Genomic DNA, 57,671 nt, shown 5'->3' on the forward strand with positions numbered 1-57,671 from the left:
ACTTAGGAAATAGAAGGATCCATACTAATAAAACTCCGAGCCAAAAAACCGTACTCCAAAGTACCAGTTCATAGAAGCCACTTATCAATGTGAGCACCACCGATGCCGTTATCGGTATGACATATCGCATCAGGTATTGGTCTCGACGTGCCGCCGGAGAATGCTCAAAATGATAGTAGTTGAAGGCCAGAATATCGTCTTCAGTGTTTTCGCATTCTATTATCACCGGTCTACTCCATCATCGAGCGATCTTTGGTTGCACGTTTCGGCCATTGATTCGGCGCCTGTCTCCATCAAAGCTTTCTCCTTATCGTTTCAGCACACTCATTCGACTGTCAATTCTCGAAAAACTCGCGTTCGTTGTTACTGAGATCCACTTTGAAAAGGATGACGTGTTTGGCCAGGTATTCGTTCTGCAGATTGGAAACCGCTTCAGCATCGAGATCGAACGCACGGATATACACGTAGCGTGATCCCTCGGGAGCAGATTCATATGTGCTGACGATACTCGCCAATCTACCGCCCTGTTCTCTGATCGGATCGGTAACTTCTCTGATCGAACCAGGGGCATCCTTCAGCAAGAATCCGAACAGAACTCCTCTGTGACTCAGCCCGCTCAAGGAGATGAGTGCGGCAAAGAGATCGTCCTTGGTAATGATTCCTTTGATTTCGCCTTTCTCGTCGACTACCGGAGCCCCTGAAATATTGTTCTCAAGGAGAACTTCTGCTGTTTCTTCGATCGTCCGGTCCGTAGAAATCGTCAAGGCTGGTTTACTCATGATGGAGCCTACTGCCATCCGTGCGACGTGATACATAACATTCTGAAAATCCAGAAGGCATGCATCTGAAGGAGACGCGCGCTTGACATCACGATCTGTCACGATTCCGACGAGTTTTCCCTCCTCCATAACGGGGAGAATGCTGATATTATTCTCCATGAGCAGGTTTATTGCTTCTTGAAGGGGAGCGTGGGAATCAATGGTCACTACATCTTTATTCATCCAATTTTTGACTAGCATATGTTGTTTCCTCCGTATTTCGCCGGTCGCATGCATCCGGCGAATTCTGCATAAGCAGAAATCAATTTCCAGACCTGCTAAAAATAACAGAAGCTTCCGAAGAGTCCAATGCATTTTCCGTTATGGATCGATTCATTTTTTCTGGGTAAAGAACAGGTTTTCACCATGGAAATCAGGACAGAAGAACGAAGTGAGCCTCAACCATCGTCTTAGACGAGTGGATCGAGTTTTCCAGGGAGGATGAAATGCTGATTGTTGGTATTGAATTCGGCGAACGGGAGTTCATCATTGAACTTGATAACGGCCAAAAGATAGATGTTCCTCTTAGACTTTATCCTCGCTTGACTTATGCGAGCCCCGACGAATTGAGGAACTGTCGTTTTATAGGCGATGGGGAGGGCATCCATTGGGAAGATCTTGACGAAGATATTAGTATTGAGAACATTTTTTCCGGTGAAGGATCGCACGAAAGTAAGCACTCGCTCAGAAAATGGTTAAAAAGTAGGAATCAGTTGACTATGGGCGTGTAGCGTTTTGCGAATTCTGCGAACCGCACCGCGGTCTGTCGCCCCTGAGCGCAGACACGATCACATCACTTACCGATAAAATGGCCTGTCCCGCAATAACTCGATCTTCAGCGACATCCTTCCAAATGTTACTACGATTTTATCCACGTCCAAGCTTCTTCAAGGCTTTCAACAGGGAATGTTTTGATTTGAGCACGTACAAAGTACGATTTAAATTTCATCCACTGTTCAAGCCATTTTGGCCCTCCCACGGCTGCAACTTTATCGAAATCATTCTGGTGTTTCGTTCCGAATTTTGCATAATCCCAGAATCCACCGGATGTCCATCCGCCGAAATCTTTATCCATGAAAAACAAGAAGCGGGCAGAACCGTGGGTTTGAATAAGAGCTTCTAATTTGGGGATCAAAACGTTTTCGTAATCTTCCTCGGTAAGTTTATTTATCGCCCGAACAGCGAGAATATTTCCTTCACTTCTATCCAATATTTCTATCATTTATGACCTCGAGCATTTCTGCATTTAACAATTCAGAGTTATTCCCGTCTAACAAATATTTAGACTTACAAGTGCTGTGTTATGTTCCAAGGACTTCTTGGTTGCTTCTTTTCGCATGACACAATGCTCTTCTCCTCCTCTTCCGATAGCCTAAAGTTGATTTCAATGGCTTCATATGGCATCATCCGTTCTCACCTGGAAACGCATGAAAGGAATGAAAGTGACCGAATATAAAGATCCTAAGACGGAAGAAGGCGAAGTCGTAAAGGAAGAGACGACTCAGCAGGAGCAGGCCATTGAGGATGAGCCGATAAACGTAACATTCTTTGACCGGGTATTGGCGTTTCTCGCACTCGTTTATCCTTTTTCGCTCCTTATAGACCAGATGCAGAAACTTCTTCTCGACTGGGTCGGAACTACCGTCAACAATATGCTGGTTCTTGTCGGACTGATTGCTTTCTTGATCGTGGTAAACGAGGTTGCAAAGCTCCTGTACAAACTACGCCACCGCAATCAAACGTGATTCCGGAACCGGACCGTTGATCTTTTCAACCGCTGAACATTGCATCATGTACTTCCCTTGAATAACAGACTATGAGGTGTGTTATGGAGCACAGAATCAAGGTGGATGAAACTCACCTTATCCATGCTTCTCAGCTTGATGTGCCGCCCAGATTACTTCTCGGACCGGGACCCTCCAACGTGGATGCGCGAGTGCTTCAAGCTCTCGCAATGCCCGAAATAGGGCATCTCGATCCGAGATTCATCGAGCTTATGAATGAAATCCAGGAATTGCTTCGCTACGTATGGCAAACCGACAACACCATGACCATACCTATGAGTGGAACCGGCAGTGCAGCCATGGAGGCGACCCTTGCCAATTCCGTGGAACCCGGGGATATCGTTCTCGTGGGAGTAAACGGATACTTTGGCGAGCGGCTCTGTGATATGGCTTCCAGGTATGGTGCGGACGTGCGCCGGATCGAAAAAGCCTGGGGAGAGGTTTTCTCTCTGGAAGAAATAGCTGATGCGCTCAAGATGCATCGGCCTGCCATACTGGGACTCATCCACGGGGAAACCTCCACAGGTGCCATGCAGCCCATGGAAGGCATCGGTAAGCTCTGCAGAGAATTCAATGCATTGCTCCTCTTGGATACTGTCACCAGCCTTGGAGGTGCGCCTGTTTTCCTCGACCACTGGCATGTAGATCTGGCCTACAGCGGGTCCCAGAAATGTATTAGCTGTCCTCCCGGAATAGCGCCTTTCACCATGAGTAAACGAGCAGTCGAGAAACTGAAACGCCGCAAGACCAAGGTCGCAAGCTGGTACCTGGATGTGAACCTGGTTGCCAAATATTGGGGGAGTGAACGCACTTATCATCATACTGCTCCCATCAATATGAATTACGCTCTCCGGGAAGCATTGAGAATCATTGCCGAAGAAGGTCTCGAAGACCGCTGGGAACGTCACAGAGCAAATGCAGAACGCCTGTACGAAGGACTCCAGGAATTGGGCATCGAATGCCACGTAGCCAAAGAATACCGGCTGCCCAGCCTGACAACCGCACTCGTGCCCGATGGAATCGACAGCAAAGCTGTCAGCTCGTACTTGCTAAGAAAATTCAACATCGAAATAGCGGCCGGATTAGGTCAATTGGCCGGGAAGGTCTGGCGTATCGGGCTCATGGGATTCAACTCTCGAAGGGAGAACGTGAAGTTGCTTCTCTCAGCCTTGAGCGAAGCACTGGAAGCAGCAGGATGATATGTGTCTGTTCATAGAAGATGCTGACTTCTACATGCCACAGATAACAGTATGAGCGAACCGAGCCTACGATTCGTGAGTGATTCTCTTGGTGACCGTATTTCTTTCTGCAAGCACAATTGTGTAGCTCAGAAAACGACAAACCAGTTCAATAAAGTGATGAAAGTTCATAAACTATAAATGTGAGTCAAAGTGCATAAATAAGAGGTGAACTCAATGAAATTGCAGGTAGTGATACACGAAGCCGAGGAAGGGGGGTACTGGGCGGAAATCCCCGCGATTCCCGGATGTGCCACACAAGGAGAGACATTCGAGGAACTACTGAAGAATATCTATGAAGCCGTTGAAGGTTGTCTATCTGTGTCTGTCGAACAGCCCAAAGTTACAGACGGTGACCGAATCATGGAAATCGTTGTATGAAGTAGACTTTCCGACCTAACATCAATCGGATAATTAGCTCGATAGCATACTTTTCATAGCTTCCAGCGCTAGATAGTACGAATATTCTCCGAAACCGGCTATCTGCCCGGTACATACGCCTGCAAGAACCGATTCGTGTCTGAATTCTTCTCTTCTATGAATGTTGGACAAATGCACTTCTATCGCAGGCACTCCTGCTGCGGCAATGGCATCTCTCAGGGAAACGCTTGTATGAGTCAGGCCGCCGGGATTGATGATGATACCGTCCATCCATCCCATCTTCTCCTGAATAATGTCGATCAATGCGCCCTCATGGTTGGATTGAAAAGAATGGAGCTGAATATTTGCAGTCTGTGCTGCCTTGGCTAATTTTTCATCTATTTGCTTAAGGGTAGTAGTCCCGTATATGTCGGGTTCTCTCGTCCCGAGAAGATTAAGATTAGGACCGTTTATTACCAGTATCCTCATTGTTCGATTCACTTTCTACCTTGTTCGCTTTGCTTTTTGTGTTTGCCGCATTCTTTGTTACGCGTTTCGGCAACTCGTTCGATATCTTGTGCACGTGATCGCAAAGACGGTCAATGTACCGATCTATTGTTCGTCGTACGGCTTCGGGGTGTTCCGCATTTTCACGCAAGACTGATTCGAAGGCTCTAAGTCCTGTCAACAATGCGCACAACTGATTGCGCACAGAATGAACATCATAGTCGACGGAATCCGACTCATGGCCAATTTCAATCGTGTCGGCAGAGCTGCCTTTCTTCGTGCTCAAAGCGGCTCTCACGAGTTCCGATAGTGCCGGCGCTTCGTATGGTTTCAACAAAAATCCGAAGAGATCCGGCCTTAACTCCGGGGGAGGGGGGGCTCCGCTGATGAGTATGACCGGAGTACCCGGCGACTCTTCCATGATTTCATCCATCAGTTCAAGCCCGTTCCCGTCCGTCAGGTGAAGGTCTGAGATTACCGCGCGAAATTCGTGCCCCTTCATATGCTCTCGTGCGTCGTGATAACCTGCGGCAATTGTCACTGACAGCCCTTCGATGTCACGTTCGAGATTCCTCGCAGTGAAGTAGGCCAAGGTTGTATTGTCATCCACAATCAATACTCTGTCCATTTCACAAACCTGCACTTTATTGAACCGGTAATCAAGAGAAATGCTGTTGCTGTCGTATCCTTTCAGTTATTCGTGGGAAAAATCCCCCCTGCCCCCCTTTACTAAGGGGGGATTGCAGGTTGCTTCTTTACCCCCCTTTTATAAAGGGAGGTTGGGGGGATTTAGAGACTCGGGGGAACTGTGATTCCAGAAAAAGGTTTTCTTTACCCCGAGTAACTGAATGATTACTTGCTGTCCTCGTACACGCGTTTCAGCATTATTCATACCAATTCAGCATGTCCATTTATGCACATGAAAACAAGAGGATGCGGCTGACGCGGCGGGAAGTAGCGTTATGCGAAATCGGGCTTAAGTGTGGAAATCCCGCTTTCAGGAAATAAATTAGTAATTCTAAACATCTAAGAAAACACGTGATGCGTGAATTACACGCAATCCAGTCTCGAAAGAGTGCTAATCACCGGTCTTCGTCGAGACCGATCGCCTTCATCTGGTGTGCAAAAGCATGGCGAGAGAGCCCCAAGGATCTGGCTGCTTCCTGTTTGTTTCCCCTCGATCTCCGGAGCGCTTCAAGAATGAGAGCCCTCTTGAGATCGCGCGTAATGTCGTGAATGCTCTTGGTTTGGGGAAAATTCACCATGTACGTCCAATTCTCCTGGTCTCCTGCAGCGCCCAATGAAGACAGATTGATCTGACCGGAATCGGACAGCATGACACCGCGTTCCAGGGCATTCCTCAGTTCCCTGATGTTTCCCGGCCAATGATAACCGGAGAGCGTCCTAAGTGCTCGGTCGTCTGCTTCTATAGGCCTTTGCAGGCCCATTTCGTCGCTCAATTGACCGAGGATCTCCTGCACCAGAAGCGGCAGATCTTCCATCCTTCGCCGGAGTGGAGGAACCTTGATAGTGAGCACGTTCAGGCGATAATAGAGATCGCTCCGGAATCGACCTTGATCTACCTCTTTCTCCAACTCTTTATTCGTGGCGGCTATGAGCCTCGCGTTCACGGGAATTTGCGTCTCACCGCCTACTCTCGTGAAGGTACGGGTATCGAGAAACGTCAACAATTTTGCCTGCATGGGAGTGCTGAGTTCTCCGATCTCGTTAAGCAGCAGGGTACCGCCCTCGGCAAGCTCGAGTAATCCTCTCTTACGCCCACGCGCTCCGGTGAACGATCCCGGTTCGTGTCCGAACAGCTCTGATTCTGCCAGCTCGGGAGCCACTGCAGCGCAGTTTATGGCAAAGAAAGGGCCATTGGAGCGTTTCGATCTATTGTGAATGTGCCGTGCAATAAAGTCTTTACCGCTCCCGCTTTCACCGAGAAGGAGCACAATACTGTCAGTCTGAGCGGCATAGCGGGCTTGAACCATGACAGCCTGCATGGCTTCGGAGGGGTACTCCTCGATTGCAGCATCGGGCTTCTGGGGTCTCCGGGAAAGCACGGGCCCTGTCCTTCGGAGCAGCTTTATTTCCTCATCCCTGAGCCGATCGTGCATTGCATTTCGAACGGCGAGAAGGAGTTCATCCGGTTCAAAGGGTTTGGTCAGATATTCCCTGGCACCCCTCCTGGTTGCCTCAACTGCCGACTTTATGGACCCGAATGCGGTGATAATGATGTACCCGGCGGAAGGATGCTTTTCAGCGAGTTCCGTGAGGAGGCGCGTTCCATCTACATCGGGTAATTTGAGATCTATGAGAACCACGTCAGGAAAGTATGATGCGACAGCCTTTCGGGCAGATCTTCCGTCGTGGACACCGATAGGTTCGTAGCCTTCGGTTCGCAAGAGATGCTCCAGATGCCGTACAAGTTGAATTTCATCATCTACGATGAGCACCGTCCCCGCCATTTACCGTAACCTTTCTGAATCACTCTTTTGATCGAAGTACAGGCCGAGATTGTGAGACTTGAAATACTCGCATTCGAGACATTCAGGGCACCAGGATCCAGTCCTGGTCCGGTATTCCCGTCCTTTTATCGCCCAGCAAAATTGTGGATCTTCGCCGTACCGGACTTCACACGTATGACAGTCTCGCGCATGATGAGGGTTCGATATGTGTCTACAGTGCGGTCGGTCGGCAGTAGGAAGCAGGATCTCCAGCACAGTTGCGCCGGGAATCCATGAACTAAACGATATAACCCCGCCATGACACTCAACTATGTCCCGGGCGGCAGCCAACCCCAAACCCATGGCTTTCTTCTTCGTGGTGACGAAAGGTCTGAACACTGAGGTTACGGTGAGATCGGCTGACAAACCCGGACCCGTATCTTGTACGAAAATGCCTACAACGCTTCCGGAATAACCGGGCAAGACGGATGAAATCTTACTCCTGTCGATAGTTCGGTGCCCGATTGTGATGGTGTCCCCGGATTTGCATGCTTCCAGAGCATTCAGAACGATGTGAGACATGGCCCTGGTTATAGCCGCTTCATGGCCGAGGATCCATGTTTCCGGTCCTGCAACTCTGCGCAACTGTATCCCCTTGCTCGATGCGGACGCGTCAAAATGTCCGGCACACTCTGCGAGGAGCTTCGCCACGTTTATCCGGGAAGGAGCATCTTCTACAGGCATCAGCACTTCTGAAAACCTGTTCACAACAGCAACGACCGAACGAGCCGCCTCCAGTACGAATCGCAAGTTTTCCACATCTCCCCGATTCAGACTTGAGGAAGTCTCCAGCAATTGCAGTCCTGCAAAAATCACTGCGAGCGGATCTCGAATCTCGTGACTGAGCTTACGCGCCATCTTCTCCATTGTGGAAAGCTGCTGTAAATCCAATCGGCGTTTCTCCAGGTCTTCGGTTCGCGTCACGTCCCTCAGGAGGATGAAATAAGCATCGTCCTGAGGCAAAAATTCCAAGCTATACTCGATGATCCGCTCATGCGATCCCAAGGGGACAATGAAACGTCCTTCTCGTTCCCGGAGTGAAGGCGATACGGAGATCCCATTGTTCGTCACTTCGGATATGTTCAAGCCTTTTATCGCAAAGTCGCAATTCAATATCCTCTGAGCAGACGGGTTTGACAAAAGTATACGACCGCTCTTGTCGGTCACAATGAAACCCGAACCGGACTTGCGTACCGATCGACATAAAAGTTCGTTCTCAGAGGAGACTTCCCTGTTCATGGCAGATTTTCTCGTGTCGGCAGAGTCACCCGATCCGCGGCCAAGGTGTTTTGTCAATTTGTTGCGAGTTAATTCGTCGCCGCCGTCCGACGTCGCAGCTCACATTTTGCCGAAAACGCGCCTGCATTGTCGCGCAAGATTGGAGACCCAAAAATAAGAAACGAATTGCGGCACGCGCGCGAGAATGCCGATTCCAAGTGCGTTAAAGAGTATCGGTGACGGCGAGCTGAAGTCAAGTACATTGACCTGAAAAGTAAGTATTCCTCGAAAACAATCGATGAAAAGATGCCAAAGTATGGCATGGCGTGTTATGAGTGTATTTTTCCGCGCATAATGGACGGAAGCATCGGACGCGTTGCGTATAATACCATTTCGCAATTATGCATATGAGATGGCGAAGGCTGAGGTGTTCTGAGCGGAGTGATCAGACGGCTTTGCGTCGTCCGGAGCGAAGGATACCTCAGCGTCCCAGATTATGAAAAGAAAAGCCAATCCGTACATAGCGATTGCCAAGAATTCTGACGTTTATCCCATGCTCCAATACAAGATACTAGTGGGGACCGACGTCCCTGTCGGTCCATTGTATCGATATCATTGATCATATTGAAGATGTGCCGGCACGGAGGCACGGCACCCACCAATATTCCTGATTTTCAACCGGACACTAATTTTAGCGACTGCTATAAGTCACGCCACAAAAAAATGGCCCGGAAAACCGGGCCGAATAGGGTATGGTTTATTTCTCTGTTGGAAATCTTTGTCTCACAAAAAAGATTGGTTGTCAACAGTTTTGAGAATTTAATTTAAGAAATGCATATAATATGATGATTTCAAGCATCAATTTGTTTATTTCTATTGAAGAAGTGTCTGCTTCGGAAACGAACCGATCACTTTCACCAGCCTGTTCTCTTTCATGATTTCTGCAAGACATTCGCTTATTTGCGGGTCGTCCCTGTGCCCGTCCAGATCTACGAAAAAAGCATATCTCCAAGGCATACTGCCTTTTTCGGGGCGAGATTCTATACGGGACAGGTTGATACCGCGCCGCGAAAATTTTTCGAGAATTCTGAATAGAGCTCCCGGTTCGTTTTCGGTCCAAAAGACGATTGAAGTCCGATCTTTCCCGGTGGGGGGTGGTTTCAAGGTACCGAGAACAAGGAAGCGCGTAATGTTTTCCTGCCTATCCTGGATACCTTTTCTGATCACCTTGAGTCCCAGGTCCGTGCCAAGGGTTTCGCTCGCTATTGCCGCCACCCGGGAATCGGCTCTGGCCTTTTCGGCTGCCACAGCAGTACTGGATGTTTCCTGGAGGGGAATTCCGGGGAGCTTTCTGGCGAGCCACGATCTACACTGCGCAAGGGCCTGGGGATGTGACATGACGATTTTGACGTCTTCCATCTTTCCGGAAAGATTCATGAGCGTATGGCTGATGCGAATAGCAATCTCTCCGCATACGCCTACCGTGGATGTCATGAGCATGTCGTGCGTCTCACTGACGGATCCCTCGATGCTATTTTCTATGGGGACCACGCCGAACTGCGCTCTTGCCTGTGCCACTTCGTGGAACACTTCCGTGATGCTCTCGCACGCTGTGAAGGGCAGGGATCGTCCGAATCGTTCCCGGGCGGCTTCATGGGTATACGTTCCGGCAGGGCCGAAGAATGCTACGGTTATGGGTTCCTGAAGCAGTCGGGAACCTGAGAAGATTTCCCGGTATATGGCTCTTAGCGTTATTTCCGGAAGCGGACCGTCATTCAAGTCACGTAAACGCGCCAGGACGCGCTCCTCCCGGTCAGGATCGAAAACGCTCTGACCCAGGGAATTCTTTGACTGTCCAATTTGCCGGGAAAAGGACATTCTTTGGTTGAGAAGTCTCAGAATGGTGGCATCAAGTGCATCGATTTCCGCTCTCAGTTCGTCGATAGTGCTGGAAGTCATTGATCTCTCATTTCGGAGTACATTTGGTTTTCCAGGGTGTGGCACAGACCGAATTATTTACCGTGAACGGATGAAAAAGCAAGTTCCGTATAGTGAACGTCGCAACATCTCAGGACTATTTGGTTTTTTTAAAAAAACCTTGACAGCATCTCCCCGTTGTGTGAGAATCGTCTCCAAGAGGACTTGTTTAACCATGGATAGAACCTATCAGCTCAGCGCATTCGGCTTTTATTTTGGGTGGTATTATTTTCCCCCCTACGAGGTCGCGCGCTCCGGCTGAAGGTAATCCATAAAACCAATACCAAAAAAGATGCGGAGCAAATGCTCCGCATCTTTTTTTTTGAGGAGAAATCTTATGGTGGTCGTCATGAAAAAAGAAGCAAAGGAGAATCAGATAACCAAGGTACTCAATAAAATTGATTCCTTGGGTCTGAAGGCGCACCTGTCCAGAGGTAAAATCCGGACCATCGTCGGCGTCATGGGTGACAACAGCGCGGTGGACACTAATTGCTTTGAATCGCTTGATGGAGTCGAGCGTGTTGTCCCGCTTCTCGGGCCGTTCAAACTGGCTTCGAGGGATTTCAAGAAGGAGAATACGGTCTTCTCGATTGACGGTTCCCAAATTGGTGGAAACAAGATCATTATTATGGCCGGCCCGTGCGCTATTGAAAACAGGGAACAGATCGTAGAGACCGCTCTGGCAGTTAAGAAAGCCGGAGCGGTTGCACTTCGAGGAGGAGCTTTCAAACCGAGAACCTCTCCGTACAGCTTCCAGGGATTGGGAGAAGAAGGTCTGAAACTTATGGCCGAGGCGCGTGACATGGCCGGTATGGCAGCAGTTACGGAAGTGACCGCACCTGAGCAGGTGGCCCTGGTTGCGCAGTATGCAGACGTGCTTCAAATAGGTGCGAGGAACATGCAGAATTTCGCTCTCCTCAATGCAGTGGGTGAGTCTCATAAGCCGGTGCTCCTGAAGAGGGGCATGTCCAGCACCATCGAAGAATTCCTCAACGCGGCCGAATACATCCTGAGCCACAACAATCCTCGGGTGATCCTGTGCGAACGAGGCATACGTACCTTCGAGACATACACTCGCAACACTTTGGACATCAATGCCATTCCCGTGCTCAAGTCATTGACTCATCTTCCTGTTGTCGTAGACCCCAGCCACGGGACCGGAAAGCGCGAGTACGTTGCCGCTGTAAGTAAAGCCGCAATTGCAGCCGGTGCGGACGGTCTGATTATTGAAGTCCATCCCGATCCTGAAGTTGCTCTTTCCGATGGCGCTCAAAGCCTCAGGCCGCACGAATTTGAAGAGCTTATGAAGGAATTGAAGCCCATTGCCGAAGCGGTCGGCCGTACTCTTTAGGTCAATTGGTAGGAGAAGCCGTATTGAAACTGTCTGAGTGCACCGTAGCGATTATCGGAATGGGATTGATGGGTGGCAGCCTGGGAAGGGCGCTTGTATCGACCCGTGCGTGCAAGGAAGTGAGGGGATTTACGAGAAGCCCTGAAAACGGGGAATCTATAGTGTCTCTCCAAGCTGCCGATCGTGTATTCACAGACCTTCCCGATATTCTTGCAGGTGCTCGTTTGACGGTTTTGGCAACGCCGGTCCGTACCATAGAACAGCAAATTGCCACACTTTATCCATTTATGGATTCGGGCACTGTTCTGACGGACATGGGAAGTGTGAAACGAAACGTAGTCGAGGCTATGCGGAAGCTTCCCCCCGAGATCCAACCCATAGCCGGTCATCCCATGTGCGGGAAAGAGACTGCAGGCATCCAGGCCTCAGATCCTGAGCTTTTCCGTAACAAGAAATGGGTCGTTGTGCCGACTGAAGATACCGATCCGAGAGCGGTCCGTCTCCTTGAAGAATTGATCGAAACCGTGGGAGCCCGCGTTGTTGTCATGGATGCGGAAACGCACGATCTGGCAGCAGCTTGCGTCAGTCATCTGGCTTATGTGTTGGCAGCAAGCCTGGTGTCTTCTGCGGACCTGACGGCACGAACCGTTCCCCAGGTGTGGGAGCTGGCATCCAGCGGTTTTCGGGATACTTCCAGAGTTGCAGCCGGAAACATCGACATGGTCATGGATATTCTGTCAGCCAATAAAGACAATGTGTTAGCCATGATCGAGACTGCAACCGAACAGTTGGGCGACTTCGCTCGTTTACTGACGACCGGGGACGAAGCAGGATTGCGGGAAAAACTGACTCATATCCGCATGACGCGTAGATCGTGCGACACAAACAAACTTTTCTAAAGTGGATCTTCATGAAGAATGAATTACTGAAAATACACCCATCCGCATCATTGCGCGGTTCTGTTACTCTGCCCGGAGATAAATCGCTTTCACATCGCGCTCTGCTGCTGGCTGCTCTTGCTGATGGTACGTCTCACATTCGCAATTGCCTGAAAGCAGGAGTCACCGAGGCAATGATCGAATGCCTGCAATCCCTTGGGGTCGCCCTGGAGATCGAAAACGGTGCATTCACCGGGTCTGCGGATTTGACGATAACAGCGCAGGGCATGTCAGGACTCACCAGACCTGAGAAGCCGCTTTATTGCCGCGGATCTGCCACCACGCTGCGCTTGCTTGCCGGTGTGCTTGCCGCGCAACAGTTCGAGTCGACTCTGGATGGGAACGATCGGCTTCGTATGCGTCCCATGGATCGTATCGTCAAGCCTTTGCAACAAAAAGGTGCTGTCATACGAACCGCAAACGGCAATGCTCCCTTATTTTTTTCCCCCGGGAGGCTTAATCCTTCGGAGCACGTGTTATCCGTCGCGAGTGCGCAGGTGAAGTCTGCATTGCTGCTGTCGGGACTCTTTACGGAAGGGAAAACCCTTGTTTTCGAGCCACACAAGAGCAGGGATCACACGGAACGGATGCTCCGGATATTGGGAGTCCCAGTATCCGAATGGGAAGAGCCGAAAAAAGGATACGCTGCGGAAGTAACCGGACCGGTGGAGCGCATTCCTGCATTGGATCTAAAATTGCCTTCCGATCCTTCTTCTGCTGCTTTTCTCGTTGTTGCAGGACTCATTGTGCCTGATGCGGAATTACAGCTTCAGGACGTTTGCCTCAATCCGCACCGCACGGGGCTTCTTGATGTCCTGATTTCCATGGGAGCGAACATACGGATTGAACCTTCGCCTGATATCCATGGTGAGCCCACGGGAAATCTGTATGTAAAAAGCAGCACACTGGCTGCATCCGAAATACGCGGCGACACGGTTACCAGAATGATCGACGAATTTCCGATTTTCGCTGTCGCTGCTACACAGGCCACCGGAATTACCGTCATTTCCGATGCTCGCGAGCTTCGGCTCAAGGAGAGCGATCGAATTAGCGCAGTAGCAGAAGAATTGACAAAGATGGAGGCGAAAATTGATACCAAACCCGATGGCCTGATCATCCATGGTCCTGTTTCCCTGAAAGGAGCGGATGTGGATGCACGCGGAGACCACCGGCTCGCGATGAGTCTTGCCGTCGCGGGACTTACCGCTCAGGGTGAAACCACCATTCGCGGATGGCGCGTTCTTGAGGATTCCTTTCCTCACTTCCCGGAAATGCTCAGGAATCTGGGAGCTGACGTCCAGTGGTGAAAGGAACTACCAATCTGGTTGGAATCATCGGATTCCCGGTGTCTCACAGCCTGAGCCCTACCATGCACAATGCCGCATTTCGCGCTCTCAATATGGATTGGAAGTACGTACCTCTGTCCGTTCGGCCCCAGAATGTGCCTGATGCGCTGAAAGGGCTGATCGCACTTGGTTTTCGGGGAGCAAATGTTACAGTTCCTCACAAGGAAAAAGTCACTCCTTATCTCAACGACATATCGGCAGATGCGCAACAGATTGGCGCAGTAAACACGATTCTGGTACAAGAAGATACGTTGTCAGGTTTTAATACGGACTGGTCAGGCTTTTTGAATCATCTGACGGAAATCGGGTTCGATCCTTCGGGGGCAAAAGCCTTGATTTTGGGTTCGGGTGGATCGGCACGAGCGGTTTCGTACAGTCTTTGTCAACGCGGAGCCGATATTAGCATTCTGTCGAGAAACACCGGCACTGCTGGTCTTATCATTGATGAGCTGTCGAGCCAAAGCGCCCAAAATCGCATTGGGTCAATCTCAGCAGAGAGTCTTCGGGATTCCGCACGTGATTTCGATCTCGTAGTGAACACCACACCCCTGGGAATGACCCCACTCGAAGAGCTTTCACCATGGCCGCACGATATTGGTTTCCCACGACGCGCTCTCGCGTACGATCTTGTGTACAACCCTGCAAAAACCAGATTCCTGGAAATTGCCGAAGATAGCGGCGCACTCGCTGTGAACGGACTGGGAATGCTCGTGCACCAGGCCGCGGAGGCATTCAAGATTTGGACTGACCGAGAAGCGCCTGTTCACGTCATGAAAGAGGCAATTTTATCATGCTGAGGTTTATTACAGCCGGCGAATCTCACGGTCCCGAGCTGACTGTTATTCTGGAAGGAATGCCTGCCGGATTACCGCTGCAATCCGAGGATATCGGAACGGATCTCGCCCGGAGGCAAAAAAGTGCGGGTTCCGGTGCGCGCATGACCATAGAAAAAGATCGGGCGCGCATCACCGCAGGCGCTATGGGCGGTCTTACTACAGGAGCTCCTATTTGCTTGGTAATTGAAAATCGTGATTTTCAGTCGTGGAGGGAAAAGCAAATCCCCCCTATGACTGTGCCGAGACCCGGTCACGTGGATTTGAATGCAGCGATAAAATACGGGTACCCGGATCTGAGGATCGGCCTGGAACGCGCTTCTGCCCGGGAGACTGCTGCCCGGGTTGCTGCCGGAGCAGTGTGTAAGAAACTGCTTGAAGCATTTGATATTTTCGTGGGTTCGTACGTAATTTCCATAGGCAAGATCGTTCTGCAGGTTCAGAATTCCGAACACGAGCAGCTTTTCAGGTCTGCTGAATCGAATGTGGTGAGATGTCCCGATGCCGAAACTGCCGAGCTCATGATTCAGGAAATCGAAAAAGCAGCGTCGGAAGGGGATACTCTTGGGGGGATCTTCCAGTGTTTCGCACTACGCGTTCCACCCGGACTGGGAAGTCACGTGCACTGGGAACGAAGACTCTCCGCTCGTCTGCTCTTTGCTGTGGGGTCTGTTCCCGCCGTCAAGGGAGTTGAAATAGGCAACGCATTCGAGAATGCGGGATCGTTGGGCACAGATGTGCATGATGAAATCATTGTGGATTCTTCAGGCAAACAGCTTGCGCGAAAAACAAACCGCAGCGGCGGCATCGAAGGCGGAATTACCACCGGCGAACCCATTCTCGTCCGGGGAGCTATGAAGCCCATCAGCACAACTCTCAAAGGACTGAATTCCGTTGACCTGGCTTCCGGAAAACCGGCTCGAACCGTGTATGAACGAAGCGATGTATGCGCGGTTCCCCGGGCAGCAGTAGTCGGTGAAGCCATGATGGCATTTGTTCTCGCGGAGGCGCTGCTGGAAAAGCTCGGTGGTGACAGCATTGAGGAAATGAAACCCCGGTTCAAAGATTTACGATCCGGACAGTTGGATCGGCTCGTCATGAACAACACTCACTGGAACTTCGGATACGAGTAAATGCCATCTTCTATAACTTACCCCGGAAACATCATTCTCACAGGCTTCATGGGAACCGGAAAGAGTGTCGTCGGCAAGAGGCTTGCTGCGCTGCTGGGCCGGAACTTTTTGGATACCGATACGATTATTGAACAGGGATCGGGAAAGTCAGTAGCCGCCATTTTTTCCCAGGAGGGGGAACAGTGCTTTCGCGGGTATGAAAAGGAAGTCTGCCGGGAACTGTCCGAGACGAGAGGCTTTGTTATCGCCACGGGCGGCGGGATGCTGCTCGACCCCGAAAATCGCAAGTTACTGAGCCGAAATGGAATCATTATCAGATTGGACGCTTCTATCCCCACTATTCTGCATCGGACGCAACGCCATCAGCATAGACCTCTTCTGAACTGCGAAGACAGTGAGCAGAGAATCAAGAGCTTACTTGCAGGGCGATCTGCCGCGTACGCTTCCCTTCCGTTTCATGTCGATACGACCGGTATGGAACCGGACGAAACTGCCCATCGCGCCCTCAATATTGTTCGGGACGTTGATGGTTCCTCCCAGTTCATTCCGGTAAAGACCCATGACCGAGGGGGGTACACCATAGTGCTTGGACCGGAAATGTTGCGAACAGCCGGAACCATGCTCCGTGATCGGGGTATTTCGTCAAAATGCATGGTTGTTACCGACGATGTGGTTGCAGATAAATATTTGCAGATTCTGCTGGGGTCATTGAAAGCTTCCGGTTTCAACCCTGAGGCCTGCATCATCCGTTCCGGAGAACCGAGCAAGAACCTGAGCGAAGTTCAAAAACTGTACGAGGCGTTCCTCAAGTACGGTCTCGACCGCAGCGGAGCAGTTATTGCTCTGGGCGGCGGTGTGGTGGGAGATCTCGCGGGATTTGCTGCGGCAACGTACATGCGGGGTGTGCATCTTGTTCAGTGTCCTACCACGCTGTTGGCAATGGTCGATTCGAGTGTGGGAGGCAAAACCGGGGTGGATTTGCCCCAGGGGAAAAACCTCGTGGGAGCTTTCAAGCAGCCGCTCATTACCATTGCGGATACCGCTTGTCTGCAAACTCTGCCGCACAAGGAATTCCTCATGGGAATGGCTGAATCAATCAAGCACGCCGTAATCAGGGACCCGGAATTATTCGAGCATTTTGAAAAGGCTAATCCCAATGATTCAGGAGTCGAAAGCATCGCGCAATCGATCCGGGTGAAGGTCGATACCGTTGAACAGGACCCATTTGAATCGGGTTTGCGAGAAACATTAAATCTTGGGCATACGGTTGGGCATGCATTGGAAAAGTGCAGCAATTATTCGTTACTTCATGGCGAAGCAGTCTCAATAGGGCTTGTTGCAGCGGCTCGGCTATCGTCTGAGACAGGCCTGTGCGAACAGACAGTGTCGCAAAGAGTTGAAGCCCTGCTCGAGAGGGTGGGGCTTCCTGTTCGGCATACTATGGACCCTCAAGAGCTTGTTGTTGCTATGACTTCGGACAAGAAGACCAGAGACGGTCAGATCAGATTCGTCCTTATCCGCAGCATCGGGGAAGTTCAGTACGGCTGTTCGGTTGCCTCCGGTGTTCTCCTGCATGTTTTGTCGGAACTCCGAGTTTGACAAAAAAACCGCTCCGAAGGAGCGGGGTTCCTAATTCTCGCTATGCCATAACATTAATGATATCCCATTGCACAAAACGGACTTGCTATCATTGACTCCAAGTGGCAGAGAATCGACCGCCGCTTCGAATCGTGCAGCGCTATCCATGCCTGCCATTCATCGTACGGCCAGATCTCGACTCTTGGACGGGTCAGTTCCTCTTCCATTCTGATATCATTTGTTTCGGTGAGAAATTTCATCGCCTCGGACTGGGTGAAGCTCTCCTCGTAATCTTCGGTCATCTTTCGCCTCCTGCTGGTCTTCGGTTTACTTAATCACTGGGAAGAGGCGGTCAAGAGAAAAGACAAGGGGTCTTACGGACTTCAATTGGAAGAAGGCAGATGAAAGGAATTCACTTTTTTCCAAGAAATCCAGTTCGCCGGCACGGAGGCCGGCTGCTACCAGGGCAACAGTAGAGGACCGGTGTCTCTGCGGACCAATGTTGATGGAAACGTTACGAAACAGCATGGGGTGAACCATTCAGTACTGAACATGAATAGATGCCATTGCGAGGAGCGAAGCGACGTGGCAATCTCCTGATTGGGGCGCTCAATATGTCAGGATGATTTTCACTATGCTGACCATAACTGCGCCGGGTTTCTCTTCAACACCTATAATCTAAACGCTGCTTACAACTGCAGAACCACTAAACAGTCTCGGGCTGGCTGCTCCGTTTCCTGTCGGTCAAACGTTTCAGTAGAACATACAAAACCGGCGTGAAGAATATGCCGAGCGCGGTGACGCCGAGCATTCCACCGACCACTGCCGTCCCCAGAGCTTGTCGTCCGGCTGCTCCGGCTCCGGTTGCCAGAGCGAGGGGCAGCACACCGAAGATGAACGCGAGGGAAGTCATGAGAATCGGCCTAAGCCGAATCGTCGATCCTTCGACGGCTGCCTGTTCGGAACTCATGCCTCCGGCATAACGACGGCGGGCAAACTCCACGATGAGGATAGCATTCTTGGCTGCAAGTCCAACAAGAAGTACGAGCCCCACCTGCGTATACAAATTGTTGTCGAAGTTCCGTATGTACAATGCTGCGATCGCGCCAAGGATCCCAAGAGGAACCACCAGAATTACCGCAAGCGGATCGATCCAACTCTCGTACTGAGCGGCAAGAATCAACACCACGACCAGGATGGCGAGCGACAGAACAATGCCCATTTCTCCTGAAGTCTTCTTTTCCTGATACGCCATGCCGGTCCACTCGTATCCCATGCCTTTGGGTAATGTTGTCCCTGCAATTTTTTCAACAATATCAAGGGAAGTCCCGGAGCTTACGCCGGGAACGGATTCTCCGAACACCTTCGCTGATGGAAAGAGGTTGTAGCGCTCCACGCGCTGCGGTCCGAGAGTATCCTTTATCTGAACAATGGTCCCCAGGGGAACCATCTTGCCCTCACGATTTCTCACCTGGAGCTTGGCTATGTCTCTTCGTTTCATTCGAAAATCGGTGTCGGCCTGAACAAGAACTTGCCACGTACGCCCGAATTTATTGAAATCATTTACGTACGTAGAGCCCAGAGAACCTTGCATGGTATCGAATACATTCTGAAGGGGAACCTTGAGCTGCATGGTCTTGGTCCGATCCACTTCAGCGAACACCGTAGGCACTTCGGCCCTGAATGTCGCGTTTACGTTGCGGAGTTCAGGTCGTGCCCTGGCCGCGTCGGCTATTTCAGTGGCAGCTTTTTCCAGGGCCACCAATCCGAGACTTCCCTTGTCCTGAACCTGGAGTTCGAAACCGCTGCTCTGACCTGCTCCTCGGATGGGTGGAAGGGAAAAAGGAAAGACTATAGCTTCCTGCATACTGGAGAATTTCCCGAACAGTTCCCCCATAATGACATTCTTGGTCCTACCTCTCTTTAGCCTGTCACTCCAGTCGGTTAACTCTACGAACCCTCCGCCCTGGTTTGCTCCCACCGCGTCAATAATGGACCAACCGGTCAGAAGGTTAAAGTTCCGTACTCCGTCAGTATTCTTGAGAATCTCTGCAACGCTTTGCATGACATTCTTGGTACGGCCCAGCGAAGCTCCATCCGGTAATTGAGCGTTCACCAGAATAAGTCCGTCATCTTCAGAGGGCACAAATCCTGAGGGGGTTTTCATTAATCCGAAGAAAGTTACTGCAATGAAAATCCCAAACACTGCGGTACTGATAAACAACCGTCGCACACAGATGGTGACGAGAGACGAGTATTTGTCCGTAAACCACTGAAAACCGTCATTGAACCATCGAAAAAAGACATTCCGCTTCCCGTCGTGAGGTCGAAGAAACAGCGCGCATAAAGCCGGGCTGAGAGTCAGAGCATTTATCGCGCTGAACAGAGTCGTAAAGGCAATGGTGAGTGAAAATTGGCGATACAGTTGGCCGGTGATCCCGGTCAGGAATGCTGCAGGTGTGAACACGGCCATGAGAACCAGCGTTATTCCGATGACAGCACCGGTAATTTGACCCATTGCGCGAATAGTGGCATCTCGTGGAGATAAACCATGTTCACGCATATTTCGTTCCACGTTCTCGACGACGACAATGGAATCGTCGACAACAATGCCGATGGCCAACACCATCCCGAACAAGGTGATCATGTTGATCGAGTACCCCATGAGAGACATGACTCCAAATGTTCCCATGAGCGACACGGGGATGGTGATTGCCGGAATTAGAGTCGCACGCCAGTCCTGGAGAAATATGAAGACTACGAGAGAAACCAGGAAAAACGCTTCCAGCAGCGTCTTGATAACGGCATGAATTGAAGCTCGGACGAATTCCGAAGCATTGTACACAATCGTGTAATCGAGTCCTTCGGGAAAATCCTTCTTCAATTCTTCCATTGCCGACCGGACGCTGTCCGCGACTTCCAGAGCATTGGCGCCGGGTGATTGAAAAATGACGATGCTCGCGGAAGGAAGCCCTCTAAAGAAGGAAAGCGTGTCGTACGTTTTCCCTCCGAATTCCACTCGCGCCACGTCTTTGATGCGGGTAATACGGCCGGAATCGCCAGCCTTCACAATGATGTCTTCAAACTGCTCCGTTTCAGTCAACCGCCCGAGAGTCTGAACGGTAAGCTGAATGTCTTGTCCCTGACGAGCAGGCTGCTGGCCGATTTGCCCCGCGGCTACCTGCACGTTTTGCTGTTTGAGTGCATCCAGAACGTCAGCAACGGTGAGATTGTTGTATTGCAGCCGGTTCGGGTCCAGCCATATTCTCATGCCGTAATCTTTTGTAGGAAAGTATATTACATCTCCGACGCCCTTCACTCTGGCGAGTCGGTCTTTAATATTGATTGTTGCGTAATTGATTATATAGAGGTCGTCATATCGTTTATCCGGGGAATAGAGTGAAAAAACCGCGACAAAACTGGTGGAACGTTTGTTCGTTGTTACCCCTTGGCGTTGTACGGCTTCGGGAAGCTTGGGCATCACGCGGTTTACCCGGTTCTGGACCAGAATAGTGGCCGTATCGGGGTCAGTGCCCAGTTCAAAGGTGACTCTGAGTGTGTACGAGCCGTCAGTGGCACTGGTGCTGCTCATGTACAGCATGTTTTCCACCCCATTGACTTCCTGCTCAATGGGTGCGGCTACCGTATCGGCTACCACCTGGGGATTCGCTCCCGGATAGGACGCGGTCACCTGGATAACAGGAGGGGTTATGTCCGGATATTCGGAAACGGGAAGCCTGAAAATCGAAATGGCTCCCGCGAGTACGATGAGAATGGAAATAACCGAAGCAAATATGGGTCTATCAATAAAAAACCGGCTCAGCACAGGCGATACTCCATTAATTTCTCAGCAATTCCGGGTAAGCTGCAGCAGCATTCGAGATGTGAAGTTGCGACTGCGATCCTTTCACCATCGTACCTGGACGGGCCCGCTGCAGCCCATTTATAATCACCCGATCTTTTTGATTCAAACCTGACTCGATAACGCGAAATTCTTGCACCGATTCCGCAGTCCTGACCCTTCTCACTTCTACGGTGTCTTGATCGTTGCATACGAGTACATATTTTCCGGCCTGATCGGTAAACACCGCCATATCGGGAACAAGCAGAGCTTTCCTGGTCTGAGCCGGGATCCTCAAACGAGCGAACATTCCAGGAAATAGGATTCCGTCCTCATTGGGAAAAACTGCTCTCATCTGGATGGTCCCCGTGGAGGAATCCAGTCTCACATCCGTGTAATCCAGCTTTCCTCTGTGAGGATAGCCATTCTCGTCCGCGAGGCCCATAGTTACGGGAACTTCCTCCCTTGGAGCATGTGTAAGAACCACATTCGGATTGTCCCGCCTGAAGGTGCGAATGAGGCGGAGCAGGTCGGCCTCGCTCATGTTGAAATACACGTACACGAAGTGGTCGTTCACTATACTGGCCAGCAACGTGTTCTCGTTAGCTCCCACCAGATTTCCCACATCCAGCATGTTCCGGCTCACCCGCCCGGAAATGGGGCTGACCACACTCGTGTAATCCAGTTCCAATTTTGCCGCTTCCAGGTTTGCTTTGGCTCGTTCCAGTTCCGCCTTGGCCATATCGCGTGCGGCCTTTACATCGTCGATCTTGAGCTGAGCGACAACTTCCTTGGTTCCGAGATTACTATATTTCTCCAATTCGATTTCCCGGATGCGCAACGCTGCCTTCTGAGTATCCACCGCAGCCTGAGCTTGTTCTACCTTTGCTCTGTAGGGACGCGGATCGATGACAAAGAGAAGATCGCCGGAATTCACACGAGCACGAGGTTCAAAATGAATGCTGTTCAGATAGCCTGATACCCTGGCTCGCACGTCCACGGACTCAATGGCCGCGGTTGTACCGGTATATTCCATATACTGTGTTACATCGTCCCGCGCGGGATGGCTCCAGGTCACCTCAGGAAGAGGCGGGGGACCCTGAGTTTTGGGTTGTTGACCGCAGCCCGCGACCAGCACCAGTACTGCCATCACTAACAAGCTACTCCGGTACGCTGCATTCAAAAATCTCATCTGCCATTCCTCTGAGAAAAAAACGAGTTCTGAACTGAATAGGTCAGCTCAAGCTTTGGCCGATTCAATGAGAATCGGCTCGTGCACATACGGTAAACTGAACCCGCGTTCAAATGTCACCGTTCCTGTGCAGAACGGTTCTGACATGACCGAGAATGGTGTTGCGAATTGCATTCACTTCCTCTTCCCCGTAATGAGTCCAGTTTAGATTCCGACGGATCAATGCACGGGAAATGTGAAACGTGAGCAATTGCCCCATTAAAGCGAAGGTACGCACCTTAACTTCCGGATCGTTTTCGGAAGCTCCGGAAGCCGTACTGACAAGCCGAAAACAGCAGTCGAACATCGGACCGAGAAATCCATCGTACAATATATCGAAAGCTTCTGTCGGCTCCATCTGTTCGCGAATCACGATGCTTAGCCATTTCTGTGTCTGGGGCGATCCAAGGAATTGGCTGATCATGAAATCTATGAGATCGCAGAAAAGTTGGATTCCCTGCTCTCGAGAGGGATTTTCCCGCAATTGTATTTCGATCTCGTTAAGGCGCGGTTTCACGAGAGACCCTACCTCCACGGCAATTGAGCGAACAACTTGGCGATACAGGCCTTCTTTGCCACCGAAATAATACTGAATGGCCGATAGGTTTACTTGCGCCCGGTTCGTGAGCATCCGGGTGCTCGCACCGTCAAAACTGAATTTCCCGAAAAGATCCAGCCCTGCGTCCATGAGGCGCTGCTTGGCATCCGATGTATGTTTGTGGTTTCTGCGCATTGTTCAAATTCCCAGCAAGATCTAACAACATGATAGATGGTAATCCTCTGAGGGTATTAAGTCAATCGTTTGTTTTAAAATAGCTGGTTCGGGCGGGAGAATGGATGAATGCAAGCTATTGGGAGATCTCTCATGCACAGTGGAGTGAGGATGAGGATATGGTGAGTGATCGATCTCTGCCCCTGTTCCAGGATAGCTCCCTTAAAAGCATCGGAACGGTCCATTCAGCAATTGCATGAAATGTTGTCATTGCGAGGAGCATAGCGACGTGGCAATCTCCAGACTCAGGAGCCGCATTTCAGGCGATTGCTTCGCTTCGCTCGCAATGACAGGTGTTATAGGTCTCACTGCTCGAGAGGACCCGAAAGATTCTCGTTATTCACTATCCAGTCAGTCTGCCGTCCGTCTTCCTGCTTTTTACAGCCAATACATTTAATGACTTTTGACGCAGCCGCTAAATTGCCAGCCTATTTTCAGATGCTCGTCCGGAACAAACGATAAAAATAAGCAAAGTTAACGACTATCATTCCCCTCTCATCAAAATCGAGATGTTGATCGCTACCCCTGTTCGGGGATTGCTCCTGAACAGGGGATTCAAAGCGGAAAGGCGAATCATTCTTCATACATGGTGTTTACGATCTTTTGTACGTCGTCTATCAGGTTCTGTTGACTATGGTCCGGGACATTGATCCTGGTGACATCAGGTGTCTTTTGCTTGGAAACCATGTGAACGAGCATTAAATGTTTTTCTTTTGCAACCACAACGAATTTTGACCGACTACGATCCAACGTGCATACCCATTCTTCTCCTGAGACCCTGATGGACGGCTTGATTCCTTCTGCCTTCGCTGACTCGAATTCAGAGCGTATTCGGTCCAGAGCTTCGTTCAGAGTCATGGGCATCTCCTTTGTTGTCGGTTATGCCTTCATAGTAAAATTAATGCATTCTGCAACAACCGACATGAACGCCATGACAGCCAAAGGGCAATTCCGGATCAATTTAAGAACTCACAAACCCGCTCTCTCTATCATCATTGAAATCCTGCAATTTCCTCTATCGTCTCGACGTCACAACTATGTAAGTATTCTGAAAATTTTCTGTGTTCCATTTGTGACCGCTCTCTTACGGACTTACGATCAAGATAGGTCTCATTTGAGGCGACAGCACGGACCTGCAGGGCAGGTCCGTGGCACCCAAAACCGTCATCGAGCCCTGAGACCCAAGGGGTGCCACTGACCTGCGCAGTCAGGTCAGTGCATTAGCATCTTGAATGCAAAATCGTATCACGCATGATTCCTTCTACAAGGTAAACGCTTTCTAAGCCCCTATGACGGATTGACGCGATTCTTCATCTCCAACGGCTCTGTTCAAACGGATGTTTCCGGCATCTCCGTAGCCTTTGGAGAATGCATAGGAACTCACGGTCCTTCGCCTGGAGTATTCGTTTCTCAGATGAGAAAAGGTAGTTCTCATGTAATCGTGAATTATCTGTTCTTTGGCCAAAACTAATTCCTTGCACCCATTTCTCTCTGCCGCGCGAATTCCTGCAGTCTGCTTCTCGAATCTTTCGCCTATCCGTTTAACCGCTCCGTCCAGGTAGGCAAACCTCAGAGACGCTGCGCTCCAACCGCGACTGACTCGTTTGAGTTCCGGAAGCGCTCTTTCGACAAGTCTGTTGAGTTCTCGATAGAGAAAACGGAACGTGTACAATGCCACTTCAGTGTCGGTTCCAGTGCCGATGAAGGTCAGGACAGGAGCAGCACCTTGGCGGCGGCGAATCACATGTTCGCATTCAAATCCCTGGGATACGTGAATCAGAAGACCTTTCATCCAATTCCTGAGGACTTTTCCAACGGTGATCGACTGTTCCTTCACATTGAGATTGTTACTTATTTCTTCAGTCGACAAATCGGCCATGCCCAAATTGTACCTGGCGAGAAGTTCCCTTGCCTTTGCTGCGGCAAGAGCGGCCTCGTTCTCATTGGGCGAGTGGGACAGTTCGAACAGTTTTCGAACCTTTGAAAGTACCTCTTCTTTGGTCATACGTTCCTATAACCCTCTTTCACAGGATGCATTCAAGAACGAGGGAAGCTGTTACCGCGACAGGAAGAGGCGGTCAAGCTATTTTTCTCGGTGGCGGGTACGCATTCAAGTACGCGAACGTCACTCTGGGGGAGATTATGCCGATTCGCTTTTCTTTTCATAATTTGGGAGGCTGGAGGTATCCTTCGCTCCGAACGACGCAAAGGCGTCTAATCACTCCGCTCGGGACACCCCAGCTTCACCATGTCATGTGCATAATTGCGAATGGTATTAGACGTCATTTTATGAAGTATCCGGAAATTCTCCACTTTCCGTCTTTATCTTTCATGGGAGTTACCGTTTCGACCGCGGATTTCTTATTTTGGAAAGAAGTATTGAACTGAATTACGACGTACTCTCCATCCGGTGCTCCCGGAAGGGTTCGCGTGTACTTTGCCATGGCTTTTGTGCGGGAAAGCAATTTCCCTAAAGGTTTTCTCACCACATCCAGGGATTTGGTCCATTGATCTCGTGCTACGGCATTCTTGAAGAATGTAGCTGCTTCTGTCCAACTTCTTTCGTAATCTCCGGCATCGACCAGAGCCAACCAGGTTTCGGCTGCTTTAACGGCTTCAGTTTCCGAACTCGCATCTGCAGCCAAAAACTCCGGCACTCCCAGGAGAAAGAAAGCGCAGAGTATGAGCCATCGATAGCTGTGCCTTCTCATCACTCTCTCCACTCGAACTGAAATAGAATCCATATGCTTGAAGGGCATGCTATCAAAACGTATCCTCATTAGCACGCCTTTTCTGCATGTAGTAAAACAGTCGGCATCAGGTACGATAAAAGGGTTGTATTTCATGTGAGAAGATTCCAGCTCTCTACACTGTATGTTCAAGTATCTCCGGCACCTGCTTCAAGAAGTGGACTATAACACGTAACTAATGTAATTCTTGCGGCAAGCTCTTTCGCGGTCTATAGTGAAGAGCTATATTGAAGGAAACGTCAGGTCCCCTGAGTCAAACGGAGAATCGTCAATGGAAGCCCTGGGTCTATGTTTAGGAGCGTCTACCGTCAGTCTTGTCCATCTTCGGAAGGAAGCCGACGCGATCGAGATCATTGATCATAAGACCATTACGCATGAAGGAAATCCGCGAAAAGTACTCCTGGAAACTTTAGAAAATATGCAGTGCGCTAAAGAGGCAAGCATCGCCGTCACCGGAAGAAAATTTCGCAATTTTGTCGAACTCACCACCATTTCGGAACCGGAAGCTCTCGAAATGGCAGTATCGCACGTTATCGGAACAGACGGCCCTTATCGCGTGGTGATCAGCGCAGGTGGCGAAACATTTCTCGTGTACCATTTGGACGAGAGCGGAAGAATCCAGGGAATCCAGACCGGCAATAAATGCGCCTCAGGGACCGGAGAATTTTTTCTTCAACAAATAGGCAGGATGAATTTATCGCTGGATGATGTAGCGGGACTGGGAATTTCAGATCATCCGCACAAAGTCTCGGGCAGGTGTTCCGTTTTCTGCAAAAGTGACTGCACGCATGCATTGAATAAAGGTGTTCCAAAGAACCAGGTGGTGGCGGGTCTTGCCAAGATGATGGCAGGCAAGGTGGTGGAACTCCTCAAGAAGCTGCCCAAGAAACACGTGGTTCTCGTGGGCGGCTCCTCAAAGAACGAGACAATGATTCACTATCTCAGAAAGGAGGTAGAGGATCTCCATATTCCCGAGGAAGCGCCGTACTTCGAAGCTCTCGGAGCTGCACTGTGGGCTCTGAAAAACCCCACCAAAAGGTACACCGGTCCGGATGACGTTTTTCAGAAAAAAGGCTCAGCGTTCGGCTACCTGAAACCTCTTTCAGAATTCAAACATTTGGTCCATTTCAAAGACCGCCCGAGAGGAAAAGCCGAACCGGGCGATCGCACGATCATGGGATTGGACGTGGGTTCCACCACGACAAAAGGCGTGATCATGCGATGCAGCGATAAAGCTATTCTTGCGGCCGATTACCTGCGAACCGACGGCGATCCGGTTGGGGCTTCGAGAAAAGTGTACCGCAGTCTCGCAAACCAGATCGATGTGCCGCTGGAGATCGTCGGGCTCGGTGTGACCGGTTCCGGGAGACAGATAGCCGGGCTTCACGCGATGACGGACGGTGTAATCAACGAGATTATAGCCCACGCTGCTGCCGCGGTTCATTTCGATCCGGAAGTGGACACCATTTTCGAGATTGGCGGTCAAGACGCCAAGTATACGTATATCACCAACGGCGTGCCAAGCGATTACGCGATGAATGAGGCATGCAGCGCTGGAACAGGGTCTTTCCTCGAAGAATCCGCCAAAGAGAGCCTCGGTCTCAAGGTCACGGACATCGGCCCGGTTGCCTATTCAGGCATGAACCCGCCAAATTTCAACGATCAATGCGCTGCCTTCATCGGCTCGGATATCAAGAGCGCGGCTCAGGAAGGCATTCCTGTAAATGATATCGTCGCGGGGCTGGTTTACTCGATTTGCATGAACTATTCCAACAGAGTCAAAGGCAACCGCCCGGTCGGAAAAAAGGTCTTCATGCAGGGCGGTGTTTGCTACAACGAAGCTATTCCGGCTGCAATGGCCGCACTGACCGGAAAAGAAATCGTGGTTCCGCCCGAACCGGGTCTCATGGGAGCATTCGGAGTGGCACTTGAAGTGGAGCGCCGCATCGAAGTAGGGCTCATGGAAGCGAAGAGCTTCGATCTCGAGCGACTGGCACGACGTGAAGTGGTCCACAAGAAGTCCTTCGTGTGCGGCGGAGGGAAGGAGAAGTGCGACCGGCGGTGTGAAATTGCCCGTATCGAAATCGAGGAGAAGGTCTATCCTTTCGGCGGAGCGTGCAACCGTTACGTCAACTTGATTCGGCACGTGGAGTTCGATAAACGGTCTCTGGATATGGTGGATTTCCGTCAGAGGCTTGTATTCGAGAGTCTCTCCACAGAACAGGACAACCGCCCGACTGTTGGATTCAACCGATCCTTTCTCATGAACACCTATTTTCCTTTTTTCAATGCCTACTTCTCAGAACTGGGGTATCGGGTGGTGCTTCCGGATGAACCCGATCCCAAGGGAGTGGACCAGCAGAACGCTGCATTCTGCTATCCGGTGGAGATTGCCCACGGATTCATGTACAACTTGTTGAGCAAAAACCCTGACATTCTCTTTTTGCCGCACATCAGAGGGATTCCTACTGACGAGGAGAATAATAATACCTGTACGTGCGTTTTCGTCCAGGGCGAGGCCTTTTATCTCAAGAGCACGTTCGAAGGGACTCTTGCCCGGAAAGTGCTCACTCCTTACCTTGATCTGAGCGGCGGTTTCGATGCCGTATTCCAGGAATTCGTGAAACTTGCAGCAGAAGTTGGTGCTTCGCAAGCAACCGCGAAGAAAGCTTTTCAGGCTGGTGTAAAAGCCCAAACGGAATTCCGTGAAAGACTGCGGTCGAAGGGCACGGAAATCCTGAAGGAATTGGCTCAGAATCCCGATCAGATGGGAATAGTCCTGTTCGGAAGACCGTACAACACCTTTGCAGGGGAGGCAAACAAAGGAATACCCGGAAAATTTGCCTCACGCGGGTATAGGATTATTCCTTTTGATATGCTCCCGTACGAGGACCAGACTATTGACGATGAAGAGACCATGTACTGGTCCATGGGGCGTATGCTTCTCAAGGCAGCCCGATTCGTCAAGCATCATCCTCAGCTATTCGGAACGTTTATCAGCAACTTCTCGTGCGGGCCGGATTCTTTTGTTGTGGGGTATTTCCGGGAAGAAATGGGGAGAAAACCTTCTCTTACCCTGGAACTGGACAGCCATACAGCGGATGCAGGGCTGGAAACCCGCATAGAAGCTTTCCTTGATATTGTGCAGTACTACCGGGAACTGGAGAGCAAGAAGCAAATAGCTGCCTCATACAGAGAGTTTAGGGCGGCCGAGTGCACTGTCGTAAACGGCAAGCCTGTGATAGCAACCCCGGACGGTAAGCATTACCCGTTGAATCATCCGAATGTGCGCATAGTAATACCCGCAATGGGACGGTTTGCTCACGAAATCCTCGTAAATGCATTCCGTAGCGTAGGGATTACGGCACATGGATTACCTCCCGCGGATGAGGAAGTGTTGAAGATCGGGCGAGGGAATTCGACCTGTAAAGAGTGCCTGCCGCTCCAGACTACCGTAGGCTCCATGCTGAAGTACCTGTGGCACGACCGTCCCAAAGACGAGATTACCGCCTATTTCATGCCGGGCGCAGGAGGGCCGTGCAGGTTCGGCCAGTACAACGTGTTTTCGCGCCGTCTTATCGAACGTTATCAGATTCCCAATGCAGCGGTTCTCACGCTGAATGCTTCGAATGGATATATGGGACTCGGCGACAGATTCACCCTTCCTGCCTGGCGAGCCATAATTATCGGGGACACCATGTATGAGATCTGGTCCACGATTATGGCTGCCGCACAGGATCGCGAGTCCGCCCTGGAGATCTTTTACCGGGAATGGCGAGCAATCGTGAATGTAATCGATAAATCCTGGGGTAAGATCAAAAAGCAGATCAAATCGTCCGCTGCGGTTCTCAGTCGCATCCCCCTCAAAATGCCGTATGAAGAAATACCGAAAATATCGCTCATTGGTGAGATATACGTGCGAAACGATCCTATTTCGCTGCAAAATCTTGTGGAGAAGATGGCGGATCGCGGTTTTATCGTTCGCACATCTCAGACCAGCGAATGGATCAAATATGTTGACTGGCTGATCAAGAATAAGATTGAAGGGAAACCTGACATCCCGTTCTGGATCAGATACGTGGTAAAATCCTATTTCGATCGCAAAATCCGCGGGCTTCTGGCTCCTTCGGGACTTTTCTTCCATGAAGTGCTCGATGTGGAGGACCTCATCCGTGCGGGCGAGAAATTCGTTTCTCCCATGCTCACCGGTGAAGCTATCCTTACGGTTGGAGCGGCTTTGCATGAAATCCTGCATCCGTCTTGCGGCATTATCTCCATAGGTCCGTTTGGATGCATGCCCTCGCGAGTTGCGGAATCCATACTCAACGAAAAATTTACTACCGGCGAAAAGCGGGAACTCCTGCAAAAGACCAATGGGCATGGGCCAAGTCCCCTTGCAGTGCTGGAAAGAGATCAAAAATTGCCGTTTCTTGCAATCGAGACTGACGGCAATGCTTTTCCGCAGATCATAGAGGCTCGGCTCGAGGCCTTTTCGCTACAGGCAAGACGTCTGCACGAACGAATGCTTCGGGAGAAGCGAAACTGATACGGCTTCAAAGAGATCAGTCCGGGAAACCTTTCTACAAATGGATTATGCCTTTAGCTTAGGTCATGTGGTGGACTGATGAAGACAAACCGGTTGGTTGGCACAGATCAGAAAATCCGGATAGCGATCAAAGTCCCCCTTTTATAAAGGGGGATTTAGGGGGATTTTCAGTATGTTAGATCAAAATCCCCCCTGTCCCCCCTTTACAAAAGGGGGGGAAAAGATGTCCGGCATTGACTGCTTTGAAAGCGCAGCGGGTATGACAAAGATCCCGAAACAAGGCATCCTTGGAAAGCTCCTTTCGCGGGAGGACAAGGGATCTCCGACCCGCAGGAAAGGTACGAAAGCTGAAGTACTCGCTGCCAAACACTTACAGGACATCGGGTATCGGATTCTGGAAACGAATTTCGAATGCAGCCTTGGTGAAATCGATATCATAGCTCGTCAGGGAAGCGATCTTGTGTTCATCGAGGTCCGCTCCCGATCTTTAGCATCCAGCCTCAGCCCTGTCGTATCCATAAATCGCCGGAAACGAAACAAGGTTGTCCAGGTTGCTCAAGCGTACCTGGACAGGCGTTATCGTCAGCCACCACCCTGCAGGTTCGACGTTGTCCTGGTTACCGTAGGACCGCCCACCGAGATCGAAGTTATTCCGGACGCATTTGGGGCTCAATTTTTCTAAGGCATTAGCATAATGCACAGAATGATGGGGTGACCAACGGGAACGCATCATTCGAGGCCCTTACATGAACCCGATGCGGTTCGCTTTGCTCATCACATCCTGTATAGCAGTTGCCAGAATGAATGTCCGATTGAAGATTCAGAATCTTGGTGGGGAGCGGCCTCCGTGCCGGCACATCTTCAATATGATAATGATATCGATGCAATAGACCGGCAGGGAGGTCGGTTCCCACTAATATCTTGCATAGGATCGTCGGATAAACGTCAAAATCTTTGACAATCGCCCTATAGGCTTCATTTTGCCCCAAAAGCCGATTTCTTCGCTGAAAAAATGTGTATAGCCTTGTTTTCCACCTGTTCTGCGGCTTCTTCTATGGTTTCCGGCAGTGTGGGGTGAGGATGGATCGTGAGCGTCAAATCGTCCACATGGGAGGCTGACGCGACCGCGAGGCATCCTTCAGCGATCAAATCCGAAGCGTGGGGGCCGACAATATGCACTCCCAGGACGGTTTCGGATTCGGCATCGGAGACTATTTTCACGAAACCGGGGCCCTCTTCTGCCATGGTCAGCGTACGGCCCATCGCTCTGAATGGAAACACCCCTGCTTTCACAGGAATCCCCTGGGCCAGGGCATCCTGTTCGGAAAGTCCGACTGTAGCGATTTCGGGGTCACTGAAGATGACACCGGGAACTTCTACTCCGGAAAAAGCGGCCGGTTCCCCCGCAATCACTTCTGCAGCGATTTTGCCTTGGAAGGAAGCCTTGTGGGCCAGCATGGGGCCTGAAACAATATCTCCGATTGCGTAGATGCCCGGAACCGACGTCTGCATGGTCTCCGAGACTTGTACGAACCCTTTCGAGTCGAGCTTCACTTTAACCTTTTCCAATCCGATTCCGCTGGTGTTCGGACGCCTCCCTATGGCCACAAGAATCTTGTCCCCTGTAATAGATTTATCCCCGTCAGAGGCCGAATACTGCAGGACGCCCGTACCGTTTTCACGTTTCAGACCTTGAATTTTGGCTTTCAGGATAAGATCGATTTTGAGATGCTTGAGAGCACGCTCCATAGCTCGCCCGATGTCCGGATCGAGCATCGGTAAAAGACGGTCCACTGCATCCAGAATCGTAACCTTGGAGCCGAGCTTGGCGTAAAAGGTGCCCATTTCCAGACCAACCGAACCTGCTCCTATTACCACGAACCGTTCCGGAATGTTTTTGGGGTCCAGAGCATCCGTTGAATCGATTACGAGCTCTCCGTCCCGCGGCATACCCGGAAGTTCCGCGGCTGAAGAACCCGTGGCGAGGATGCAGTTACGGAATTCAAAACGCCGCACTCCGTCGGAAGTTTCAACCGAGAAGGAGTTTTCTCCCGTAAAGTGAGCAGTTCCCGTAACAACCTCTATCTTGTGCTGAGACATGAGGGAAGCCACGCCTTTACGGAGCTTTTCCACTACGTCGGATTTCCATTGAACGAGCTTCGGCAAATCGATGGAAACGTCCCTTACGATAAGCCCGATCTTGTCAGCCTGTTCGATACGATTCTTCAGGTCTGCGACGTATATGAGCGCCTTGGAGGGGATGCATCCCCAATTGAGGCACACGCCTCCCAGTAATCCCTTTTCAACCAGGGTAACTTCAAGACCCAGTTGTGCTGCCCGGATGGCTGCAACATAGCCTCCCGGACCTGCACCGATAATTGCCACCTGGGTTCCCTGGGCAAAGTCACCTACTACCATGAGATTCTCCCGATCGGTCCCGAACCCCGTTCAATTCGCTCAGGTCGGGACCGAGACTGTGGTTCTGTTACCATTCATGCCATATCGACCAGCATACGCATGGGATCGTTCAAGAGACCTATGACAAAATTGAGAAATCGTGCGGCATCCGCCCCATCCAATACCCGATGATCGAATGACAGAGTCAAAGGCATGATGGTTCGGATTGCCACCTGGCCGTCCTGCACTACTGCTTTGGGTTGCGCCCTCAGGGGACAGAGTATTGCGACCTGCGGATGCACTATTATTGGGGTAGCCCACGAACCTCCTAAAGCTCCCACATTGGTCACGGTAAAGGTTCCGCCTCGCATGTCGTCAAGCTCTATGGATCTGGCCCTGGCTTTCTTGCTCAGTTCTTGCAACTCGCCGGCAATCTGGAGCACGGATTTCCGATCCACATCCCGGATCACGGGAACCATGAGACCGGATTCTGTGTCAGTCGCGAACCCGATGTTATAGTAATCCTTGTAAATGATGTCGCCGGTCTGATCGTCAAGCGAACAATTGAGCATCGGAAACTGCTTTAATCCCGCTGCTGCAGCCTTGATTACAAAGGCAAGCACCGTGAGCTTGAATCCTCTGCTCTCGGCCAACGGCTTTTCGCGTTCGACAACTGCCATAAGTTCTGTGACATCGGCTTCATCGAAATGGGTTACGTGCGGTATTGTGGATACGGATTTCACCATGACTTCCGCAATACGTTTTCTTACACCACGGAGGGGTTCTCTCCTGATCGGTCCGTATTTGTCGAAGTCCGCACCCGCGGCTGCAGGCTCAGGCATGACTTCTTCCCGTTTCGGGACTGCTGCAGGTACGGGTTTAGGTGGTGGAGCAGCTCTTTCGCCTTCCGCTGCTCTTCGTACGTCTTCGTCAGTGATACGGCCGTGAGGCCCGGTTCCTTGTACTGTGTTGATATCAACCTTGAGTTCCCGGGCAAGCTTCCTCGTATGCGGGGTCGCCTGCACCCGTGCCGCAGGGGGTGGGGGCGTCGGCTCTCCCTCAGGCCGTTCTTTCATCAAGGGACTGGGAGGAGGAGTTTCGGCGGGAGGTGCGGGTTTCTTCTCGGCAGGTGGTGCCTCTTGCGGTTCAGGCGATTCCGCCCGTTCCTGTTTAGCAGCTTCTTCGGTTTCAATGACCAGAATCGTCTGACCGACTTCAACCGAATCTCCCGGATTAAAAGGGATTTCCGCTATGACTCCCTTCACGGGACAAGGAAGTTCCACAACGGCTTTATCGGTTTCAATCCTCACTACCGGCTGATCTGCGGACACCTGGTCTCCGACCTTGACCAGGTATTCGACTATTTCGGCTTCAGCAATGCCTTCCCCTACATCCGGCAGTTTGAATACGTATCTCATAACAATTCTCCTCCTCCTGCAACAATTTAGAACTGCACAGTTTCATGGATAGCCCGAACTACCTGTTCCGTATCGGGATAGTTGTACTCCTCCAATTTGGCCAATGGCGCGGTGATGTCGTTTCCGGTGACTCGGCGAATAGGAGCAAGGAGAGACAAGAGGCACCGTTCGCTTACCTGAGCGACGATTTCCGCACCGACACCGAAAGATCGAGGAGCTTCATGACACACAATGAGCCGCCCTGTTTTCGTAACCGACTCCACGATTGCGCCGATGTCGAAAGGCCAAATAGTGCGCAAATCGATTACTTCTGCTTCAACTCCCTCAGAAGCCACATGTTGAGCGGCCTTTTCACACACGCTTACCATTCCTCCGTACGTGACGATCGTGATGTCGTGACCTTCACGAACCAGTCGTGCCTGACCGATTGGAACTGTGTGGCGTCCCTCGGGCACTTCCTCTTTAAAGAGGCGGTACAAGCGTTTCGGTTCGAAGTAAATCACCGGGTCCGGATCCTCGATTGCGGACGTGAGGAGTCCTTTGGCATCCGACGGAGTCGCCGGGATCACCAGCTTCAGACCGGGAATATGCGTGAACAGAGCTTCCGGGGCATCCGAATGATGTTCCAGCGCTCGGACACCAGCTCCGTACGGCGCACGTATGACCAGAGGAACCCCGTAACCCCCTTGCGATCTCTTGCGCAAACGTGATGCATGGCTGTAAATGTGATCGTACGATTTGAATATGAATCCTTCGAATTGAATCTCCGCAATGGGTCTCATACCGTAAATAGCCATGCCAATTGCAGAACCGACAATTGTGCTTTCCGCGAGCGGAGTGTCAATGACTCTCATGGGGCCGAATTTTTCGAGGAGCCCAACTGTGGCTCTGAATACTCCTCCATCGACTCCCACATCTTCTCCAAGCACGACTATCCTGTCGTCCTGCTCCATCAATTCGTGCAAGGTTCTATTGATAGCCTCAACCATTGATAAGCGTGCCATGTTCCTACCCCTCATCCTTGCCGGTGCGCGCCAGCAGCAGTTCTCGTTGCTCGCGCAGGTTCCACGGCATTTCAGCATAAATATGTTCGAACATTTGTGTAGGCTCGGGCTGCGGGAGTGCCTCAAAATCCTGAACTGCTTTCTCCACCTGAGCGCTCAGCTCTGAAAGAAGTTCATTTTCCTTAGTGTCGTCCCATCCGTGATGAGCCATAAGGAACTTTCGTAGTCTATCGATGGGGTCTCGGGCACGCCAGACAGCCACTTCCTCTTCGGTACGATATCGGCTCGCATCGTCAGAGGTGGTGTGATCGTCTATACGGTACGTCACCAGTTCCACGAGGGAAGGTTTGTATTCAGCACGAGCTTCGTCCAGGAGTCGTTTTATCGTGAGGTAGACCGCAAAGACGTCGTTTCCATCTACCCGAGCACCATTTATTGCGTACGCACAGGCTTTCTCTGCAAGAGTTTTAGTTGCGGTCTGATGCGCCACTGGAACGGAAATAGCCCACGCATTGTTTTGAATGACGAAAACTACAGGCAGTTTGTATACTCCAGCGAAATTAAGGCTTTCGTGAAAGTCGCCTTGAGATGTGGAACCATCCCCGGAGCTAGACATAACCGCGATTTTGTCGCCCCGCATTTTGGCTGCAAACGCAAGCCCTACCGCGTGGCATAGATGAGAACCAACGGTAATACAAACCGGAAGCATGTGGGAATCGCCTGGAGGTGCAGCTCCCCGTTCATCACCGCCCCAGTATTGAAACAATTTCACCGGGTCCACACCTCTTGTGAACATCGCTCCATATTCACGAAATGCCGGGCAAAACCAGTCATCGGGTCTGAGGGCCATTCCCATTCCGATATTTGCCGCTTCCTGTCCCCGCACCGATGCAAGAGTCCCCAGGCGGCCCTGGCGCTGTAAACTGAGAGCTTTTGTGTTCCACAAACGTGTAAACACCATAAGACGATACATTTTGAGGCGATCGGCCTCGGAAATTCCCTCAATAGCTTTTGGATCGGCATTCCCTTCCGGATCCATTACTTGAATCAACTGCTCTTTGTCCATATGCGCCGTCTCCCATTTTTCCCAGATGCTCCGTAATGGATGCTATTCTCTCGCGAAGCACCTGAGTGTTATTTGTCGATTCTCGTTGAAATATCGAAGCAAATTTTTCGCTTATCTGATTCATCACGGTTTCGCGTGACGGAGCGAACCCGAGAGATTCTTCCAGAGTCGTTAATTGCACCCCCTCTAATCCGCAGGGCCTCACGTACGAGGCCGGCGAAAAGTCTCCTTCCAGATTAATTGCAAAACCGAAGCTTGTCACCCATCTACTTACCCGGACTCCCATGGAGACAATCTTCTTATTTCCTAACCAGAGCCCCACGTGAGCGGCTGAATCGCGACGACGACGGACGGAAAGCCCAAAATGCTGCAAAGTCTCCATTCCGACTCTTTCGAGCCGGTTCATGTAAGCAGGAATATCCCGTTCCCGAGACCCGAGTTTCATGACAGGGTAGCAAACGAGTTGACCGGTCCAATGATACGTGATCCCCCCCCCTCTCACGGACCTGACGAAAGCAATTCCCTCCTTGTCCAAGCGTTCCATGGGAACGAGCAGATCCTTGGGGTGACTGCTGGCTTTATCCTTGAGACCGACACTGATGGTTTTCGGATGAGAGAGAAACAACAGAACATCGGGAATTCCATCTGCAAGACGGAGATCTCGCAGTTCAGCCATAAACAGCTCCGTATCGCAAACCGAAATGCAGCCCAGATGTGCACGAAAAAAAGAATTAAACGTTGACATTACAATCCACACACTTTCAATTTTAGGAAGATTCTATCAGCACAACTCATTTGACAAACCTCTCGCAATATAGTTTATACCCGCCCCTGCATGAGGGAAAGGAGGGAAACAAATTGTTTTGACGGTGTTTCAACGAATCTTCATCGAATCTCGATCAGGTTGGATCACTGCTTCGGACGCACTCAGCGAGAAGATGGTTTTATGCTGCGGGATGAATGAGAACACGCGGCTCGAACCCTATGGACTGTTGACGGACATGCTGTTAAGCACAATAACTATACGTGAACGATTGCATAGGGTCTCAGCCGTGTGTGAGTGGTGCATGTCGTGCGTGTTAGATCATTCCGAATACCAATAAAAGCAGAATGATAATCAAGACCAGGCTCAAACCTCCACTAGGGTAATACCCCCAACCTCGGCTGTACGGCCAAGCAGGCAAAGCCGCTATGAGCAAAACGAGTAAAACGATCAACAACAATGTTGACATAGGAAATCTCCTCTATATTCAAATTTTTCTTTTCGTATTAATGGATGCGGGCGAGCGTAAATTCTCGGCCGTGTCGGAGGCATTCTGTCGAGTTCGCTGCTCGACCTATTCTTCGACTCTTCGGCCAATGGGAGACCAGGCCGCAGTTTTCCACTCGGACGAGACTCAGTCTCGAACACCAGGTGCAGGCAAGAATGTCTTCCAAAATCGGAGCGCTATACCGGTGGTCTTCGCCATCCTGAGACGAGCGATACCAAAAAGAGCACCAGGAAGACGACAAACAGGATTTTGGCGATTGTAGCCGCTGTTCCCGCTATTCCGCCAAAGCCCAGAGCACCGGCTACTAACGCTATGATGAGAAACACGATTGCCCAATACAGCATGAGAACACCTCCTCGTGACGGAATCGTCAAAAATTGCGAATCCGTCGGGACGGTCCGTTTCATGAAGAGCGGAAGCCGTTGGAAACCAGCGTCAATTTTTACGTAGTCATTCGCGCTATTCTGTCTCTACAGCAATTCCTGCCAGGCTACACGGCTTCTTCATTTTCGCCCGAATCAATTTCACTCTACCGGCCCGTGACAGTGCCTTCTTTTTTTCAAAAAGCACATACTTAGTACGTCAAAGACCGTTGAGAAAAAGTTCCGGAATCCCGAAATGTTGGTAAATATTGAAGTGAATTATGCCAATGTGCATTCAAAGAAGTAACATCTGGCAAATCCGGTCCCGGCATGTCTCCGAAGCGAAGTCAGGCGGTGCCGTTCGTAGCGAAGGATACCTCCAACCTGCCAGATTACAAAAAGAAAAGCGAATCGGTATCAGTTGTGCTATAGAAGTTGAGGGTACGACATTTTGCTCTCAATGCTAAATCGCATTATACCGAAAAAGTATGGTTAACCTCAGTTATCCAAGTACATATTGTGGGAGAGGAGAATAATTCATGTCCGGAATGATAGCGTGTTGTGGTCTTGTTTGCTCCAGTTGTCCCTCTTTTCTGGCAACACAGAACGACGATGACGTTGCCAGAGCAAAGACCGCAGCTTTGTATGCCGAGAAATTCGGCTTGAATTTCAAGCCCGAAGAGATCAACTGTGACGGATGCCTGACAACTGGCGGCAGACAGATAAGTTACTGTCGAGTTTGTAAGATTAGAGAGTGCTGCATCGAAAAAGGCCTGACCAACTGTGCATCCTGCGCGGGGGCACCTTGCGAGGATCTCCTGGCATTTCACAAGTTCTCGCCTGAGGCGAAGGCTTCTTTCGATGCACTGAAAAAGTAAATCAAATAACGATTCTATCTCAGCTCGCGTAGGATGTGATGAGCGAAGCGAATCGCATCGGTCGCGAAAGACCTTGATTGATGCGGTTCACCCGCGCGGATCGCGGGCTCACAGCATCCTACGCTGGCTAAATTGAGATTCTATCTCAGTCTGATAGCGAATTGTTCATTTCTTAGCTTCGGGTTGTGGCAGGTACTTGGCTCTCAAATTGAACTCAACCAGCTTCGGCAACTCGGAGCGTTGTTGGTCAGGAAGACGTCTGATGATTTCCTGAGCGATAGCCGGCGCATCCTGAGCCGATTTTCCGGAGCAAAGGGAGCGAGCCAGAGTATCGAATTCGCGCATGTACGTTTTCATTGCCTCGAGGTCGCTCTTGCCTGCAACCGGACCATGTCCCGGAACGATCTTCGCCGCGGGGGTGCCCTGGAGTTCGACGAGCACCTTTTGCCAGTTGTCGAGGTCGCCTTCTCCCAGGAAAGGGTGATAACGGGAGAAAAGAATGTCACCCAAGAAAATCACGTTGTCTTTGGGTACGTAGACCGTGATGCTGTCATTCGTATGGGTCGGGCCGGGATAGCGCAATTCTACAGTGACATCTCCCAGATCGACGGTCATGGAGTCCGTGAATGTGATAGTCGGAGCCTGTACCGTCGTGCCTTCCAGGTCCTTGGTCGTCAGACCGAAAACCTCAGGGTTTGCCAGTGTTTTTGCTGCTTCCGCTATGTGCGGACGAGTATTGGCGTGTGCGATCACAACTGCCCCCAGCTTGACGAACTGGCAATTACCCCATGCGTGGTCCAGGTGATAATGGGTGTTGACCACGTACTTCACCGGCTTGTCTGTCACCTTACGTATGTCGGCCAGGAAGCGGTCAGCTTCTTTCGCAGAAACGAGCGTATCGACTACCAACGCGGCATCTCGGCCAACGATCAGGCCGGTGTTCGCTCCGAAACTGTTGCCGGCAGGTGATGCGTTCTTAATGTCGACATAGCCGTATACATGATCGGAAATCCGTTGCAGACCGGGTTGTTCGCCTGCAAGAACAGATGAGCAAACAGCCAGATAGAGAACCGCTACGCATTTGAACACTTTGAATTTCATGACAACCTCCCCAGGAGGCACGTAATTGCACTCCGTGCCTGACCTACTGTGCAGGATCTTATGCGGGATTATGCGGCGGCCTTGCCATCTTGAGCCTCTTGGGGCAGCCGAAAGCGGCTCGGGATACCTCGGCTGACCCCTATAGGGTATCCGCTGCCAGTCCCACGGGACCGAACGCAGGCAAAAACCGTCACGTTGATGAAAGGGGCCCCTTTGTCCTTGTTCTGACCGTACCTCACCGCCCACCGCCCGGTCAACAGTTTTTCCGGTCGCGCGTCATCCGAACACAGCGCGGTAGTGTCCAGCCAAAGAGAATGCTGAAGCCGCATGGACATACCATCGCGGACCATTATAAGCGACTCTCACGTGGAAAAAAACACTCTACGCTTGTTCTGTCATCGACCCAACATAATCCATGTATTTGCGATAGAGGAAAATCCGTCCTTTTGAAGAGGTCCATATATTCCTGTAAACAATTTGTCGTCGAAAATATGAAGCCGTTTGCCTGAAAGCATAGATTCAACTCATCTCTTCTGGAGAAGAAAACTATGAGTCCTGATTACTTTTGCACCTAATACGGATTGGCCAAAGAACAATGCAATTAAAATGAATACGAAGTAGTTCTTGGCATCATGGTTGCAAAAATAAGCTGTTTGCAGTTAAACTATGTCATGGCATCAACCGCATACTCGGGTTGACGCGTGCTCGAATCATTGCTGCGTACAACGATACAGTTTTCCCGGTACTATTCACAATTAGCGGCCTCGATCCGGGAAAAGCCCCTTCCAACCCAAGCGGTCTGCTAGGAATGAGGAGAGTCCATGAACATCCCGTCAGCAACTTATCGTATTCAGTTCACTCCCTCGACCGGTTTTTCGGATATCTCCGGGATATTATCCTATTTAACCGATCTGGGGATAACCCACGTGTACGCTTCTCCGGTCTTTCAGGCAAAAAAGGCCAGCGATCATGGGTACGATGTGGTGGACCCGAATCGACTGAATCCGGAATTCGGCACGGAGATAGATTTTGCATCTCTCATCGATACGCTGCGACTTCACGGCATGGGATGGATACAGGACATCGTTCCGAATCATATGGCGTACGATCAACACAATACCATGCTCATGGACATCCTGGAGCATGGGAGTTCCTCGCAGTATTTCAAGTACTTCGACATTGAATGGGATCATCATCTGGAAGGACTGAAAGGTCGACTTTTAACGCCGTTCCTGGGAAGTCATTTCGGAGAAGCGCTGGAATCGGGCGAAATAAGCATTATTTACGGTCGGGACGGACTTGAAGTGGCCTATTACGATTTGAGATTTCCCGTTCGCCCGGGAACCTATGACAGTCTTCTCACGTACCGCTTGGAATCGTTACGCAATACTCTTGGGGAGGAGCATCCGGATTTCATCAAACTGCTCGGGATTTTGTACGTCATCAAGACATTGCCCCAGGTGCAGAGTGAGGAAAGATATCATCAAACCACGTTCATCAAGAGAATGCTCTGGGAACTGTATCGCGGGAATTCTCACATAAAAGCCTTCATTGAGACAAATCTGCGCATATTTAACGGGCAGAATGACAATTCTGACAGGTTCGGCCTCATTGAGAGCCTTCTATCCGAGCAATTCTACCGGTTGGCGTACTGGAAAGTCGCCACCAAAGAGATAAATTATCGGCGATTTTTCAATATTAACGGGCTGATTTCATGTTGCGTCCAGGACCCTGTCGTTTTCGAAGACACGCACGCGTACACCATGGAACTCGTCAACAACGGAATCTTTTCGGGCCTCAGGATAGATCACGTGGACGGGCTGTACGATCCTCTGGAATACCTCGTCCGATTGAGAGAAAAAGTGCCGGATGTGTACATCGTAGTGGAAAAGATTTTGCACCCGGATGAGGCTCTGCCGAATTCATGGCCCATTCAGGGAACAAGCGGCTACGACTTTCTCAATATTATGACGCAATTGTTCTGCAATCCGGATAACGACGCAACAATTACGAAGATCTACGCCGATTTCTCCGGCATTCGGGAACCTCTCAGAGAAGTGGTGAGACACACCAAGAGAGTGATCGCCGAGGAGCACATGGCCGGAGACGTGGACAACCTTGCTCAATTGTTGAAACGCATTTCAGGCCGCGATAGACACGGTAGCGATATTACGCTCCAGGGATTGCACCGGGCAATGACCGAAGTGCTCATCGAATTTCCCGTATATCGATCCTACGTGAGTAATTCGAGTTTCAGCGAAAGCGACAGGCACTACATATCCGAAGCTCTGGGAAAAGCGATGGCCCGGAGTCCCGGTCTGAAGTACGAACTCGAATTCCTCAAGCGATTTCTTCTTTTGGAGTATCCCGATTATCTCTCTGATGACGAGCGAGCAGAGTGGCTCAGGTTCACAATGAAATTCCAGCAATTCACGGGTCCGCTGATGGCTAAAGGTTTTGAAGATACTGCATTGTATGTTTACAACCGGCTCCTGTCTCTGAACGAAGTAGGTGGAGTGCCGGATCGCTGTGGAATATCTACCGACGACTTCCACAGGTTCATCGGCAGACGGCGGGAATCGTGGCCTTACTCCATGAATGCAACCGCGACGCATGACACAAAACGTGGTGAAGACATGCGGGCGCGGATTAGCGTTCTTTCAGAGTTTCCCGATGAATGGGAAACGGAACTCAAGAAATGGCACGGCATCAATGTAGACAAAAAAAGGACCATTTCAGGGAAAAGAGTGCCTGACAAGAACGACGAATATTTCCTCTATCAAACCCTTGTTGGAGCATTTCCGTTCGATGATGCAGAAATTCCGGAGTTTACCGAACGAGTCAAGGAGTACGTGGTCAAAGCAGTGAGAGAGGCCAAAGTGCATACTGAATGGATCAGGCCCGACACTGCATATGAAGAGGCGTACCTTGCATTCGTGGATGATATTCTTAAACCGGACAGTGATTTTCTGGAATCGTTCTTGCCCTTTCAGAGGAAAATCGGCCATTACGGCATACTCAACTCGCTTTCCCAAGTGGTCCTGAAGGCTACTGCGCCGGGCGTAGCAGATTTTTACCAGGGGAGCGATTTATGGGATCTGAATCTTGTCGATCCCGATAACAGACGTCCGGTGGATTACCTGAAAAGACGGCATATGCTTACGGAACTAAGGCAAAAGGGTGTTCAGGGCGTTCGAAAATTAACTGAAGAGTTGATACACACCAAGGAAGACGGTCGGATAAAGTTGTTTTGCATACACAAGCTCCTTGCCGTAAGACGATTAATGCCCAACCTCTTTCTAAAAGGAAGTTACCTCCCGCTGAAAACAGCAGGTGTGTTCGGTGACAGAATAGTAGCTTTCGCGAGAGGGTATGAAGACAGATGGGGAATAACGATTGCTCCGAGACTCTTATCCGCTGTCGTCCCGGCAGACGAACTTCCTCTGGGGAAAAAAGTCTGGCAGGATACGACGGTTATTTTACCGAACGATTTGCCTGATGAATGGAGAGACTTTCTCACAAACAGTGAAGTGCATGCAATAGATGGAGCCCTTTCCGTGGGAGAAGCGCTCGCTGCTTTTCCTGCAATTTTGTTGATAAACGAGAATTAGCATTAACGAGCTTTGAATTCGCACAAACGCAATTTGTTAAGGGGAGTGAAATGGCAGATCAACAAAATAACATTGGGCCTTTTGCCCTGAAGGACTGTTCGCTGGTTGCAATTGCGACCGGAGAAAAAGCCCAAAACCTGAGAGAAATGAGAGACAGGCTTATCAACATACATCCGGGAAGCATTTATTACCATTTCTGGGGAGGCTTGCTCAGGTCTCGCTTCGATGACCCGCAATTTAACAATGAATTCGCCGTGTGGTCACATTATGCGCTGCACGACGATATTCTTGCCGAACGATTGGCGGTAATAGATCCCACCGATTTTCTGGATCTGGAATCCTTGAGACAGGAATTGTTGGAAGTAATCGAACAACGGCTGGAAGAAATTGAGCGTCCGATCTGGGTTCAAGCTGACCTTCAATTTCATTTCATCCGCTCTGAAATTGTCGTATTCGATACGGGTGTGTTGATTGACGATGCGCCGGGCCTGGCAGAATTCGTACCGAAGATGGCGCTGGGCAGCATCTTCTATCATTTCATAGACGCGCGTCGGAGAACCCCCGCCGGATTGGACGATTTCCGTTCGTGGTTGGGCTGTCTCGAAGAAACTCACGAGGAATTGTGCCACGCTTTGGCAGCAGTCGATCCTTATTTCACGACATTATCCGAGCTTCGCACCGAGCTCGATGGAGTATTCGGTCAATTTTTCCGGAGGTCTGCTTAATGCTCACAATTCAGGACTATGCCGCAGTAACGGGCCAAGATGTCATCAATCACCTTTGGCAACTTGCTCAACCAATACAGGGAATGAAAGTCGTTCACGTGAACTCCACCCGAATCGGAGGTGGGGTCGCTGAAATCCTCACAAAACTTGTTCCTTTGAAGAAGGAGCTAGGAATCGACGCTCGATGGGAGGTTATTGCCGGAAATGACCGTTTTTATGAATGCACGAAGAATTTTCATAACGGTCTTCAAGGAAAAGAGGTTCCGCTCAGTGACACGCTCCTGGCTGCATATGAAGAAGTAAATAAAGATAATGCGGAAGAAATGCGCTCTGTGCTGGAGGAGGCGGATATCGTTTTCATCCACGATCCTCAACCGCTTCCTCTTTTGGAATGGTGTCCGAATCGAAAAGGAAAATGGATCTGGCGCTGTCATATCGATCTGAGCCACCCCCATCGACCGGTTTGGAAATATCTCAGAAAATATGTCCTTGGTTACGATGCAAGCATTTTCTCATTACCGGATTTTGCACAATCGTTGCCGCACAATTTGTATCTGGTAGCACCGAGCATCGATCCATTGAGCGAGAAGAATATGGATCTGGATGCAAAGGAAGTGCTCAAGACACAGCTCCAGTTCGGGATCGATCCTGAACGACCGATGGTGCTTCAGGTTTCCCGCTTCGATAGGTTTAAAGATCCGGTGGGAGTGATCCAGGCATACAGGTTGGCAAAAACGTTTGTGCCTTCTTTGCAACTGGTCCTTGCAGGGGGAGGAGCGACCGACGACCCTGAAGGAGAGGCGGTACTCTCGCAGGTCCGTGCTGTGGCTCACGACGATCCGGACCTGTACATTCTGCTCCTTGCTCCCGATGCGCACAGGACTATCAACGCGCTGCAAAGGGCTGCCGATATCGTGATTCAGAAGTCCGTGCGGGAAGGGTTCGGACTTACCGTGACTGAAGGCCTGTGGAAAGCGAAACCGGTAATTGGCGGCAACACCGGAGGCATCCGTCTCCAGGTCTTGAACCATCATACGGGATTTCTCGTAAGCACGCCTGAAGGAGCGGCTCTCCGCATCCGCTATCTTCTGAAGCGTCCCGAAAAGATTTATGAAATGGGACGAAAAGCAAGGGAGTTCGTGCGGGAAAATTTCCTTATTACTCGACAGTTGAAGGAGCATTTGAGCCTCATGGTGTTCCTCGGAATAGGACGATCCGAACGATTGGAACTCGAGATGAAGTCGGCAGAGAGTACTCCCTGGATGTTTCAAGCAGTATAGGGTATACCGCACATAGAGATAAAACCGAGTGGACTGACACATGCCGGTCCACTCACCACACGGGATGTATTAGAGCCTTGTTTTGCCACGTATACGGATATCTCTACAATTCCGATTGTAATCTTGCGTAATACATGAGAATTGTTATCATGGTGTGACCTGGGGAGAGGAATGCCTTGAAAGAAGGTTTGATGATTGCCGTTCTTACAGTTCTTTTGCTGGTCTTGATTCCCGCCCATTGCTTGTCTGCTCCTTCACAAGTACCTGTTGATGCAGATTCGTGCTTTATACAAGGGAAAAAATTCCTGGACGAGGGGCATCTACAGAACGCGAAAACAGCGTGGGAAAGAATTCTTTCCGACCCCGTGTACGGAGGTCCCGCGTACCTCCTCATTGCCAGAGCAGAGCTGAAGAAAGGCGATGCCGCTGCTGCAGAGGCAACCCTCGGCAAAGCTTCCAAAGAGATGCAAAACGGACCGTACGCTCAGGCCGTACGCGAGATGCTTCTGGAGCTTCTCTGTAAGCGCAATTGTTCTGAAGCGGTGCCTTTAATCGAAAAGACGATCTCCAACAGGTCTGACAAGCTAAAAATTTCGCTTACTCTAAAACTCGCGGACCTGCAACGGAACCTGGGCGATTATAAAAACGCAGCCAAGCACTATCAGTGGCTCTATTTGCAGCATCCTGCGTCGCTTGAAGGTCTCAGAGCGGCAGATGGCCTGCACAAAATGGAGCTTGAGGGAAAAATCGCGAAGCTTACGTTTTCACAAACCGACCAGCTTGCCCGGGCCACGCGTCTTTATAATAAGGGGCGATTCGATCTCGCTGCAGACGTGTATCAACTACTGCTCAAGACGAAACCCGAAGATACTGCCATGCTCCTGAAGTTGGCCCGATGTCGATACAAGGGCCGACAGAATGAAAAGGCAATCGCTCTTCTGAACGAACTCATGAAGAAGAAAATGTCGGATGAGGATCGAATGGAGGTGCTGTATCTGCTGAGCCTTTTGCACTGGCGTCTTGACAAGGACAAGGAATTTCAAACCTATTCCAAAAATCTGGTGGACAAGGGAAATATCAAACTCAAACGGAAAGCCCTCTTCAATCTCGGTGCCCACAGTTTCGAAAAGGGAGCGTACGCGGAAGCAGATCAGTATTTCAAGAAGCTTCTCGATACCAATCCCGAGATCTCCACGAAAGTGGATGTGAATTGGAAAAGAGCCTGGATCAAATACTGGAACGGGAAGTATGCAGAAGCAGCCGACACTTTCCGTGAAACGAGACAAATGTCATCAGGGGAGCGCATTGAGTCGGCATCGAAATACTGGCAAGCCCGAGCCCTGATGCAGGCCGGTAAATGGAACGATGCCGAGTCGCTTCTTAAAGATCTCGTCAAGGCCAATCCGGTCGATTATTACGCTCATGAGGCTCAGGCCATTCTCCATGCGAAAGGCTCGACATTCGAGAAGAACTCCACCTCGAGTTTTCCGGATGTTGGTATTTCCCCGGTTCTTGCTTCGGACAAATACATTATGGCTGCAATGAAGCTCATGGACTGCGGTTTGTACGAATTTGCGTTGATGCAGGTGCAGATGTTGCCCAAAGCGACGAGATCGCTGCAATCCGTCAGTCTTCTTATTGCCAGAGCCGCTTATGGTGCGGAAAAATATCATGAAGCACGGCAGATCCTGATTACCGCTTTTGGATCTATTGCATACAATCCTCCAGACAATGCTCCTGCGGAATTCACCGAAATAGCGTTTCCCAGGATACATTTCTCTCAGACCATGAAATACGCGGAGAAGCACTCGGTAGACCCACATCTCGTGTGGGCGATAATTCGCCAGGAAAGCGCATATGACCCGGATTCCGTTTCTCCGGCGGGAGCGCTCGGGCTTATGCAAGTCACTCCGGCAGCAATAGGACTCACCAGAATTCACGGAAAGATTCCTGCAAAATCCATCCAGGATGTACTCGATCCTGACCGCAATATCGCTTATGGGACCAGTATTCTGGCGAAAAATCTCAAGAAATTTAAGGGAAACCTGGTCCCTGCAGTCGCGTCTTACAATGCCGACGAAAACAAGGTGAGAAGCTGGCTGCGAAAACGGGGAAAAATGAAGCAGGACGAGTTCATCGACAACATTCCGTATTTTGAGACGAGGATGTATGTGAAGAAGGTCCTTGCCGGGTACAAAGCATACAGTACGCTCCACAGGAAGAAAGATCTGTCCGGATTGTGGTAAGCCCCCAATTCCACTATATACAATCTCACTTATTGATTGTATTAGGGCCGCATAGAGGCAGCCAGCCCGCTGACTCAGCGTAGGGACTGGCGCTCGCGTAGAGCCAAATCATTCCATTGATTTGGTTCTACTGTTGCGACAAATGTTCTGCTTCCGGAAGCGTTTTTCAGCTTAGGCTCATAGGTCTTCATCATTTTGAAAATTCATTGACTCTGTGCAGAGGAGCGCGTATGATCTCCTTCAACGAAAAAGCTGAACCTTGCCAATATCATCCTTTATAACTGATCCGATTAACCCTTGCAGAAGAAAGAAACTTGATGATAAACTTATTAAACGGCTTCATAGTCCTCTTCATCCAGGGAAAAGGGTGATCTCATGGGTAAACGAGTATTTTACGGCGGCACTTATGGAGATATCGAGGAGCTAACCGCAAGACTTCGAGATATCGTGAAGAAGAAAATGGCCGGAGAAAACCCTGAATTCGAAAAAAACCATCCTGGTGCCAGGGAAATGCTCGAGTGGATAGTGAGGAGACTTGGTGGAAGAATTCGTAACCTGAATCCTTTTGAAGAAGCTGAAAATGGAAGCGGATCTCTCGTCGTAAATTCAGATCGAACATTTACAATATTTCTATCCCCGTACACTTCCATTTTGAGAGACAATTTTACGATAGCTCACGAGTTGGGCCATTATTTTCTACACTATAAAGATGAGGGGGAAGAAACAGTAGTCTTCAATCGCTACGGCTCTGATGTTTTCGAATGGGAAGCAAATAGATTTGCCGCTGCCTTGTTAATGCCGAAAGAAGAGTTCAAACAGGCTGTCCAAGTATTCAACGGTAATCTGTCTGCTGTTGCAGGTCATTTCGAAGTCTCAGTGGCAGCGGCAGATGTGAGAAACGGTTACATACATAATGTATGATGCTGAAAACCGAACTGAAAGCAAAGTCAGATTATTCTTGAGCGTGGATATTTCAGGTTCCACCGCTTTGAAAAACGACCGTAATCACACAAAACTGGTTAATACATATATAGACCGCAAGAAAATTTTTCAAAAATTATCGGACCGGAAATCGGATGATCAGCCACACATTGAGCTGCAAAAATTCCGTTTAGATGATAGCGATGATTGCATACGGGCCATTCTTTATGACTGGGCAATTGAAAATTATGATTGGGCTGAAATCATCAAAGACCGCCTGAAAGGTTTTCACGGTACATTTCAAAAAGCGATTGAAAAAAGAGAAGAGATAAAGGATCTCGTCAGCTCGGAGGGTTTAGATAATTTTCTCTGGAAGGCTGTCGGTGATGAGTTCATCTATGTTTTCGAAATTTCTGGATACGAGCAGTTACACAAGCTCGTTGTATGTTTTCTTTGGGCTTTATACAGATGTGACAAACAAGAAATAGAAAAAGGGCTGATCAGGTTCAAAGCGAGCGCTTGGGTTGCTGGATTTCCCATACGAAACCGCAAAATCCAGTTTCACGGCCCTGAATTGTATGTCGCGGTACTCGATAGTGCCAACAAACAATTTCAACATCAGTGTACTGAAACTGAGTCATGTAATGCCCCTACTGATTGTCCAAAATTCAAACCGCACAATTGGCCAAAGACAGACTACTTAGGACCCGAAATAGATACCGGATTTCGCGTTGGTAAGCATACGTATCCAGGCATAATGGTCATTTCTTTGGAACTTGCCCATATGTTGGGTAAGACTGATAAAGACCTACAGCAGGTGCGGGGTGTTATTGTGGGTTGGGAGAAGTTGAAAGGAGTCTGGAATAACAAACCTTATCCGATCATATGGATTACATTGCCAGAGAACTATCCAGCTGACTACCAGCCCTTTAGTCAATTCTCGGAATCAGCTACCGATGATAATAGATTTGTAAGAAAATGGAAAAAAGAGGTCGATAATGGTTTGAAGCAAATAGGGAAAATCTCAGAATCAATAAAGAGAGCTAGAGCTGAACTCTCGGACGGTCTCGGGATAGTTGAACCATATTTAAAAGGTCTAGATCCGCTTCCAGCGGATCACAAGCTCATTTTGGACATAGTCAAAGTCCTTTATCGCGGCGATGCCGGTGATCAAAATAAAGACCCCCAGAAACCTGAAACCAATGAGGATAAGTCTTCAGCCGAGGAGAAGCTAAAAAGGCTTTGAAATCCCGCTCCAGCCTGTCAAGTCACTTCTCTTACTGCATCGGTGTATGCGCCTGCAAGTCTACTTTGGTTTCTGGAGTTACTAATATCCATCAAGCGCGTCTCAAGCGGAGCTTTATGGCGCCACCAAATAGCCGACGGTCTTTGTGTACTTGTACTTTTCGGCTAAATGTGTGGAGTCGTTGCAGCTAAATCTTTTCCCGCTGCAAAAGCCTGAAGGTTTATCCCCACTTTATTTTCAGAGAGAACTTCGCTGATTGCTTTCCCGAGATTGCTTTCCGTAATGGGAAGCATTCCTCCGTAGGATACTGCTCCAAGCATGACAATATTGGCCAGTATGGGGTTGCCCATTTCCAGCGCTTTCTCCGTCGCGTCCAGGAAGAATGTTCTGCCCGCGAGTCCTTTGATTTTCTGCAATAATTCCCCGACATTCGGATAAGCTACCGAGCCGCTTGTCACGTCGATGGAGTATACCGGACGCGTGTTCACCACAGCCACAGTATCGCGATTTCCGTAATGTGCCAGCACCCGAGCGGCTTCGCTGGGCTCCAGCGCGATAATGAGGTCTGCAGCTCCGGGGGGAATTAACGGCCCGTACTGGCGAACACGGGAAATGCGCACATGGCTCATTACCGAGCCGCCACGCTGGGAGGCTCCGTATGTTTCGCCTATGGTTACCTTGTATTTTTGTTCGACGAGAATGGCTCCGATGAGTTGTGAGCCCAGGACGTTTCCTTGACCGCCGACTCCGGCAATGATGATGTTGTACGGGTCCTTGAGCATGATCATGCCTCTTCTCTGATGATAGCCCGTGCAGGACAGATATCCGCGCAAACCCCGCAACCGGCGCATATGGCTTCGTCAATCTTGGATTTGGCCGAAGCTTTGTCCCAAATCAACCCGGGACACTTGAAAACTCTCGTGCACAGACGGTCGCAGCCGCAGTTCTCTCCGATGCATTTTTCAGGATCGACCCTCAGTTTGTACCGGGGCTTGCCTTTTCTGGCACTCACCAGAGCACACTCATGCCTGAGCACTAGTGCTTTCGGGCCCGACTGCTCCTGGATCAGATCAAAAATTGTTCGGGATGTCTCCTCCAGATCGAACGGGTCTCGGATTGTTGTGTCCATGCCTATCGATCTGCACACATCTTCAATCGGGATAGAAACTGCAGGCGTTCCCATGGCGCTCACAGGGCTGCCCGGATGAGGCTGAAAACCGGTCATTGCGGTGGCGCTGTTGTCCAGAACAATCAGAAGAAAGTGTGAGCCTGAATGGACGGCATTTATCAGACCGGGTACGACGGCATGAAAGAACGTGGAATCTCCGCATACTGCCAGACTGGGTTGAGTGACTCCCAGCTCTGCAAACTTGCCGAACCCGCATGCCATACCGGTTCCGGAACCCATAGCATGAAGCGTCTTCAACTGAAAGAAGCCCGTGGAGAATATCCCGAGGGAATAACATCCGATGTCACCGAAAAGAACAGCGTCTCTGCCATCCAAAATCAAGGCCTTCTTGATCGCCCAGAGAGAACTGCGGTGTGGGCATCCTGCGCAGAAAGCAAGAGACCTGGAAGGAGCATAGTCTGCAAGGGCTTCTTGGGCTCTGACTGCATATTCCTCATCATGGTGGGGAAGCGGAGCACCGCTTATTTTTGAGAGTACTCTCAACACCAGTTCGGGTGACAGCTCTCCAGTTGAAGGAATGTGTCCGGAATTCTTTCCCATGAATTCGATTGCCGGGAGTTGTCTGTTATGGAAGGCATACAGTGATGCGACATTATTCTCCAAAACCGGATCGACTTCTTCAAGGAACAGCACCTTCTCGGTACGTTTTAGCGTTTTAAAGAGGAGTTCCTTGGGAAGAGGCCATGTTGTTCCGATCTTCAGGATTCCGGTTGTTGCTTCCAGCCCGAGCAGCTCAACCGCCTCCTTGGCGAAAAACCAGCCTGCGCCGCACGTAATTACGATGAGTTCCGGGTTATCCGGACCTTCGTAGAAGTTGAAAGCGCTGTCCTGCAGTATCACCTCGGCCTGGGAAAACCGGCGATGAAGAACCGGATGAGAAGCGGAACTGGGCATGGGACAGAACGGTTTGGACGTGTCGAAATGGGGCGAAGGTAAAACCGCCGGCAAAGGCCCGAGCACCACATTACCCCGAGCGTGGGATATCCTGGTGACACTGCGGATCATCACCACATTTCCGATACGTCGAGAAAGATCGAAGGCCTGGAGCGTCATTTCTTTCGCTTCTTGAAACGTCGAAGGCTCCAGGAGTGGTATGTCCGCAAGCTTTGCGTAAATCCGCGAATCTTCCTCGTTCGTACTGGAAATCCCAGAAGGATCGTCTGCAACCACCATGACGAGAGCGCCTCGGATGCCGGTCAAGTTCAGGTTCAGCAGGAAATCCGAGGCAACGTTAAGACCGTTCTGTTTCATGGCCACAAGCGCATTCATGTTGGAACAGGCTGCAGCCGCGGCTATTTCCAGTGCCACTTTTTCGTTCACCGACCATTCGACGTACATTCCCTGTTCAGGGGCAACACCGGCGAGGGAAGCGATAATCTCGGAGCTTGGATTTCCTGGATACGCAGTAGCCACCTGAACCCCTGCTTCCAGGGCTCCCCTCGCGATGGCCTCATTTCCCATGAAAAGAACTTCTTTGCCTGGTTCGTTCAGATTGAGAAGCGGCATGGATTCAACTCCGCTCCGACCGACCTTGCGGATCGGTCTCTCGTAGTTTCTTCTTTAAGGCAGCACTTTTGAGATGATGGAGATTCTCGTCAGGAAATGGCTCCAATTCGATCTTCCTCTTTTCTTCAGCCAGTTTGATAAGATTGCTTCCCGTTGTTGTGCGGACGAGCACCGTATTCCAACCCGGTCTGCCTTCGTACATGCCAACCGAAACGTCGGCAAATTCGGATGTCATGTCACCGCATACGGTGCAGGCTTTCTGGATAAATTGACGTACATTGTCCAGCGGTATCTCTATGGTCTGATTTTCTGCAGTATAGGCTATCAAGAGATTGGCAGGGGGAGGGGGAATATCGAATTTCTTGACCGCGTGACCTTTCAGTTCCGCGTGCAGAAACGGCAGAAGCTCTCTCACGGAGAGTGCCCAATTACAGAAAAGTCCTACAACCAGGCTCAAACGCTCCTGCAAATGTTCGTTCTTGAGATCGAGCAGGGCCATTTTTCGGATGGCTCGCACCTGACAGGGCAGCCCGACAATCCCAATTCGGTCAAATCCCCGATCGAGCGCATCCCGTAGCGCTTCCAACGTATGAGCACCAACGAATTTGGATCCCGAGCAGTTCATTACGGCATGTCGGTCAGTTGCCACTATCCCACACGGAAAGCCGTCATCAGCAGATGATGTCAGTACCGCGGCCTGGATGATTCCTTCCTCCAGGGCTGCACTTACGAGCGAAGTCACCACACCTCCGCCCTGAGCGATGGAGCGGACTTCCGGTGCACAGGACCGCGCGGCAGTCGACTGGATCACATTTCCAATCCCGGAATTATCGTATGCTGTACCGAAGAGAGCCGGACCGGCTGCCTGGGGATCGAAGAATGTCATGGGACAGTAAGCATGACATCTTCCTTTTTCCACAGTGCATGTATCCAACTTAACGGTTTTTCCTTTAAATTTGGTAAGGTAAGGGCATCGGCCGACGCATGCGCCGCATGCTGCGCAGAGGCCGTTCTCCAGGACACTGCGATTCAACTCTTCCAGCCCCGAAATCTCATGCATGAGACGCTCCATAGAGATTCTTTCCGAAAAGTTTCAGGAAAACAGATCTCGGTGTTTGCCAATTACGATAGGGTCATGCACTAGATTAACCGATTTTGATGTTTTCAGGAGAACTTTTTTCCGACGACCAAGCAATCAACAACTGGAGAGTTCCGTTCGAGCCTGACCGAAATTGCTTCACGGCTCATCACTTTTTCTAACTTGAACAGATAATCCTTGAGTGAGCTGTTTTATCCATTTACTATTGACATACCAACAAAATGGTTTATTCTGGGTTTGATCGAATGCCTCTCTTATTCGCAAGAATTCAGTAGGTAAGAGATCGCAAGAACCCATGTAGCGCGGACATAGGCGCCGCACACAAGCACATGGGTTTTCTTTTGTCACGCAATCCTCTTCCTCAAGTTTATTTGTCCCAGTCGTCTACCGGGAAAAACGTTGCCAAGAAATAACCATATAGTCCCGGCTCCGGTTCTCCTTCCTTGATGATTACTTTGAAGCACTCACGAGGGCGGTGATTGGCTTTCCCCAATAATACTAGCGAATTATTTCTGTCATTCACTATTGGAGGAACTTCTGAGTTCAATAATAATTCTCTGACACATGGCAAAAATCGGTAACGTCTCGCTTTATTCCAATTTGATTTGTCTCCATTGCGGCGATCTTCCCTGAGCGGATAGCCAATGTCTCTAAATGCAGGCTCAATGTAGACTCTGACGGGGTAGCCGAAACACCGGGTTTCAACATATAGGTTGCGTTCGGAACATTCTTCTCTCCAGCGCCTGATAAATTCATCGGCAATCGGAAGAATTACCTTCGGCTCTGGAATGCTCCTTGCATCGCGTCCTGTTGCGCTTTGGTGCCAGGCACCCCGAAGCCGGCCCATCGGGTACGGGAATATTGTACACTGATAATAGTCTCTTGCCACGATAATCACCTTTGAGCGCTTTTCGGAATGTCAGAGGGGCCATTGCTGGTAACTGATGCAGATTAGGCGTTGATTATCATGGGAATAGTGAGCGAGTCAAGGCGAAGAGTTGAGGAACGCACGCAAGAATTAAGCTTGACTAGAAGCGGAAATTGTGTCATGATCCGCACACACGGCAGACAATCGATTATGTGCAGTTGCGACTTTGTGGAAATACCTTTATAAGGGGTATGCTTCTCTACAAAAGATAGCATTTTTCTAAATAATCGATATTGCTGATTGCTTTTATTTCATTTTTCGGGTATACTTTCCTGGCCTTTTTGAGGAAGGTCGGGGCTGTGATTGGTGTAGGAGGTTCTATTAGCATGAGATTGCCGGCTGGCCACGCTAGAAGGCTCTTTCTTGGTTTTACCTGTTCGATAATGTTTCTTGTGGTGTTCGCTCTTCTAATCGCTCACAATACCGAAGCTGAATCGTCGAATTACACCAGGTCCTCTGTTGACGACTATCCGCTCACTATCGGAATTCCCACTTCAAATCCTGAAACAACCATAAAGTTCTATAAAATGCTTGGTTTCAGAATAACAGAAGGGCTTTCCCGCGGATTAGACATAGTTTGCATGGAAAAAGAAGGCACACCGTACAAACTGGAAATCTGTCACAACAAATTCACCGAAGCGGGACCGCTCTTCGGTGGAGTTTCCGGCATGAGTTTCAAAGTACAGAATCTGAATCATTCAGTCCAGGAACTAAAAAACAGGGGAATGACTTTTCTCGAAACCGACGGATTGAGAGATGGTGTGAAGTACGCATCTCTTACGGATCCCAATGGAATAAGTATTAAACTCTTCGAGCACTGATAATTCCGCACTATTCTGTTTTAAAGAGGGAGATTCCAAAAGGATTCTCCCTCTTTCGTTCTGGACGCCGTTCTTTTCTTCTGCATATAGAATAATTGCCAAAAATTGATCTCCGATTCAAGGTAGAAGTATTGGTGGGTGCCGGCCTCTGTGCCGGCACATCTTTAATATGTTTAATGATATCAGTAGAATGAACCGGCACGGAGAGGCTGTCTCAAAAGTCCAAATTTATCTCAGGTCGTGGCACGATGCTTTGTGCTTCGCTACTTGATGGCGGATGACACAGTTTCTGATCTTTTGAACACCTTGTGCGTTCAATGACGGGTAGGGGCCGGCGTCCCTTGTATGTTTCTGTCCATGAAGTACTGAATCTCTGGAACCGGTACCGAGCTGAGGGGAGGGGCTGATACTGGATCAATGATACGAGGTACTTCAAAAAATAGGACTCTTGGTTGCCAAGATATAAGAGTCCTGATAGAGGGGGGATGCACGTCTGTCAGACTCTCTGCAGGAGTCGGGCAGAGGCACCGGTAGATCGTTCGTCCCTTGGTCCTCTGAGACTGCCCGGCAGCTGGATCACCGGAGGCCTTCGTGTAAAAAGCCCGAACAGTCGCCTGGACTCGTTGAGAAGTCCGTATCCACAAGGGTGGGATGTTACACATGCATGAAGAAGTTTTTGTTGGCATAGATATCTCTAAAGATCAGTTGGATGCGCATGTGCTGCCAAAAGGCATGCACACCACCGTCAAGAATGACACTCAAGGCATCGACTCGCTGATTGAGATCCTCCACGCAGAGACCCCCATGGTAATCGTGATGGAAGCCACCGGAGGCTACGAGATAACCGTTGCGGCCCAGTTAGGTCTCGCCGGCCTGCCGATCGCTGTCGTCAACCCTGGTCAGGTGCGGGACTTTGCCAAAGGCATCGGAAAACTCGCCAAGACAGACGCCATCGATGCTTATGTGCTGGCACGCTTTGCCCAAACGGTTAGGCCCATACCGAAGCCGCTGCCAACGGAGGACGAAAAGCAAATCAAGGAACTCGTAACCCGTTGAAGCAGCTTGTTGATTTGCGTGCATCAGAAAAGAATCGCCTCCATCGAGCCCGTTCCAATCGCGTGCAGCGCAGCATTCAAACGGTCATAGCAGCCCTAGATAAGGAAATCGAAGACATCGATAAAGATGTCGATGACCTTATCAGGAAATCGCCTCTGTGGCGTGAAACAGAGGAACTCCTCCGAACCTTCAAAGGCGTGGGCCCCATAACTGCCAGAGTGCTCATGGCAAAACTGCCCGAACTGGGACATGTCAGCCGTCATGAAATCAGTCGCCTCGTCGGCCTGGCGCCTCTCAACAAAGACAGCGGAAAGAAGAAAGGCAAGCGCGAGATTTCGGGTGGACGGGCGGATGTACGCTCAACCCTGTATATGGCTGCAGTCGCGGCCATAACGTCCAATGTAGTCATCAAGCCTTTCTATCAACGCCTCATTGAGGCTGGAAAACCTTTCAAGGTTGCCATCACGGCTTGTATGCGTAAGATGATCGTCATCCTAAACGCAATGCTCAAGAAAAAACAGCCTTTCCAGGTAGTTTTTCCTTGACAAGAAACACAGTCGCTGCCGGCCCGATTTGTATTTGAAAAATGTGCCGGCACGGAGGCACGGCACCTACCAATTGCCGAGAAGTGCTTTTCGCAAGAGGACACTGTTTTATACACTTGCTACATGCGCATAACCGCGAAATGTATGAGAGCGGCCGGGCTCTTGTTGCTTGACTTTTGAAGCATGACATCCGAGAATGTCTTTAAGAATCCCATCAAACACAATGAAACCGTTTTTATTTCGAGAGCAGTATTTCACCCGAGAAGTTGC

The 57,671-nt window shown here is 50.2% G+C and carries 47 protein-coding genes and 1 pseudogene (1 of these 48 only partly in view); 21 read left to right on the top strand and 27 right to left on the bottom strand.

The genetic code is table 11. From position 1 onward, the window contains the following. A protein-coding gene (locus DESTI_RS06555; RefSeq protein ID WP_014809175.1) for a YcxB family protein crosses the window boundary here: on the bottom strand, nucleotides 1-226 show its beginning. The gene continues 308 nt to the left of window position 1, outside the view; only the first 226 of its 534 coding nucleotides appear in the window; it begins with the start codon at nucleotides 224-226; its stop codon lies off the left edge, out of view. 109 nt (nucleotides 227-335) lie between these two features. Further along, nucleotides 336-1,019 carry a CBS and ACT domain-containing protein gene (locus DESTI_RS06560; RefSeq protein ID WP_014809176.1) on the bottom strand — a complete coding sequence of 228 codons (684 nt, stop codon included), beginning with the start codon at nucleotides 1,017-1,019 and terminating at the stop codon, nucleotides 336-338. A gap of 245 nt (nucleotides 1,020-1,264) precedes the next feature. Here DESTI_RS06560 and DESTI_RS06565 point away from each other — a divergent pair, with 245 nt between their 5' ends. Further along, on the top strand, nucleotides 1,265-1,549 hold the full coding sequence (locus tag DESTI_RS06565) for a DUF2442 domain-containing protein (protein WP_014809177.1): 285 nt from the start codon (nucleotides 1,265-1,267) through the stop codon (nucleotides 1,547-1,549). 128 nt (nucleotides 1,550-1,677) lie between these two features. On the opposite strand, the gene DESTI_RS06570 is transcribed toward DESTI_RS06565, so the two are convergent. Continuing rightward, entirely contained in the window at nucleotides 1,678-2,040 is a 363-nt protein-coding gene (locus tag DESTI_RS06570) for a SpoIIAA family protein (protein WP_014809178.1), read from the bottom strand. 205 nt (nucleotides 2,041-2,245) lie between these two features. Here DESTI_RS06570 and DESTI_RS06575 point away from each other — a divergent pair, with 205 nt between their 5' ends. From DESTI_RS06575 to DESTI_RS06585, 3 genes are all read left to right on the top strand, one after another. Further along, entirely contained in the window at nucleotides 2,246-2,563 is a 318-nt protein-coding gene (locus DESTI_RS06575; RefSeq protein WP_014809179.1) for a hypothetical protein, read from the top strand. A gap of 83 nt (nucleotides 2,564-2,646) precedes the next feature. Then, nucleotides 2,647-3,801 carry a pyridoxal-phosphate-dependent aminotransferase family protein gene (locus DESTI_RS06580; RefSeq protein ID WP_014809180.1) on the top strand — a complete coding sequence of 385 codons (1,155 nt, stop codon included), beginning with the start codon at nucleotides 2,647-2,649 and terminating at the stop codon, nucleotides 3,799-3,801. 216 nt (nucleotides 3,802-4,017) lie between these two features. Then, on the top strand, nucleotides 4,018-4,221 hold the full coding sequence (locus DESTI_RS06585) for a type II toxin-antitoxin system HicB family antitoxin (protein ID WP_014809181.1): 204 nt from the start codon (nucleotides 4,018-4,020) through the stop codon (nucleotides 4,219-4,221). Between the two features lie 33 nt (nucleotides 4,222-4,254). On the opposite strand, the gene aroQ is transcribed toward DESTI_RS06585, so the two are convergent. The 5 genes from aroQ to pheA form a co-directional block, all read right to left on the bottom strand. Beyond that, nucleotides 4,255-4,689: a type II 3-dehydroquinate dehydratase gene (gene aroQ / locus DESTI_RS06590; protein ID WP_041286020.1), complete on the bottom strand. Its 435-nt coding sequence runs from the start codon at nucleotides 4,687-4,689 to the stop codon at nucleotides 4,255-4,257. After that, nucleotides 4,661-5,335, bottom strand: coding sequence for a response regulator (locus tag DESTI_RS06595; RefSeq protein ID WP_014809183.1), 675 nt, complete (start codon nucleotides 5,333-5,335; stop codon nucleotides 4,661-4,663). Before DESTI_RS06595 ends, aroQ begins: the two co-directional genes overlap by 29 nt. 454 nt (nucleotides 5,336-5,789) lie before the next feature. Next, nucleotides 5,790-7,178 carry a sigma-54-dependent transcriptional regulator gene (locus tag DESTI_RS06600; protein WP_014809184.1) on the bottom strand — a complete coding sequence of 463 codons (1,389 nt, stop codon included), beginning with the start codon at nucleotides 7,176-7,178 and terminating at the stop codon, nucleotides 5,790-5,792. Further along, complete coding sequence (locus DESTI_RS06605) at nucleotides 7,179-8,456, bottom strand: two-component system sensor histidine kinase NtrB (protein WP_014809185.1); 1,278 nt, start codon at nucleotides 8,454-8,456, stop codon at nucleotides 7,179-7,181. 852 nt (nucleotides 8,457-9,308) lie between these two features. Further along, entirely contained in the window at nucleotides 9,309-10,394 is a 1,086-nt protein-coding gene (pheA, locus tag DESTI_RS06610; RefSeq protein ID WP_014809186.1) for a prephenate dehydratase, read from the bottom strand. Between the two features lie 355 nt (nucleotides 10,395-10,749). Here pheA and aroF point away from each other — a divergent pair, with 355 nt between their 5' ends. From aroF to aroB, 6 genes are read left to right on the top strand one after another with little or no spacing between them, the layout of a single operon-like run. Next, nucleotides 10,750-11,763 (top strand): 3-deoxy-7-phosphoheptulonate synthase, encoded by a 1,014-nt coding sequence (gene aroF / locus DESTI_RS06615; protein ID WP_014809187.1) that lies wholly within the window; start codon nucleotides 10,750-10,752, stop codon nucleotides 11,761-11,763. Between the two features lie 23 nt (nucleotides 11,764-11,786). Further along, nucleotides 11,787-12,662, top strand: a complete 876-nt coding sequence (locus DESTI_RS06620; protein WP_014809188.1) for a prephenate dehydrogenase — start codon at nucleotides 11,787-11,789, stop codon at nucleotides 12,660-12,662. A gap of 11 nt (nucleotides 12,663-12,673) precedes the next feature. After that, entirely contained in the window at nucleotides 12,674-14,008 is a 1,335-nt protein-coding gene (gene aroA, locus DESTI_RS06625; protein WP_014809189.1) for a 3-phosphoshikimate 1-carboxyvinyltransferase, read from the top strand. Continuing rightward, nucleotides 14,002-14,844 carry a shikimate dehydrogenase gene (locus DESTI_RS06630; RefSeq protein ID WP_014809190.1) on the top strand — a complete coding sequence of 281 codons (843 nt, stop codon included), beginning with the start codon at nucleotides 14,002-14,004 and terminating at the stop codon, nucleotides 14,842-14,844. Before aroA ends, DESTI_RS06630 begins: the two co-directional genes overlap by 7 nt. After that, nucleotides 14,838-16,013 carry a chorismate synthase gene (aroC, locus tag DESTI_RS06635; protein WP_014809191.1) on the top strand — a complete coding sequence of 392 codons (1,176 nt, stop codon included), beginning with the start codon at nucleotides 14,838-14,840 and terminating at the stop codon, nucleotides 16,011-16,013. The genes DESTI_RS06630 and aroC overlap by 7 nt, the downstream gene beginning before the upstream one ends. After that, nucleotides 16,014-17,612, top strand: a complete 1,599-nt coding sequence (aroB, locus tag DESTI_RS06640; RefSeq protein WP_014809192.1) for a 3-dehydroquinate synthase — start codon at nucleotides 16,014-16,016, stop codon at nucleotides 17,610-17,612. 53 nt (nucleotides 17,613-17,665) lie between these two features. On the opposite strand, the gene DESTI_RS06645 is transcribed toward aroB, so the two are convergent. The 7 genes from DESTI_RS06645 to DESTI_RS06680 all read right to left on the bottom strand — a co-directional run bounded on the left by DESTI_RS06645 (nucleotide 17,666) and on the right by DESTI_RS06680 (nucleotide 26,146). Then, complete coding sequence (locus DESTI_RS06645) at nucleotides 17,666-17,893, bottom strand: hypothetical protein (protein ID WP_014809193.1); 228 nt, start codon at nucleotides 17,891-17,893, stop codon at nucleotides 17,666-17,668. A 404-nt stretch (nucleotides 17,894-18,297) separates the two neighbouring features. Then, complete coding sequence (locus tag DESTI_RS06655) at nucleotides 18,298-21,417, bottom strand: efflux RND transporter permease subunit (protein WP_014809194.1); 3,120 nt, start codon at nucleotides 21,415-21,417, stop codon at nucleotides 18,298-18,300. Nucleotides 21,418-21,430: 13 nt separating this feature from the next. Continuing rightward, nucleotides 21,431-22,624 (bottom strand): efflux RND transporter periplasmic adaptor subunit, encoded by a 1,194-nt coding sequence (locus tag DESTI_RS06660; RefSeq protein WP_014809195.1) that lies wholly within the window; start codon nucleotides 22,622-22,624, stop codon nucleotides 21,431-21,433. Nucleotides 22,625-22,733: 109 nt separating this feature from the next. Further along, complete coding sequence (locus DESTI_RS06665; protein ID WP_014809196.1) at nucleotides 22,734-23,396, bottom strand: CerR family C-terminal domain-containing protein; 663 nt, start codon at nucleotides 23,394-23,396, stop codon at nucleotides 22,734-22,736. Nucleotides 23,397-24,008: 612 nt separating this feature from the next. After that, nucleotides 24,009-24,293, bottom strand: a complete 285-nt coding sequence (locus DESTI_RS06670; RefSeq protein WP_014809198.1) for a hypothetical protein — start codon at nucleotides 24,291-24,293, stop codon at nucleotides 24,009-24,011. 421 nt (nucleotides 24,294-24,714) lie between these two features. Then, the gene (locus DESTI_RS06675) at nucleotides 24,715-25,440 is read right to left on the bottom strand and encodes a DUF7168 domain-containing protein (protein ID WP_014809199.1); all 726 of its coding nucleotides are present in this window, start codon (nucleotides 25,438-25,440) and stop codon (nucleotides 24,715-24,717) included. A 277-nt stretch (nucleotides 25,441-25,717) separates the two neighbouring features. Beyond that, nucleotides 25,718-26,146 carry a DUF4019 domain-containing protein gene (locus tag DESTI_RS06680; RefSeq protein WP_041286853.1) on the bottom strand — a complete coding sequence of 143 codons (429 nt, stop codon included), beginning with the start codon at nucleotides 26,144-26,146 and terminating at the stop codon, nucleotides 25,718-25,720. Nucleotides 26,147-26,456: 310 nt separating this feature from the next. Here DESTI_RS06680 and DESTI_RS06685 point away from each other — a divergent pair, with 310 nt between their 5' ends. Further along, nucleotides 26,457-30,731: an acyl-CoA dehydratase activase gene (locus DESTI_RS06685; RefSeq protein WP_014809201.1), complete on the top strand. Its 4,275-nt coding sequence runs from the start codon at nucleotides 26,457-26,459 to the stop codon at nucleotides 30,729-30,731. A 223-nt stretch (nucleotides 30,732-30,954) separates the two neighbouring features. After that, complete coding sequence (locus tag DESTI_RS06690) at nucleotides 30,955-31,413, top strand: YraN family protein (protein WP_157212109.1); 459 nt, start codon at nucleotides 30,955-30,957, stop codon at nucleotides 31,411-31,413. A gap of 293 nt (nucleotides 31,414-31,706) precedes the next feature. Here the strand turns inward: DESTI_RS06690 and lpdA are convergent, their stop codons facing one another. The 7 genes from lpdA to DESTI_RS29760 form a co-directional block, all read right to left on the bottom strand. Continuing rightward, entirely contained in the window at nucleotides 31,707-33,149 is a 1,443-nt protein-coding gene (gene lpdA, locus DESTI_RS06695; RefSeq protein ID WP_014809204.1) for a dihydrolipoyl dehydrogenase, read from the bottom strand. Nucleotides 33,150-33,223: 74 nt separating this feature from the next. Beyond that, a complete protein-coding gene (locus DESTI_RS06700) occupies nucleotides 33,224-34,546 on the bottom strand; it encodes a dihydrolipoamide acetyltransferase family protein (RefSeq protein WP_014809205.1) in 1,323 nt (440 codons plus the stop codon). A 26-nt stretch (nucleotides 34,547-34,572) separates the two neighbouring features. After that, the gene (locus DESTI_RS06705; protein WP_014809206.1) at nucleotides 34,573-35,550 is read right to left on the bottom strand and encodes an alpha-ketoacid dehydrogenase subunit beta; all 978 of its coding nucleotides are present in this window, start codon (nucleotides 35,548-35,550) and stop codon (nucleotides 34,573-34,575) included. Between the two features lie 4 nt (nucleotides 35,551-35,554). After that, nucleotides 35,555-36,616 (bottom strand): pyruvate dehydrogenase (acetyl-transferring) E1 component subunit alpha, encoded by a 1,062-nt coding sequence (gene pdhA, locus DESTI_RS06710; RefSeq protein ID WP_014809207.1) that lies wholly within the window; start codon nucleotides 36,614-36,616, stop codon nucleotides 35,555-35,557. Continuing rightward, nucleotides 36,552-37,292, bottom strand: coding sequence for a lipoyl(octanoyl) transferase LipB (lipB, locus tag DESTI_RS06715; RefSeq protein ID WP_041286022.1), 741 nt, complete (start codon nucleotides 37,290-37,292; stop codon nucleotides 36,552-36,554). Before lipB ends, pdhA begins: the two co-directional genes overlap by 65 nt. A 403-nt stretch (nucleotides 37,293-37,695) precedes the next feature. Then, nucleotides 37,696-37,848: a DUF3309 family protein gene (locus DESTI_RS29755; RefSeq protein ID WP_014809209.1), complete on the bottom strand. Its 153-nt coding sequence runs from the start codon at nucleotides 37,846-37,848 to the stop codon at nucleotides 37,696-37,698. A gap of 215 nt (nucleotides 37,849-38,063) precedes the next feature. Continuing rightward, complete coding sequence (locus DESTI_RS29760) at nucleotides 38,064-38,231, bottom strand: DUF1328 domain-containing protein (RefSeq protein ID WP_014809210.1); 168 nt, start codon at nucleotides 38,229-38,231, stop codon at nucleotides 38,064-38,066. Between the two features lie 557 nt (nucleotides 38,232-38,788). On the opposite strand from DESTI_RS29760, the gene DESTI_RS06725 reads away from it, so the two are divergent. Beyond that, complete coding sequence (locus DESTI_RS06725) at nucleotides 38,789-39,127, top strand: DUF3795 domain-containing protein (protein WP_014809211.1); 339 nt, start codon at nucleotides 38,789-38,791, stop codon at nucleotides 39,125-39,127. A 165-nt stretch (nucleotides 39,128-39,292) separates the two neighbouring features. On the opposite strand, the gene DESTI_RS06730 is transcribed toward DESTI_RS06725, so the two are convergent. Together DESTI_RS06730 and DESTI_RS06735 are read right to left on the bottom strand one after the other, a co-directional pair. Further along, nucleotides 39,293-40,228, bottom strand: coding sequence for an MBL fold metallo-hydrolase (locus tag DESTI_RS06730; protein WP_014809212.1), 936 nt, complete (start codon nucleotides 40,226-40,228; stop codon nucleotides 39,293-39,295). A 68-nt stretch (nucleotides 40,229-40,296) separates the two neighbouring features. Continuing rightward, nucleotides 40,297-40,578 carry a hypothetical protein gene (locus DESTI_RS06735; RefSeq protein ID WP_014809213.1) on the bottom strand — a complete coding sequence of 94 codons (282 nt, stop codon included), beginning with the start codon at nucleotides 40,576-40,578 and terminating at the stop codon, nucleotides 40,297-40,299. A 471-nt stretch (nucleotides 40,579-41,049) separates the two neighbouring features. On the opposite strand from DESTI_RS06735, the gene treY reads away from it, so the two are divergent. The 6 genes from treY to DESTI_RS06765 all read left to right on the top strand — a co-directional run bounded on the left by treY (nucleotide 41,050) and on the right by DESTI_RS06765 (nucleotide 50,257). Next, complete coding sequence (gene treY / locus DESTI_RS06740) at nucleotides 41,050-43,839, top strand: malto-oligosyltrehalose synthase (RefSeq protein ID WP_014809214.1); 2,790 nt, start codon at nucleotides 41,050-41,052, stop codon at nucleotides 43,837-43,839. A 50-nt stretch (nucleotides 43,840-43,889) separates the two neighbouring features. Continuing rightward, nucleotides 43,890-44,564 carry a DUF5752 family protein gene (locus DESTI_RS06745; protein WP_014809215.1) on the top strand — a complete coding sequence of 225 codons (675 nt, stop codon included), beginning with the start codon at nucleotides 43,890-43,892 and terminating at the stop codon, nucleotides 44,562-44,564. Then, complete coding sequence (locus DESTI_RS06750; RefSeq protein WP_014809216.1) at nucleotides 44,564-45,844, top strand: glycosyltransferase; 1,281 nt, start codon at nucleotides 44,564-44,566, stop codon at nucleotides 45,842-45,844. The genes DESTI_RS06745 and DESTI_RS06750 overlap by 1 nt, the downstream gene beginning before the upstream one ends. 176 nt (nucleotides 45,845-46,020) lie before the next feature. After that, on the top strand, nucleotides 46,021-48,090 hold the full coding sequence (locus DESTI_RS06755; RefSeq protein WP_041286023.1) for a lytic transglycosylase domain-containing protein: 2,070 nt from the start codon (nucleotides 46,021-46,023) through the stop codon (nucleotides 48,088-48,090). 447 nt (nucleotides 48,091-48,537) lie between these two features. Next, on the top strand, nucleotides 48,538-49,011 hold the full coding sequence (locus DESTI_RS06760; RefSeq protein WP_157212110.1) for an ImmA/IrrE family metallo-endopeptidase: 474 nt from the start codon (nucleotides 48,538-48,540) through the stop codon (nucleotides 49,009-49,011). Further along, nucleotides 49,004-50,257: a hypothetical protein gene (locus tag DESTI_RS06765; protein WP_014809219.1), complete on the top strand. Its 1,254-nt coding sequence runs from the start codon at nucleotides 49,004-49,006 to the stop codon at nucleotides 50,255-50,257. The genes DESTI_RS06760 and DESTI_RS06765 overlap by 8 nt, the downstream gene beginning before the upstream one ends. A 164-nt stretch (nucleotides 50,258-50,421) precedes the next feature. On the opposite strand, the gene DESTI_RS06770 is transcribed toward DESTI_RS06765, so the two are convergent. The 3 genes from DESTI_RS06770 to DESTI_RS06780 are packed head-to-tail and all read right to left on the bottom strand — an operon-like array spanning nucleotide 50,422 to nucleotide 54,012. Continuing rightward, on the bottom strand, nucleotides 50,422-51,045 hold the full coding sequence (locus DESTI_RS06770) for an indolepyruvate oxidoreductase subunit beta (protein ID WP_157212111.1): 624 nt from the start codon (nucleotides 51,043-51,045) through the stop codon (nucleotides 50,422-50,424). Beyond that, a complete protein-coding gene (locus DESTI_RS06775; RefSeq protein ID WP_014809221.1) occupies nucleotides 51,042-52,952 on the bottom strand; it encodes a thiamine pyrophosphate-dependent enzyme in 1,911 nt (636 codons plus the stop codon). The genes DESTI_RS06770 and DESTI_RS06775 overlap by 4 nt, the downstream gene beginning before the upstream one ends. A gap of 4 nt (nucleotides 52,953-52,956) precedes the next feature. After that, the gene (locus DESTI_RS06780) at nucleotides 52,957-54,012 is read right to left on the bottom strand and encodes a Coenzyme F420 hydrogenase/dehydrogenase, beta subunit C-terminal domain (protein ID WP_014809222.1); all 1,056 of its coding nucleotides are present in this window, start codon (nucleotides 54,010-54,012) and stop codon (nucleotides 52,957-52,959) included. 1,293 nt (nucleotides 54,013-55,305) lie between these two features. Here DESTI_RS06780 and DESTI_RS06790 point away from each other — a divergent pair. Both DESTI_RS06790 and DESTI_RS06795 read left to right on the top strand, forming a co-directional pair. Continuing rightward, nucleotides 55,306-55,800 carry a VOC family protein gene (locus tag DESTI_RS06790; RefSeq protein ID WP_014809224.1) on the top strand — a complete coding sequence of 165 codons (495 nt, stop codon included), beginning with the start codon at nucleotides 55,306-55,308 and terminating at the stop codon, nucleotides 55,798-55,800. Between the two features lie 660 nt (nucleotides 55,801-56,460). Further along, nucleotides 56,461-57,401: pseudogene (locus tag DESTI_RS06795) on the top strand (IS110 family RNA-guided transposase). The last annotated feature ends 270 nt before the right edge of the window (nucleotides 57,402-57,671 follow it).

The organism is Desulfomonile tiedjei DSM 6799, from assembly GCF_000266945.1.
GTDB classification, from domain to species: domain Bacteria; phylum Desulfobacterota; class Desulfomonilia; order Desulfomonilales; family Desulfomonilaceae; genus Desulfomonile; species Desulfomonile tiedjei.

Excerpts from the sequence above, each read along its gene's own strand:
- DESTI_RS06595 (WP_014809183.1), bottom strand. The coding sequence starts at position 5,335 with ATGGACAGAGTATTGATTGTGGATGACAATACAACCTTGGCCTACTTC.
- DESTI_RS06605 (WP_014809185.1), bottom strand. The coding sequence starts at position 8,456 with ATGAACAGGGAAGTCTCCTCTGAGAACGAACTTTTATGTCGATCGGTA.
- DESTI_RS06725 (WP_014809211.1), top strand. The coding sequence starts at position 38,789 with ATGTCCGGAATGATAGCGTGTTGTGGTCTTGTTTGCTCCAGTTGTCCC.
- lpdA (WP_014809204.1), bottom strand. The coding sequence starts at position 33,149 with ATGGTAGTAGGTGACTTTGCCCAGGGAACCCAGGTGGCAATTATCGGT.
- aroF (WP_014809187.1), top strand. The coding sequence starts at position 10,750 with ATGGTGGTCGTCATGAAAAAAGAAGCAAAGGAGAATCAGATAACCAAG.
- DESTI_RS06645 (WP_014809193.1), bottom strand. The coding sequence starts at position 17,893 with ATGACCGAAGATTACGAGGAGAGCTTCACCCAGTCCGAGGCGATGAAA.
- aroA (WP_014809189.1), top strand. The coding sequence starts at position 12,674 with ATGAAGAATGAATTACTGAAAATACACCCATCCGCATCATTGCGCGGT.
- DESTI_RS06675 (WP_014809199.1), bottom strand. The coding sequence starts at position 25,440 with ATGACCAAAGAAGAGGTACTTTCAAAGGTTCGAAAACTGTTCGAACTG.
- DESTI_RS06570 (WP_014809178.1), bottom strand. The coding sequence starts at position 2,040 with ATGATAGAAATATTGGATAGAAGTGAAGGAAATATTCTCGCTGTTCGG.
- DESTI_RS06750 (WP_014809216.1), top strand. The coding sequence starts at position 44,564 with ATGCTCACAATTCAGGACTATGCCGCAGTAACGGGCCAAGATGTCATC.
- DESTI_RS06775 (WP_014809221.1), bottom strand. The coding sequence starts at position 52,952 with ATGCCGCTTCTCAATCTGAACGAACCAGGCAAAGAAGTTCTTTTCATG.
- DESTI_RS06685 (WP_014809201.1), top strand. The coding sequence starts at position 26,457 with ATGGAAGCCCTGGGTCTATGTTTAGGAGCGTCTACCGTCAGTCTTGTC.
- DESTI_RS06730 (WP_014809212.1), bottom strand. The coding sequence starts at position 40,228 with ATGAAATTCAAAGTGTTCAAATGCGTAGCGGTTCTCTATCTGGCTGTT.
- DESTI_RS06585 (WP_014809181.1), top strand. The coding sequence starts at position 4,018 with ATGAAATTGCAGGTAGTGATACACGAAGCCGAGGAAGGGGGGTACTGG.
- DESTI_RS06780 (WP_014809222.1), bottom strand. The coding sequence starts at position 54,012 with ATGCATGAGATTTCGGGGCTGGAAGAGTTGAATCGCAGTGTCCTGGAG.
- DESTI_RS06660 (WP_014809195.1), bottom strand. The coding sequence starts at position 22,624 with ATGAGATTTTTGAATGCAGCGTACCGGAGTAGCTTGTTAGTGATGGCA.
- DESTI_RS06735 (WP_014809213.1), bottom strand. The coding sequence starts at position 40,578 with ATGGTCCGCGATGGTATGTCCATGCGGCTTCAGCATTCTCTTTGGCTG.
- DESTI_RS06575 (WP_014809179.1), top strand. The coding sequence starts at position 2,246 with ATGAAAGGAATGAAAGTGACCGAATATAAAGATCCTAAGACGGAAGAA.
- DESTI_RS06745 (WP_014809215.1), top strand. The coding sequence starts at position 43,890 with ATGGCAGATCAACAAAATAACATTGGGCCTTTTGCCCTGAAGGACTGT.
- pheA (WP_014809186.1), bottom strand. The coding sequence starts at position 10,394 with ATGACTTCCAGCACTATCGACGAACTGAGAGCGGAAATCGATGCACTT.
- DESTI_RS06700 (WP_014809205.1), bottom strand. The coding sequence starts at position 34,546 with ATGAGATACGTATTCAAACTGCCGGATGTAGGGGAAGGCATTGCTGAA.
- DESTI_RS06560 (WP_014809176.1), bottom strand. The coding sequence starts at position 1,019 with ATGCTAGTCAAAAATTGGATGAATAAAGATGTAGTGACCATTGATTCC.
- aroC (WP_014809191.1), top strand. The coding sequence starts at position 14,838 with ATGCTGAGGTTTATTACAGCCGGCGAATCTCACGGTCCCGAGCTGACT.
- treY (WP_014809214.1), top strand. The coding sequence starts at position 41,050 with ATGAACATCCCGTCAGCAACTTATCGTATTCAGTTCACTCCCTCGACC.
- pdhA (WP_014809207.1), bottom strand. The coding sequence starts at position 36,616 with ATGGACAAAGAGCAGTTGATTCAAGTAATGGATCCGGAAGGGAATGCC.
- DESTI_RS06690 (WP_157212109.1), top strand. The coding sequence starts at position 30,955 with ATGTCCGGCATTGACTGCTTTGAAAGCGCAGCGGGTATGACAAAGATC.
- DESTI_RS06565 (WP_014809177.1), top strand. The coding sequence starts at position 1,265 with ATGCTGATTGTTGGTATTGAATTCGGCGAACGGGAGTTCATCATTGAA.
- DESTI_RS06600 (WP_014809184.1), bottom strand. The coding sequence starts at position 7,178 with ATGGCGGGGACGGTGCTCATCGTAGATGATGAAATTCAACTTGTACGG.
- DESTI_RS06665 (WP_014809196.1), bottom strand. The coding sequence starts at position 23,396 with ATGCGCAGAAACCACAAACATACATCGGATGCCAAGCAGCGCCTCATG.
- DESTI_RS06580 (WP_014809180.1), top strand. The coding sequence starts at position 2,647 with ATGGAGCACAGAATCAAGGTGGATGAAACTCACCTTATCCATGCTTCT.
- DESTI_RS06765 (WP_014809219.1), top strand. The coding sequence starts at position 49,004 with ATGTATGATGCTGAAAACCGAACTGAAAGCAAAGTCAGATTATTCTTG.
- aroQ (WP_041286020.1), bottom strand. The coding sequence starts at position 4,689 with ATGAGGATACTGGTAATAAACGGTCCTAATCTTAATCTTCTCGGGACG.
- DESTI_RS29760 (WP_014809210.1), bottom strand. The coding sequence starts at position 38,231 with ATGCTGTATTGGGCAATCGTGTTTCTCATCATAGCGTTAGTAGCCGGT.
- lipB (WP_041286022.1), bottom strand. The coding sequence starts at position 37,292 with ATGGCTGAACTGCGAGATCTCCGTCTTGCAGATGGAATTCCCGATGTT.
- DESTI_RS06770 (WP_157212111.1), bottom strand. The coding sequence starts at position 51,045 with ATGATCATGCTCAAGGACCCGTACAACATCATCATTGCCGGAGTCGGC.
- DESTI_RS06705 (WP_014809206.1), bottom strand. The coding sequence starts at position 35,550 with ATGGCACGCTTATCAATGGTTGAGGCTATCAATAGAACCTTGCACGAA.
- DESTI_RS06670 (WP_014809198.1), bottom strand. The coding sequence starts at position 24,293 with ATGACTCTGAACGAAGCTCTGGACCGAATACGCTCTGAATTCGAGTCA.
- DESTI_RS06680 (WP_041286853.1), bottom strand. The coding sequence starts at position 26,146 with ATGAGAAGGCACAGCTATCGATGGCTCATACTCTGCGCTTTCTTTCTC.
- DESTI_RS29755 (WP_014809209.1), bottom strand. The coding sequence starts at position 37,848 with ATGTCAACATTGTTGTTGATCGTTTTACTCGTTTTGCTCATAGCGGCT.
- aroB (WP_014809192.1), top strand. The coding sequence starts at position 16,014 with ATGCCATCTTCTATAACTTACCCCGGAAACATCATTCTCACAGGCTTC.
- DESTI_RS06790 (WP_014809224.1), top strand. The coding sequence starts at position 55,306 with ATGAGATTGCCGGCTGGCCACGCTAGAAGGCTCTTTCTTGGTTTTACC.